General features: G+C 27.1%; 58 protein-coding genes and 1 pseudogene (1 of these 59 running past the window's edge). 5 read left to right on the top strand and 54 right to left on the bottom strand.

Annotated features, from left to right (window positions below):
- Positions 1-440: helix-turn-helix domain-containing protein (locus KQI36_RS00005; RefSeq protein WP_216449100.1), on the bottom strand; the 440-nt coding region annotated here is incomplete at its 3' end.
- A 359-nt stretch (positions 441-799) separates the two neighbouring features.
- On the opposite strand from KQI36_RS00005, the gene rocF reads away from it, so the two are divergent.
- Complete coding sequence (rocF, locus tag KQI36_RS00010; protein WP_216449101.1) at positions 800-1,696, top strand: arginase; 897 nt, start codon at positions 800-802, stop codon at positions 1,694-1,696.
- Between the two features lie 59 nt (positions 1,697-1,755).
- Here rocF and KQI36_RS00015 read toward each other — a convergent pair whose 3' ends face one another.
- From KQI36_RS00015 to KQI36_RS00160, 29 genes and pseudogenes are all read right to left on the bottom strand, one after another.
- Positions 1,756-1,899 carry a hypothetical protein gene (locus tag KQI36_RS00015; protein WP_216449102.1) on the bottom strand — a complete coding sequence of 48 codons (144 nt, stop codon included), beginning with the start codon at positions 1,897-1,899 and terminating at the stop codon, positions 1,756-1,758.
- Positions 1,886-3,184, bottom strand: coding sequence for a tetratricopeptide repeat protein (locus tag KQI36_RS00020; RefSeq protein ID WP_216449103.1), 1,299 nt, complete (start codon positions 3,182-3,184; stop codon positions 1,886-1,888). Before KQI36_RS00020 ends, KQI36_RS00015 begins: the two co-directional genes overlap by 14 nt.
- 493 nt (positions 3,185-3,677) lie before the next feature.
- Entirely contained in the window at positions 3,678-4,856 is a 1,179-nt protein-coding gene (locus KQI36_RS00025; RefSeq protein ID WP_216449104.1) for an FprA family A-type flavoprotein, read from the bottom strand.
- Between the two features lie 544 nt (positions 4,857-5,400).
- The gene (gene helD / locus KQI36_RS00030; RefSeq protein ID WP_216449105.1) at positions 5,401-7,683 is read right to left on the bottom strand and encodes an RNA polymerase recycling motor HelD; all 2,283 of its coding nucleotides are present in this window, start codon (positions 7,681-7,683) and stop codon (positions 5,401-5,403) included.
- Positions 7,684-7,960: 277 nt separating this feature from the next.
- A complete protein-coding gene (def, locus tag KQI36_RS00035; protein WP_216449106.1) occupies positions 7,961-8,428 on the bottom strand; it encodes a peptide deformylase in 468 nt (155 codons plus the stop codon).
- 211 nt (positions 8,429-8,639) lie between these two features.
- Entirely contained in the window at positions 8,640-9,299 is a 660-nt protein-coding gene (locus KQI36_RS00040) for a V-type ATP synthase subunit D (RefSeq protein WP_010291725.1), read from the bottom strand.
- A 2-nt stretch (positions 9,300-9,301) separates the two neighbouring features.
- Positions 9,302-10,684: a V-type ATP synthase subunit B gene (locus KQI36_RS00045; protein ID WP_010291727.1), complete on the bottom strand. Its 1,383-nt coding sequence runs from the start codon at positions 10,682-10,684 to the stop codon at positions 9,302-9,304.
- A complete protein-coding gene (locus tag KQI36_RS00050) occupies positions 10,677-12,452 on the bottom strand; it encodes a V-type ATP synthase subunit A (protein WP_216449107.1) in 1,776 nt (591 codons plus the stop codon). The genes KQI36_RS00045 and KQI36_RS00050 overlap by 8 nt, the downstream gene beginning before the upstream one ends.
- Positions 12,453-12,469: 17 nt before the next feature.
- Positions 12,470-12,778 carry a V-type ATP synthase subunit F gene (locus KQI36_RS00055; RefSeq protein WP_010291733.1) on the bottom strand — a complete coding sequence of 103 codons (309 nt, stop codon included), beginning with the start codon at positions 12,776-12,778 and terminating at the stop codon, positions 12,470-12,472.
- On the bottom strand, positions 12,771-13,772 hold the full coding sequence (locus KQI36_RS00060) for a V-type ATP synthase subunit C (protein ID WP_216449108.1): 1,002 nt from the start codon (positions 13,770-13,772) through the stop codon (positions 12,771-12,773). Before KQI36_RS00060 ends, KQI36_RS00055 begins: the two co-directional genes overlap by 8 nt.
- A 19-nt stretch (positions 13,773-13,791) precedes the next feature.
- Positions 13,792-14,379, bottom strand: coding sequence for a V-type ATP synthase subunit E (locus tag KQI36_RS00065; protein WP_216449109.1), 588 nt, complete (start codon positions 14,377-14,379; stop codon positions 13,792-13,794).
- Between the two features lie 39 nt (positions 14,380-14,418).
- Positions 14,419-14,901 carry a V-type ATP synthase subunit K gene (locus KQI36_RS00070; RefSeq protein ID WP_010291738.1) on the bottom strand — a complete coding sequence of 161 codons (483 nt, stop codon included), beginning with the start codon at positions 14,899-14,901 and terminating at the stop codon, positions 14,419-14,421.
- 13 nt (positions 14,902-14,914) lie between these two features.
- The gene (locus KQI36_RS00075; protein WP_216449110.1) at positions 14,915-16,867 is read right to left on the bottom strand and encodes a V-type ATP synthase subunit I; all 1,953 of its coding nucleotides are present in this window, start codon (positions 16,865-16,867) and stop codon (positions 14,915-14,917) included.
- Positions 16,854-17,180 (bottom strand): ATPase, encoded by a 327-nt coding sequence (locus KQI36_RS00080; protein ID WP_216449111.1) that lies wholly within the window; start codon positions 17,178-17,180, stop codon positions 16,854-16,856. The genes KQI36_RS00075 and KQI36_RS00080 overlap by 14 nt, the downstream gene beginning before the upstream one ends.
- Before the next feature lie 487 nt (positions 17,181-17,667).
- On the bottom strand, positions 17,668-19,368 hold the full coding sequence (locus tag KQI36_RS00085) for a B12-binding domain-containing radical SAM protein (protein WP_216449112.1): 1,701 nt from the start codon (positions 19,366-19,368) through the stop codon (positions 17,668-17,670).
- Positions 19,368-19,874 carry a class I SAM-dependent methyltransferase gene (locus KQI36_RS00090; RefSeq protein ID WP_216449113.1) on the bottom strand — a complete coding sequence of 169 codons (507 nt, stop codon included), beginning with the start codon at positions 19,872-19,874 and terminating at the stop codon, positions 19,368-19,370. Before KQI36_RS00090 ends, KQI36_RS00085 begins: the two co-directional genes overlap by 1 nt.
- Positions 19,875-20,072: 198 nt before the next feature.
- Positions 20,073-21,368, bottom strand: a complete 1,296-nt coding sequence (locus tag KQI36_RS00095) for a hypothetical protein (protein WP_216449114.1) — start codon at positions 21,366-21,368, stop codon at positions 20,073-20,075.
- A gap of 206 nt (positions 21,369-21,574) precedes the next feature.
- Entirely contained in the window at positions 21,575-22,108 is a 534-nt protein-coding gene (locus KQI36_RS00100) for a GNAT family N-acetyltransferase (protein WP_216449115.1), read from the bottom strand.
- 21 nt (positions 22,109-22,129) lie between these two features.
- Positions 22,130-22,690, bottom strand: a pseudogene (locus tag KQI36_RS17655) (non-canonical purine NTP pyrophosphatase).
- A gap of 101 nt (positions 22,691-22,791) precedes the next feature.
- The gene (locus tag KQI36_RS00115; RefSeq protein ID WP_216449118.1) at positions 22,792-24,570 is read right to left on the bottom strand and encodes a M3 family oligoendopeptidase; all 1,779 of its coding nucleotides are present in this window, start codon (positions 24,568-24,570) and stop codon (positions 22,792-22,794) included.
- Between the two features lie 102 nt (positions 24,571-24,672).
- Positions 24,673-25,518: an NAD-dependent epimerase/dehydratase family protein gene (locus KQI36_RS00120; protein ID WP_216449119.1), complete on the bottom strand. Its 846-nt coding sequence runs from the start codon at positions 25,516-25,518 to the stop codon at positions 24,673-24,675.
- A gap of 85 nt (positions 25,519-25,603) precedes the next feature.
- Positions 25,604-26,167: an AAA family ATPase gene (locus KQI36_RS00125; protein WP_216449120.1), complete on the bottom strand. Its 564-nt coding sequence runs from the start codon at positions 26,165-26,167 to the stop codon at positions 25,604-25,606.
- A gap of 167 nt (positions 26,168-26,334) precedes the next feature.
- A complete protein-coding gene (locus KQI36_RS00130) occupies positions 26,335-26,700 on the bottom strand; it encodes a dATP/dGTP pyrophosphohydrolase domain-containing protein (RefSeq protein ID WP_199869903.1) in 366 nt (121 codons plus the stop codon).
- Positions 26,701-26,779: 79 nt separating this feature from the next.
- Entirely contained in the window at positions 26,780-27,079 is a 300-nt protein-coding gene (locus KQI36_RS00135) for a DUF6506 family protein (RefSeq protein ID WP_216449121.1), read from the bottom strand.
- Positions 27,080-27,158: 79 nt separating this feature from the next.
- A complete protein-coding gene (locus KQI36_RS00140; RefSeq protein WP_216449122.1) occupies positions 27,159-27,623 on the bottom strand; it encodes a GNAT family N-acetyltransferase in 465 nt (154 codons plus the stop codon).
- A gap of 90 nt (positions 27,624-27,713) precedes the next feature.
- Positions 27,714-28,493, bottom strand: a complete 780-nt coding sequence (locus KQI36_RS00145) for a GNAT family N-acetyltransferase (protein WP_216449123.1) — start codon at positions 28,491-28,493, stop codon at positions 27,714-27,716.
- 73 nt (positions 28,494-28,566) lie between these two features.
- On the bottom strand, positions 28,567-29,052 hold the full coding sequence (locus tag KQI36_RS00150; RefSeq protein WP_244991436.1) for a GNAT family N-acetyltransferase: 486 nt from the start codon (positions 29,050-29,052) through the stop codon (positions 28,567-28,569).
- Positions 29,053-29,241: 189 nt separating this feature from the next.
- Positions 29,242-29,538, bottom strand: a complete 297-nt coding sequence (locus tag KQI36_RS00155; protein WP_216449124.1) for a hypothetical protein — start codon at positions 29,536-29,538, stop codon at positions 29,242-29,244.
- Positions 29,539-29,768: 230 nt separating this feature from the next.
- Positions 29,769-30,191: an OsmC family protein gene (locus tag KQI36_RS00160; protein ID WP_216449125.1), complete on the bottom strand. Its 423-nt coding sequence runs from the start codon at positions 30,189-30,191 to the stop codon at positions 29,769-29,771.
- A 130-nt stretch (positions 30,192-30,321) separates the two neighbouring features.
- On the opposite strand from KQI36_RS00160, the gene KQI36_RS00165 reads away from it, so the two are divergent.
- Positions 30,322-31,224 carry a LysR family transcriptional regulator gene (locus KQI36_RS00165; RefSeq protein WP_216449126.1) on the top strand — a complete coding sequence of 301 codons (903 nt, stop codon included), beginning with the start codon at positions 30,322-30,324 and terminating at the stop codon, positions 31,222-31,224.
- A 93-nt stretch (positions 31,225-31,317) separates the two neighbouring features.
- Here KQI36_RS00165 and KQI36_RS00170 read toward each other — a convergent pair whose 3' ends face one another.
- The 14 genes from KQI36_RS00170 to KQI36_RS00235 all read right to left on the bottom strand — a co-directional run bounded on the left by KQI36_RS00170 (position 31,318) and on the right by KQI36_RS00235 (position 42,405).
- Positions 31,318-32,088, bottom strand: a complete 771-nt coding sequence (locus tag KQI36_RS00170) for a hypothetical protein (protein WP_216449127.1) — start codon at positions 32,086-32,088, stop codon at positions 31,318-31,320.
- Positions 32,081-32,563, bottom strand: coding sequence for an RNA polymerase sigma factor (locus KQI36_RS00175; RefSeq protein WP_216449128.1), 483 nt, complete (start codon positions 32,561-32,563; stop codon positions 32,081-32,083). Before KQI36_RS00175 ends, KQI36_RS00170 begins: the two co-directional genes overlap by 8 nt.
- 481 nt (positions 32,564-33,044) lie before the next feature.
- Positions 33,045-33,818 (bottom strand): HD domain-containing protein, encoded by a 774-nt coding sequence (locus KQI36_RS00180; RefSeq protein WP_216449129.1) that lies wholly within the window; start codon positions 33,816-33,818, stop codon positions 33,045-33,047.
- 123 nt (positions 33,819-33,941) lie between these two features.
- Positions 33,942-34,235, bottom strand: a complete 294-nt coding sequence (locus tag KQI36_RS00185; protein ID WP_216449130.1) for a hypothetical protein — start codon at positions 34,233-34,235, stop codon at positions 33,942-33,944.
- Between the two features lie 568 nt (positions 34,236-34,803).
- Complete coding sequence (locus KQI36_RS00190; RefSeq protein WP_216449131.1) at positions 34,804-35,427, bottom strand: VanZ family protein; 624 nt, start codon at positions 35,425-35,427, stop codon at positions 34,804-34,806.
- A 269-nt stretch (positions 35,428-35,696) separates the two neighbouring features.
- Entirely contained in the window at positions 35,697-36,512 is an 816-nt protein-coding gene (locus KQI36_RS00195; protein ID WP_216449132.1) for an MBL fold metallo-hydrolase, read from the bottom strand.
- A 227-nt stretch (positions 36,513-36,739) separates the two neighbouring features.
- Positions 36,740-37,408 carry a class I SAM-dependent methyltransferase gene (locus tag KQI36_RS00200; protein WP_216449133.1) on the bottom strand — a complete coding sequence of 223 codons (669 nt, stop codon included), beginning with the start codon at positions 37,406-37,408 and terminating at the stop codon, positions 36,740-36,742.
- A gap of 299 nt (positions 37,409-37,707) precedes the next feature.
- A complete protein-coding gene (locus tag KQI36_RS00205) occupies positions 37,708-38,046 on the bottom strand; it encodes a DUF3784 domain-containing protein (RefSeq protein WP_216449134.1) in 339 nt (112 codons plus the stop codon).
- Between the two features lie 201 nt (positions 38,047-38,247).
- Positions 38,248-38,613 carry a hypothetical protein gene (locus KQI36_RS00210; RefSeq protein WP_216449135.1) on the bottom strand — a complete coding sequence of 122 codons (366 nt, stop codon included), beginning with the start codon at positions 38,611-38,613 and terminating at the stop codon, positions 38,248-38,250.
- Between the two features lie 322 nt (positions 38,614-38,935).
- Positions 38,936-39,385 carry a GNAT family N-acetyltransferase gene (locus KQI36_RS00215; protein ID WP_216449136.1) on the bottom strand — a complete coding sequence of 150 codons (450 nt, stop codon included), beginning with the start codon at positions 39,383-39,385 and terminating at the stop codon, positions 38,936-38,938.
- 292 nt (positions 39,386-39,677) lie between these two features.
- Positions 39,678-39,998, bottom strand: a complete 321-nt coding sequence (locus tag KQI36_RS00220) for a TfoX/Sxy family protein (RefSeq protein WP_216449137.1) — start codon at positions 39,996-39,998, stop codon at positions 39,678-39,680.
- Between the two features lie 241 nt (positions 39,999-40,239).
- Positions 40,240-40,650 carry an NUDIX hydrolase gene (locus tag KQI36_RS00225; protein WP_342357371.1) on the bottom strand — a complete coding sequence of 137 codons (411 nt, stop codon included), beginning with the start codon at positions 40,648-40,650 and terminating at the stop codon, positions 40,240-40,242.
- Positions 40,651-41,020: 370 nt separating this feature from the next.
- Entirely contained in the window at positions 41,021-41,818 is a 798-nt protein-coding gene (locus KQI36_RS00230; protein ID WP_216449138.1) for an alpha/beta fold hydrolase, read from the bottom strand.
- Between the two features lie 56 nt (positions 41,819-41,874).
- Positions 41,875-42,405 carry a signal peptidase II gene (locus tag KQI36_RS00235; protein WP_216449139.1) on the bottom strand — a complete coding sequence of 177 codons (531 nt, stop codon included), beginning with the start codon at positions 42,403-42,405 and terminating at the stop codon, positions 41,875-41,877.
- A gap of 370 nt (positions 42,406-42,775) precedes the next feature.
- On the opposite strand from KQI36_RS00235, the gene KQI36_RS00240 reads away from it, so the two are divergent.
- On the top strand, positions 42,776-44,071 hold the full coding sequence (locus KQI36_RS00240; protein ID WP_216449140.1) for a hypothetical protein: 1,296 nt from the start codon (positions 42,776-42,778) through the stop codon (positions 44,069-44,071).
- Between the two features lie 421 nt (positions 44,072-44,492).
- Positions 44,493-45,788: a hypothetical protein gene (locus KQI36_RS00245; RefSeq protein ID WP_216449141.1), complete on the top strand. Its 1,296-nt coding sequence runs from the start codon at positions 44,493-44,495 to the stop codon at positions 45,786-45,788.
- 532 nt (positions 45,789-46,320) lie between these two features.
- On the opposite strand, the gene catA is transcribed toward KQI36_RS00245, so the two are convergent.
- The 10 genes from catA to pduB all read right to left on the bottom strand — a co-directional run bounded on the left by catA (position 46,321) and on the right by pduB (position 56,371).
- Complete coding sequence (gene catA / locus KQI36_RS00250) at positions 46,321-46,965, bottom strand: type A chloramphenicol O-acetyltransferase (protein ID WP_216449142.1); 645 nt, start codon at positions 46,963-46,965, stop codon at positions 46,321-46,323.
- Positions 46,966-47,148: 183 nt separating this feature from the next.
- Complete coding sequence (locus KQI36_RS00255) at positions 47,149-47,679, bottom strand: cysteine hydrolase family protein (protein WP_216449143.1); 531 nt, start codon at positions 47,677-47,679, stop codon at positions 47,149-47,151.
- 179 nt (positions 47,680-47,858) lie between these two features.
- Positions 47,859-48,830: an alpha/beta fold hydrolase gene (locus KQI36_RS00260; RefSeq protein ID WP_216449144.1), complete on the bottom strand. Its 972-nt coding sequence runs from the start codon at positions 48,828-48,830 to the stop codon at positions 47,859-47,861.
- 562 nt (positions 48,831-49,392) lie between these two features.
- Positions 49,393-49,740, bottom strand: coding sequence for a TIGR04076 family protein (locus KQI36_RS00265; RefSeq protein WP_216449145.1), 348 nt, complete (start codon positions 49,738-49,740; stop codon positions 49,393-49,395).
- A 264-nt stretch (positions 49,741-50,004) separates the two neighbouring features.
- Positions 50,005-51,033 carry a sensor histidine kinase gene (locus tag KQI36_RS00270; protein ID WP_216449146.1) on the bottom strand — a complete coding sequence of 343 codons (1,029 nt, stop codon included), beginning with the start codon at positions 51,031-51,033 and terminating at the stop codon, positions 50,005-50,007.
- Entirely contained in the window at positions 51,026-51,709 is a 684-nt protein-coding gene (locus KQI36_RS00275; RefSeq protein WP_216449147.1) for a response regulator transcription factor, read from the bottom strand. Before KQI36_RS00275 ends, KQI36_RS00270 begins: the two co-directional genes overlap by 8 nt.
- Positions 51,710-51,720: 11 nt before the next feature.
- Positions 51,721-53,751, bottom strand: coding sequence for an FtsX-like permease family protein (locus tag KQI36_RS00280; RefSeq protein WP_216449148.1), 2,031 nt, complete (start codon positions 53,749-53,751; stop codon positions 51,721-51,723).
- Positions 53,741-54,517, bottom strand: a complete 777-nt coding sequence (locus tag KQI36_RS00285; protein WP_216449149.1) for an ABC transporter ATP-binding protein — start codon at positions 54,515-54,517, stop codon at positions 53,741-53,743. Before KQI36_RS00285 ends, KQI36_RS00280 begins: the two co-directional genes overlap by 11 nt.
- A gap of 180 nt (positions 54,518-54,697) precedes the next feature.
- Positions 54,698-55,432: an AAA family ATPase gene (locus tag KQI36_RS00290; protein ID WP_216449150.1), complete on the bottom strand. Its 735-nt coding sequence runs from the start codon at positions 55,430-55,432 to the stop codon at positions 54,698-54,700.
- Between the two features lie 240 nt (positions 55,433-55,672).
- The gene (gene pduB, locus KQI36_RS00295; RefSeq protein ID WP_216449151.1) at positions 55,673-56,371 is read right to left on the bottom strand and encodes a propanediol utilization microcompartment protein PduB; all 699 of its coding nucleotides are present in this window, start codon (positions 56,369-56,371) and stop codon (positions 55,673-55,675) included.
- Between the two features lie 443 nt (positions 56,372-56,814).
- On the opposite strand from pduB, the gene KQI36_RS00300 reads away from it, so the two are divergent.
- Positions 56,815-57,671: the 5' portion of an erythromycin esterase family protein gene (locus KQI36_RS00300; protein WP_216449152.1), read on the top strand. The gene runs 445 nt beyond the window's last position; 857 of the gene's 1,302 nt are visible here — the first part of the coding sequence; the start codon lies at positions 56,815-56,817; its stop codon lies beyond the right edge, outside the window.

The following is a 57,671-nucleotide window of genomic DNA, read 5'->3' on the forward strand; positions in this document are numbered from 1 at the left end:
GGTATATACCCATATTCTTTTAATCTCATCCACCCAATCGTTGGTATCTTAACTCTATGTCTTTCTATAGTCCAATCAGTTTTATTATTCTTAGGAAAATAAGCTTTAACATCTTTATTTTTCTTTTTCTTGAATTTAGGAAAACCACTTTCACCCTTAAAGAACCTTTTGAAAGCTTTTTCTCCATTCATAATAGCTTGTTTTGTAGCTTTAGAAGATACTTCTTTTATCCACTTTTTATCTTGGTTCTTAGGGATATATTCATTATTAAGCCATTTTGAAAAATCCATTCCACTTACAAATCTTTTTTCTTTTTGATAAATTTCTTTATTATGAGCAAGATAGAAATTATATATAAACCTTGATATACCTATAGTTTGATGTATTTTTATTTTTTGTTCTAAAGTAGGTTTAATCTCTATCTTGTAAGCTCTTTTCACTCTCCTTATCCTCCCTAACGTTGAAGTGTTTTTACTGATACGTTTAGTAATTCAGCAAAATCTTTTGGTTTATAATTTGTAATATGTTTCATTTAATACACTCACTTTCTTTTACATGAGTATATTTCAACACACTTTTACACTAATTTCAATAAATTTAGTAACTAAAATCAACTCCTTTTATTATTATAAATCTATTATATTATATAACTAAATATCAAGGGCTTTTATTATAATCTTAACATTTTTTATAATTTTTATAATTTTTATAATATTTAAATTTAAATTCTTTTTCAAAAACCCCTTATATTTTACTCCATTTTATTATATAATTTAAAATCGCAAAGGGGGAATTTTTTATGAAAATAAATGTTATCGGAGTGCCTTTATTTTTAGGTTGTGATAGAAAAGGTGTTGATTTAGCACCAAATAAACTTAGAGAAAAAGGCTTATTACAAATTTTAGAAAAACAAAATCATGATGTATTTGACCTTGGAAACTTATATGTTCCTAAAGTTAAAGAATGTGATAAATTCTCTTGTCATAGTAATATGAAATATATTGATACAATATTAGGAGTTAATAAAAATTTAGCTCAATCAGTATATAATTCATTAAGCTCTGACTCTTTTCCATTAGTAATAGGTGGTGATCATTCACTAGGATTAGGTAGTATTTGTGGTGCTAGTAAATACTTTGATAATCTTGCTGTTATTTGGATTGATGCTCATGGTGATATAAATACACCTGAAACATCACCTTCTGGAAATGTACATGGTATGCCTCTTGGTGCTGCTATGGGATTTGGAGATTCATCTCTTACTAATTTATACTTTGATGGTAAAAAAGTTAATCCTAAAAATGTTTATCTAATCGGTGCTAGAGATTTAGATAAAGGTGAAACTCTTTTAATTGAAGAGGAAGGAATTAATCTTTATTCTACTGTTGATGTAAAAGAAAAAGGAATTAATTTTATAATTAACGAAATTTTATCAAATCTAAAAGAGAAAAATATAGACAACGTACATTTAAGCTTTGATATAGACTGTATAGACTCAGAATTTGTACCTGGTACTGGAACACCTGTTCCACATGGTATGTCTACAGATGAAGCTAAATCGTCCTTACAACTACTTTTTAATAGTGGTAAGGTAAAATCTATGGACTTTGTAGAATTAAACACAGAACTTGAAGATGGCGACAAAACTATAGACCTATGTTTAAATCTTATAGATTTTATTTCTAAAAATATATAACCTCAAAAGCTACATTGTATTTAACAATGTAGCTTTTATTTTAAATTTTAACAATATTATTATGCTCTTACTACTATTCTACTTGGGCCTGGATTTACAACGTCCTGATTTTCAGCAGTAACCATTAATGTATTACTTCCTATAACCCCAAATAATCCAATAACTAATATACCACCTACTAAAAATTTTTTAACACTTTTCATAACTTATATTCCTCCCCTTAATTTTTTTTATAATATCAAGTCCAATATCTAATTTAGATATTTCACTGGTATACTGGAATAATAATAATGTTATACGATATAATATTTTGTAATTTTCATGGTATATATCAATTTCATAAAGTATGTCTTCTACATAGTCTTCAAATTCTCTTAATCTATTCATTCCTTTAAGGCTTTGAAAAATTCCTTCATAGCATTCTACATATTTGTCAACTTGTAAAAATCTTTTAGCATTAATTGTAGCCTTTTGTAAACATCTTAAAGATTCCATATACTGTTTATTTTCCCTATACATATAACTTAATTGCAACAATGTATTAGTTGTTACTTCTGAACTGTCATCTAACTGTAGTTCCATTGATTTTTTTATATATTCGTTACTTTCCTCTTTATATCCTAATTCCCGTAATATAATTGACATATTATAATATACTAAATAACTTTTTTCATATTTTTCTATTTCTTTATATACCATTAATGACTCAAGCTTCTGTTTAGTTTTATAATATATGTTAGCTTTTAAAATATTTATTTTTATCTTATCTACATTACTTATGTTTTTTAATTCTATTGCTGAATTTAAATACATAATTGCATCATCATAATTTTCTATATCATAAACTGTAAGCGCTAAATTATATAATATTCTTCCTAGAACTTCATCATCATATAAATTATAGTCTAAATACATTTTATAAGCCTTCTTCAGATATTCAATACATAAATTATATTCAAACAACTTGTAATGACAGGTACCAATTCTATTTAATATTTCAACTTTTATAATACTTGTCTCTGTTTGTAATGAATTACTCTGCATTAATTCAAAAGCATTTTGAAAATATTTTAGTGCCAAATTACAATTATTCTCTTTATATTCATTTTCTCCAATTTCTCTATTTATCTTTATCATTAAATTTATAACTTTATTTTCAGTTACTTTGTCTAATAACTTTTTAAATTTCTCGAAATCATATTTTCCTTTTTTTAAATCTTCAAACTCTTCCGTATAATGCTCTTCTATTATTTCTTCTGATGTCCTTAGCAAATCTTTCGCTGTTATATTTAAAATTATTCCTTTTTCCTGTGATAATTCATTAAATCTATTAGCTAGTTTCACAGCCATAGCCATAGATAACTTTTTCTTACCATTTTCTAGCATATAAATATAATTAGAGCTAGATAATCCCTCTGCTAATTCTTTTTGAGTTATCCTTAGTAAATTTCTATAATATTTTATTCTATTAATTATAAATTCACCCATATTTTTCAACCTCAATATAAATTATATACTATCAATACCGTGGAAAAAAGTAATTCTTGTCGAAGTAATAAAATCTTTTAAATTTTTATTAATCTTTTTTAGCTATAAAAACTTTTTCGACAAAATGCTCCTAAAATAAAGTTAGAATTATATCCCTATAAAAATATTCATCTACTTTTTATTTTTTGCAAGCTTTAAAACTTCATTTAAAAGAAAATTCTAAATTACTTATTCATATATTAAAATTTATTAATCAAATTTGGGGTATAAATTATGGGGTATAAATTAATAGAAACAAATATAATTGTAGGTAGTTACAAGTAACTGAATAAGTTTAAAAATTAACCTCTTTATTTGAAATTATTAAGCTTATGATAATTCTTTTAAAGAAAACATTAAAATATTATCTTTATATAAAAGTCATCATAAAAAGACTGTTTTAAAATAAAATTAAAATTCCATTTTAAAACAGTCTTTAATAAATATTATTTAACTATTTAAATAACTCTAAATATTTTTCTACAAATTCTTCACATGATTTAAAATCTTCTTCCCCTGGAACAAAGTTAAATTTAAATCCAGAATCTAAAGTTTTAAATTTAAGTTCTTTTAGTCTATTATGAAGCATAGGAACACTTTCTCCACTCCATCCATAAGATCCAAAAGATTCTGCTGCTTTTCCTCTATTAACTATAGCACTAACCCCAGTTAGTAAATTCCAACTTGGTGCAACAGCATCTTGATTTATAGTTGGTGAACCTATTAAAATCCCACTAGCCTTTTCAACCTTTCCTATTAATTCACATAGATTTTCACCTGTTATTTCATGAACTTCTGCTTTAATACCTTTTTTATTTATAGTATCTCCTATAAACTCTGCAATTTTCCCTGTATTCCCATAAGCTGAAACATAGAATATTTGTATATTCTTTTCATTTAGCGGTTCTTCTTTAGCCCATTCTCTATATAATTTTTTAAACTTCTCTATATCTTCCTTAATATGAACTGGACCATGACTTGGAGCAATCATATCTAACTCTAAGCCATCTATTCTATCTAATCCCATATTTACAAATTTTTTAAATGGTCCCATTATGCAATCAAAATAATACTTCATTTCATCTACATAATCTCCACCACAATCTCCTGTTATACATCCCTTTGGAGAATAATGACATCCCATAACATCACATGTAAATAAAACTTTATCATATTCATCATATGTGAACATAGTATCTGGCCAATGTAAATTAGGTGCTGATATAAACTTAAGTGTTCTTTTTCCTATGTTTAAAGGTTCTGATGCAGCTAACCCATTAAATGGTTTGTTTAATATTCCTTCTAAGTATCTTAATGCAGCTTTTGATGCAATTACAGTAGCATTAGGATAAGCTTCTAAAACTTTTATTAATGATCCACTATGGTCTAACTCTGTATGATGGACTACTATATAGTCTATATCTTTGTCACCGATAACTTCTTTTATATTATTTAAAAATACATCTGAAAACTTGTCTTTTACAGAATCAAATAATACAACTTTTTCATCATTTATTAAATAAGAATTGTAAGTAGTACCTCGTTTTGTCTCCATTATTATATCGAAAATTTTAAGCTCTGGGTCATTTGCTCCAACCCAATATAAGTCTTTTTTTAATTCAGCTGGTTTCATCTTCTACTCCTCCATTTAAAACAATATTCTTATTTTATATTACATTGACTTATAGGGTTCCAAGTTGACTTTTAAAATTATTCATTCCAAAACTTGGATACCCAAAATAGTGAGACATGCTCTGAATCCCTTAGAATTCAACACTATATTTTGTATAAAAATATTTTGAAGTTATTGAATAAATTTAAATTTGAGCTTGTTTCCCTATAGAATTAAAAGTATAAAACTCAAATAAGTTTTTAATACAATAATTCATCATGATTAAACTATTTTATAAATTAATATGTGTAATAATTACAGAAATTATAACTCTTTTAACATGATTATCCATACAATCAAAAAATAATTGTATGGATATAAATTTACATTTAATATAATAGTTAAAATTTATAATTTATTAACTACTAATTATTGATGTGAATGTTATCCTTAAGTTTTCTGATTTGATAAATATAAATGCTATATTATTTAATATATAAATATTCTCTTTATGATAATATTTTAACATATATAACAATCATTTTCAACTAATAATTATTATTTTTTACTTTATAAGATTAGATTTTTTCCCTTTATAAAATATATATTCTTTATGCAATGCTCTAGTTAAATTTACATATAACAACTTTTTATCAATCTCATCATTATTATAATTTTCTTCATTACAATTATAAATAATAGTAGCATCAAACTCTAAGCCCTTTGTCATATAACTTGGTATAATTATTTTTTTATTTTTTAATTCACTACTATTATTTCCTATGATAGTCCACTTATATTGAGTTAACTTATTAATTTCTTTTTCAAGCATTTTACACTCATCTATAGTCTTACATATTATAGCAATGCTCTCTTTATTATTTTTTTCTAAATCATCACATACAATATTTAATTTTTGGGCAAAATCCTTATTATCTAAAAACTCAACTATTTTAGGCGCATCTCCATGTCTTAAAACCGGTTTAGCTGGTTTTACATTTAAATTTTGATGACTTAAAACCTTATTTGCAAAATCTATTATTTCTATAGTAGACCTATAACTTTGAGTTAAATTTATATAAGTAGCATCATCATCAAATACAGTTTTAATGAGTTTTTGCCAATCATTAATTCCTTTATAACTATATATACCTTGCCCTAAATCTCCTACTATTGTTAATGAATTTTGTTTACTTAATAAATTTAGTATATACATTTCAAAATAACTATAATCCTGAGCTTCATCAATTATAATATGAACATATTTCTTGCTTAAACCTTCTAATTTTAGTTTCAAATATACCATGTGTGCTAAATCTTCAATGTCTATAACTTTGTTTTCAAAATTTTGTTTTGAACTTTCTACAATAAAATTAACTATATTATCTGGAATTTGATTGTTAGTTATATGATTAAATAATTCCTTTGATAAACATAAATCTTTATATATTTCATTTATATTCTTTTGTTTCCACTTTTTAAAGAATTCCTTTAACTGTAAGGTTCCATTCTCTTTAAGTTTTGAAATTTTTAAATCCCTTTCATCATATAAGGAAATTATTTGTTTTCTCTTTTCTTCCTCTTGAATTTTTAAAGATTTAACATCTTTAATCTTGAAAAAATAATCTTCTTCTATATTTTCTTTAATAATTTGAATTTTATCCTTCAATTTTTTCTTAAAATATCTTTCTATCTCTTCTTTTCTTTTCTTAATTGGCAAATGAATCATATCTCTAGCATAAAGCCTTTTTATTTCTTTTTTAGAAAACAACACATACTTATCTATTTTTATATCTTCCACATCTATATCTTGTTTTTCTAAGTATCTTATATATTTATCTAAAAGCATCTTAAACGATAGAGATCCTTTTAGTTTACTAACAGCTTTTATATATTTTTCTTTTTCCTTATCTTTATTTTCTATTAATAATGCTAATTTTTCATCTTTAGTATAAATCTTGCCCTTATATCCTAAACTTTCTTTACATACATCTTCAAAAGTTTTTTGACACATATTAAATACACCCAAATTCGGAAGGACTTCAGATATGTAATCTAAAAATATTTTATTAGGTGCTACAACTAAAATTTCTTCATTTTTTACATCTTCATCGTATTCATAAACAAGATATGCAAGTCTATGGAGTGCTACAGTGGTTTTCCCAGACCCAGCTGACCCCTGTATTATAATAGGTTTGTTTTTATATGCTCTAATTATTTGATTCTGTTCATTTTGAATTGTTGCTACTACGTCTTTAAGCTTACTAGTTACATTTTGCTCTAAAGTAACTTTTAAAAATTCATCGGTAAGCTGTTCACCTTCCATACTATTTTTTAATATTATTTCATTTACCCCTTCATCATAAGCATCTATAAGATTTCCATCTTTTAAAAGAAATTTTCTTTTTAGTTTTAAATCTCCTTCTATAACTCCTGAAGGTGCTACATAATAAGATTCTCCATAAGTTCCACTGTAATAGAGATTGGCAATTGGTGCCCTCCAATCGATTACAACTTCTTCATTATTATTATTGTCATTTATTCCAAATTTACCAATATAAAAACTTTCTGTATCCCTTCTTTTTTCTTTAAAATCAATACGTGCAAAATATGGTGAAACACTAGATTCTTCATATTTCTTTAGATTTTCAGAAGTAAATTTAAAAAGTTTTTCATAAACAAGTAAATCATTGCTGTAAGTACCTCCACTAGCCTTTTTCAAATTGGCTACTTTTTCCTCATATTGAGTATACTCATTCTTAATCTGTCCAGTCTTTTTTGTTATCCATTCTTTTGTTTTATAAAAACGATTCTTTTCTAAAATCATTTCATCATTTTTTATTGCCATATTAATCACCTACTATCTTTCAAATTTAGATTCAAGATATATTTTGATTTGGCTTTGAAAATTAAAACATTATAAAATACTCTCTTATAATATCCATAGGATTTTATTAGAAAGCATTTTTATTTATAAACTGTATTAACATTATATCAAAAATTTATCATTTATAAAGGTATTTTTAATCTTATTTCTTCAAAATTGATATATATTTATAATTCTATATAATAAAAACTGTCTAAAATAACTTTTATTTTAAGACAGTTTTTTAATATACCATATTTTATTCTTCTACTAATTCGTACATTGCCTCTGCTTTTGACATATACATTATACCATCTAAGTGATCTATTTCATGACAAAATGCTCTTGCTAAGAATCCTTTTGCTTCGTATCTTACTCTTTGTCCCTCAATAGTCATCCCTTCAACTGTAACACTTGTAGGCCTTACAACCTCTCCTTCATGCATTACATAACTTAAGCATCCCTCATAATCCTTCTCACTTCCAGATTGCTTTATTATTTTAGGATTGAATAATAATATTTCATCTGATCCATTTCTAAGATTTATAAGAATTGCTCTTTTTAGTACTCCTATTTGTGGCGCTGCAAGCCCAACACCATCACAGTTATATAAAGTATCTCTTAAATCTTTAGCTAATTCTAAAACCTCTTTATCTATTTTTTTTATTGGTTCACACACTGATTCTAATCTTTTATCTCCAACTTGTAAAATTTCTCTTATTGCCATAGTTTCTCCTTCCAAATATATATAAATAGATATATTTTATAATTAATCTATAAATTGTCTTTTCCCGTTAAATCCTAATATATTATATAATATATTTCTATATATTTCTATGAATAATTTTAATAAGGCATATGAAAAGACATAAAAGTATAATTATGCCTAGTTCATAATATTACTTTTCATAAAAAAAAGGAACCAAAAGTTCCTTTTTTTAACTATTTGAAGCCTTAGCTTTTTGCTCTTCCATCATGCTCTTAACTTTCATAAGTCTTGTTAAGGCACCTCTTTCATTTTCATCAAGCTTCATTTTAATGTATTTGATTGTTTCTTGAAGTTGAGGTATTGTCATGTATTCAAGAGCATTAACTCTTCTTCTAGTCTTTTCAATTTCATCTGCCATAAGCTGAGTTGATTTTTCAACTTCCGCAAGTTCTAAAAGTTTTGGAAGAATTAAGTATAATTTTTCTAAAGATTCATCAAGTTCTATTGTTGTAGAAGCGAAACCATATGGATATATGCTTCCATTGTCCCCTTCTAACTTTCTTATAAATTCCATTACTGGAACATTAACACTCATTACGTTTTTAGTTGAAACATCTACTGATATACTTTCTTTTGGACATGCTAATGATGTTTCTAGCATTTCTGGCGGCATTGCTGCACTTGCCATAAAGAAATTTTTAAATACATCTTGAAGATTATCTTCAACTTCTGCTCTTAACTTATTATTATATTTAACAAGATCTATGAACCTTCTCATAAGTTCATCTTGCTTATCTTTTAAAAGCTTATGTCCTCTTGTAGCTGTAGTAAGTCTTTTTTTAAGTTTACTAAGCTCCATTCTCGTTGGATTAACATTTAGTTTTGCCATATTTAATCATCCTCTCTTAGAGGTAAATACTTCTCTAAATATTCGTCCCTGATTCTCTTAAGCTCCGTTCTAGGTAGTATAGTTAATAAGTCCCAACCTAATTTTAAAGTGTCTTCTATTGGTCTATTAGCATTAAAGCCTTGAGATACATACTGCTCTTCAAATGCTTCAGCAAATTTAGCAAAACTCTTATCTGTATCTGAAAGTGCAGCTTCTCCTAGGATAGCAGCAAGTTCTTTTGCTTGCTTTCCTTGTGCATAAGCTGAGAATAATTGGTTCATTGTATCTGCATGGTCTTCTCTAGTTTTACCTTTACCTATACCTTTATCCTTAAGTCTTGATAATGATGGAAGAACATCTATTGGAGGCATTATACCTTTTTTGTATAATTCTCTTGAAAGAATTATCTGTCCCTCTGTTATATATCCTGTAAGGTCAGGGATTGGGTGAGTCTTATCATCCTCTGGCATTGTAAGTATTGGTATTTGTGTTATTGAACCTTCCTTACCTTTAATTCTTCCAGCTCTTTCATATAATGTAGAAAGGTCAGTATATAGATATCCTGGATATCCTCTTCTTCCTGGAACCTCTTTTCTTGCTGCTGAAACTTCACGAAGAGCTTCTGCATAGTTTGTTATGTCTGTCATGATAACAAGTACGTGCATTCCTTTTTCATACGCTAAGTATTCAGCTGTTGTAAGAGCCATTCTTGGAGTAGCTATTCTCTCGATAGCTGGGTCAGATGCTAAGTTCATGAATAGAACTGATCTGTCTATAGCTCCTGTTTTTGTAAACTCTTCTACGAAGAATTCCGCTTCCTCAAAAGTTATACCTATTGCTGCGAAAACAACGGCAAATTTTGAATCAGAGTTTAAAACTTTTGCTTGTCTTGCAATTTGAGCTGCAAGTTCTGCATGTGGAAGTCCTGATCCTGAGAAAACTGGAAGCTTTTGTCCTCTAACTAGAGTGTTTAATCCATCTATTGCAGATATACCTGTTTGTATAAACTCAGATGGATAGTTTCTAGCTACTGGGTTTATAGCTTCTCCATTTATATCTAATCTTTTTTCTGGTATTATGTCTGGACCATTATCTTTTGGTCTTCCCATACCGTCGAATACTCTACCTAACATATCTTCAGATACGCCAATTTCTAGAGGTCTTCCTAAAAACTTAACCTTTGTTCCTTTTAAGTTTATTCCTGATGATCCTTCAAAAAGCTGAACCATAGCGTTGCTTCCGTTAACTTCTAGAACTTTACCTCTTCTTTTCTCTCCAGTTTGTAATTCGATTTCAACTAGTTCATCGTATTTTACACCTTCAACACCTTCAACAACCATTAAAGGTCCAACAACTTCAGTAACTGTTCTATATTCTTTAAGCATCTAGGACACCTCCTTCCACGATTAACTTATCTACTTCTTTAGCTAATTCTTTAGCTATATCGTCCATTCTGTCTATTTCTTCTTCAGGGATATATTTGCTTCTAGCAATCTTATCTCTTACTGGCATTTTTAATATTTTATCTAAATAAACTCCTGCTTCTAGAGCTTTATCAGCTTGAACGCCAAACTCTAAAACAAGTTTTAACATTTTATATTGTTTATCAAGTGAAGCATAAGTATCAACTTCGTGGAATGCATTTTGTTGTAGATAGTCTTCTCTTATAGATTTTGCAACCTCTAATTTCAATCTATCTTTTTCTGATAATGCATCCATACCGATAAGTCTTACAATTTCTTGAAGGCTAGATTCTTCTTGTAATAATGCCATAGCTTTTGTTCTAATTTCAGACCAATCGCTAGCTATTTGCTCATCCATCCATCCGCCTATCTTATCTAAGTATAGTGAATAAGAATTTAACCAGTTGATTGCTGGGAAGTGTCTTTGATATGCAAGTTGTGCATCTAGTCCCCAGAAAACTTTAACTATTCTTAAAGTACCTTGAGTAACTGGCTCTGATAAGTCTCCTCCTGGAGGTGATACCGCTCCAATTGCAGTTACTGCCCCTTCTCTTCCGTCTGATCCAAGTGCTATAACTTTACCAGCTCTTTCATAATAATCAGCAAGTCTTGATCCAAGGTATGCTGGATAACCTTCGTCTCCAGGCATCTCTTCAAGTCTTCCTGACATTTCTCTTAATGCCTCTGCCCAACGAGATGTTGAATCAGCCATTATTGATACTGAATATCCCATATCTCTAAAGTACTCAGCTATTGTTATTCCAGTATATATACAAGCTTCTCTTGCTGCAACTGGCATGTTTGATGTGTTAGCTATAAGAACTGTTCTTTTCATTAAGCTTTCACCAGTTTTTGGGTCTTTAAGTTCTGGGAACTCATTAAGAACGTCTGTCATCTCATTTCCACGCTCTCCACATCCAACATAAATAACTATTTCTGCATCTCCCCATTTAGCTACTTGGTGCTGAACAACTGTTTTTCCTGCTCCGAATGGTCCTGGAACTGCTGCAGCTCCACCTTTTGCTACTGGGAAAAATGTATCTATAACTCTTTGTCCTGTTGTCATTGGCTCTAATGGATTTAACTTTCTTGCAAATGGTCTACCTTTTCTTACAGGCCATTTTTGCATTAATGTTAATTCTTTATCTCCATTTGCAGTTTCAACTACATAAACTGTTTCTTCAACTGTAAATTCACCAGCTTTTATTTCTTTTATAGTTCCTTCTATTCCATAAGGTACCATTATTTTATGAAGTACAACTGGAGTTTCTTGAACTGTACCTACAATGTCTCCTGCAACTACTTTATCTCCAACTTTTGCAGTTGGTTTAAAATCCCATTTTCTAGTTCTGTTTAATGATTTAACAGATACTCCTTTTGTTAGGAATGCAGATTTTGCAGCCTCCATAAATGCATCTAGAGGTCTTTGTATTCCATCAAACATAGACTCCATAAGTCCTGGTCCAAGTTCAACACTTAGTGTTTCTCCAGTAGTTACAACTGGGTCTCCTGGTCCGATTCCTGAAGTTTCCTCATAAACCTGAATTGAAGCATTATCGCCTCTCATTTCTATGATTTCACCTATAAGACCACTTTCTCCAACTTTTACAACGTCATATATATTAGCTTCATCCATATCCTTAGCAACTACTAAGGGTCCTGAAACTTTAACTATTCTTCCGATCTTCAAGCTACATACCTACCTTTCTATAAGATATTTACACCTACAGCCTTCTCAACATTATCACTAATTCTTTTCTTACCAATGTTTAAACTACCTTGGTTACTTGGAATTAATATAATAGATGGAAGTAATTCTCTAGTATATCTTTCAATAGTCTCTTCTAAATGCTGCGCTAATTGCTCAGTAATAAATATAACTGCATATTCATTACGTGCTAATCTATCTATTGCTTTTCTAGCTTCTTCTACTTCAACAACTGGAAATACATCAACTCCTATAGCCTTAAAAGCTAATACAGAATCCTTATCTCCTATAACACCTATCTTATGCATATATATCACGCAACCTTTCTCTTATAATATTGCTTTCCACTTTATTAAGCTTACCTGCAAGTATTATTCTTACAACTTTTAGTTCCGTTTCTTTAGCCATTATATATGCAATTATAGGCTCTGGTCCAAAGTTTACTCCTTTTGCACCTTTTATATAATTCATTAGATAATTATCAGAATGAACTTCTATTGAAGTATACTTCTTAGTTGAAGCATAATCTTCAACTACTAATTTTAAAACTTTATCATATCCATATTTTGATACTATTTCTATAAAGTTTTCAAAACTAATACTTAATCCTTCTATAAGTGTAGATTGTGGTATGTATCCACCTTCTATTAAAACTCCTTCTAAAAACTTCATGTCTTTATCTTGAGCTTTTACTCTAAGCATTATTTTTATATTAGTTAAATCTATAGTTCTTCTTATATAACCTTCTATAAACTCAAATTTGCTTTCTTTAGCTCTTTTAAGCATATCTTCATAAAGGTATCTATCTAAAATTATATCTATTCTTTGAGAATCTTTATTTTCTTCATAATCATTCTCAGCTTTTTTTATGGCCTCTCTCATTATAGGCTCTAGTCCTTTTAAATCGCCAGTTACAATAGATGTCTTTAATTTTTCGACATCTATTGATCCAACTGGAATTAGTAAGGAAGATAAATCTTTATCTAAGATTTTTTCCTTCTCTAAAACTTTAATGTTATGATAATCATATTTTAAATTCATGATATCAACAATTAATTTATCAGGAGAAACCTCATACATAAGAGAGTATAATTTTTTTAACTCCTCGTTTAATGCAACTTCATAATCCTCAACTCTTTTTAATAATGAAATGCTTTCATTATACTGAGTTTCTGATAAAACCCTTATTGCTTCTTCTAATGAAGCACTTTCTATCATTCTTTCAAGCTTCATCTTATCAAGGAGTTTAGTTTCAATAACTCTTAGCCTAGCCACAGCATGAGTAAATTCCATTCTATCCATATGGCTATCCTCCTTAAAATTAATTAAATAACATATTTGCTACTTCATTCTCTAAATCATATCTTAAAGAATCTATAACATCTGCAAAAGAACAGTTGATTTCTATACCATCCTTAGATAGTATAAATCCGCCATTTATTTCTCTTGTTTCTTCACTTAAGATAATTTTTACATTCTTTAATTCTTTGTTTAACTCATTTAAGAATTCAGAAGTTATTTTTTCTTTATCTTTAGAAGCAACTATTATGTTTTGTTCCCCACTTATAGGCAGTGATTTTATTTGATCCTTAACATATGATAAGAATTGTTCTTTATTCATAGCATTAAGTTCTTTTACTGCTTCGCTAAAAACTTTATTTATAACTGTTTGCTTTGCAACAAGTTTTTCATTTCTAACTTTTAACTCAGTTTTAGAAATAGCTCTATCAAAAAGGTTTTTTCCTTCTAACTTTGCCTTTTCTATAACATTTTGTGCTGATTTTTCTGCTTCTTTTTTCTTTTTCTCAATTATTTGAGATTCTTTTTCTTTAGCCTCTGCAATTATATTATCTGCCTTTTTTTTAGCATCTTCTATAATCTTAGAAGTTAAATTATCTAAATTTGACATTTAAAAATCACGTCCTTAATACTAAATTCTTTTTTATACTTAGAACTGAGCATTTAAGATTAGAAGTAGTGACATAACGAATCCTAAAAGTGCATATGTCTCAACCATAACTGTTAATATGATACCTTTTGTGTTATGCTCTGGTTTTTTAGCTAATATTTGAACTGCTGCTGCTGCTGTTCTAGCCTGAGATATAGCTGATTTCCAACCTGCAAATGCTATTGGTAAACATGCTGCAAATAAATATAATCCGTTTGCAAGAGACATATCTGTACTAACTTGGAATGAAACCATAAGTGCTATAACGAAACCATATAAACCTTGTGTACCTGGTAGTAACTCTAATATAAGAACTTTACCGAATTTTTCTGGCTCCTCTGTTATTAATCCTGTTGCTGCTTCTCCAACCATACCAACACCTTTAGCTGATCCTATTCCTGGAAGTATAGCTGCTAAAGCAATACCCATTGCTGCAAAAAATATTCCTGAGTTTTGTAATAAAAATTCTGTTATTGTTGTCATGAAAAATTCCTCCTTATTTCTTCGTGATATTCACATATTTTGAACTATATTTTAATGGTTTGAAAGCAGTTCCACCGCCTTCATAGAATTTGCCAAAATACTCTAAATATTGCAATCTACAAGTATGAACATATGCTCCTAATGCATTTATAAATAAGTTAAATATATGTCCTACTACGAATATTAATCCACCTGCTAAAATTTTAGCTATAGGGTTTCCAAACATTCCTATCATCATATTAAATGCCATACTTATAAATCCTGTTGCAAGTCCTAATGCTGCAAGTCTTGTGTAAGATACTAAATCTCCAACATAACCTGTAATACCATATAAAGCATAGAAACCTTGACCTAACTTACCTGCTATTCCTTTTTCTTCTCTTCCGTTTGTCAATATGATTAATATTGCAGAAACTAAAGCTAAGTATTTACAAACTGTAGTTAAAGTTGGATTATTAATTACTCCAAAAGCACTTAAGCCCCAAAGTATTAATCCTCCAAGTATTCCATACCAAAGTCCTACATCCCATAATGCATCTAAAATCTTTCCATCTCTTATATACATATATGCTTTTATCGCAAGACCTACAGTAATTTGCACTAATCCTAATGCTACTGATACTATCATAAGCATCATTACATCACTATCTGGTTTCATCCAAAGTGCTGGAAGTGAAATAGCATCTCCAAAGTAACTTCCATACATTATTCCCCAGAAAGTTGTAGATAATCCTAAATAGCAAAACATTTTAAATGATTTTCTCATATCATCTTCTAGGTTAAATAATTTTAATCCAATTAATGTACCTAAGAAAAGTATTATTCCATAGGCCGCATCTGATAACATCATACCAAAGAATAATATATAAAATGGCATAAGGAATACCGTTGGATCTATTTCTGTATACCTTGGCAAACTATACATTTCTGTAATTGGTTCAAAAGCTTCTGTTAGCTTACCATTTTTAAGTAATACCGGTGTTTCATCACCTTCCGCATCTTCAATTTCTAAATAATAATTATCGCTTAGTGTATCTTTAAGCATTTTTTCAAAGTCATTTGAATCTTCACAAGGTACATATCCTTCAACAACGAATATATTGCTACTTGCTAAAAACTTCTCATAACTTTTCAATCTTGCAAGTTCACTTTCACAATGTTCAAAAACTAATTTAAATTCTTGCAAATGCATAAGGTGTTGTCTTATTTCTTCATTTATGTCTTTTAATTCATTTTTAATTTCTTGTATTTTGCCTTTAAATTCTTTTATAACTTCACCTGGTACTGATTGATATTCATACTGTACTCTTGTAAAGCTATATCTTTTTAAAATGATATCTATATCTTTCAAATTTTCTTTATGGAAAATCATTAAGATATTTGCTTCTCTACTATCCTCGCCTATAGTCTCAATATAAGAAGTATCAAAGCTATTGCCTATTTCTTCTCTTAAATTTTCTAAGAAATTTTTAGGAATGGTTCCTAAATAAGCAATAGTATTTTTAAAACCTTTTACATCACTCATAGGCATATCTAAATTAATCCATTTACTTAACTCTTCAATGTCGCCTTTAAGTTTACTTATATGCTGATTTTTTTCAGTTATATTATTTTCTAACTGTTTTAATGCAACATATTCGTTTTTCCAACTTATATTCTTAACTCTTTTTTCAAGTTCTTCATAAGTTAAAGAATCTTTTCCTTGCTTAAGCTCATTAAGCATTCCCTTTTTTTCTTCATACTTGCTTAAAAAATCAATAGCAAATTTTACTTGGGCCTGCTTATCTTCAACTTCAGATATTTCAACATAAGCGGAATCTTGCTTTAAATACTCTTTATACTGTTCATCTTCAACATTAAATTCTGTAAACTGAACAGCTTGTAACCTTTGCAGATTTTGTAAAAGTTCTTTTTTCTGTGACTGAAAGGCTAAAAGAGTAAATTTCTTCATTTTAACTATTGCCATTGAAATTCACTATCCTCTCAATTACTGATTTAACTGCTTTTGGGAAGTTGTCACTTTCTGAATTTAAAATTTCTTGTACTTCTTTTTTCCCTCTTTCTAAAATCGGCTTGCATTTTTCATTGCTATCTTCTAAGAATTTAGCTTTTATAACTTCGCCTTCTTTAGTTGCTTTTGAAAGAATTTCATCATATTGATTTTTAGCTTTTTTTTCTGCACTCATTATTAATGTTTTGCCTTCAACTTTTGCTTCATCAATAACTTTTATAGCTTCTTCCTCTGCTAGTTTAACTTTGTTAATTGCTTCTAATGCCAAAATATCACCACCTTTATATATTAATTATAAGAATATATGCTTTTTAAATTTAATTATTTAAATAAATGTCATATATCTTATAAAACATATCAAATTACTTTTAAAGAGTTTTTATTTACCACATATTATAAGTAATTTTTACAAATTAAACAAGCCTTATATTAAAAATATTATAAATTTTAACATATTTTTAACAAAGTTTTTTAATGTGTTAAAATTATTTGAGTGAATATTTTTTTAATTTAATTTAATTTAAAATTAAAAAATTATTAATCTTATTAATTATATTATACATATTTCTGCATAAAAAATGCTCTTTTTACTTATTTTTTTCTTTTATTATTGATATAAAACTAATTTTATCATAAAAATCTACTTTTTTATATACAATATTAAAAATAATAAGATCAAAGAGCACACTGAAAACGTTGTAAATTCACATATTATTTAGTATATTTTTTAACAAAGTTTTTACAATTATTTTCTCTTAATAGTAATTTTCCACTGTCATATATCCATCTTTTTCATTATAGAAAGCTAAATAAAAATCTTCCCTTTTAATATTCCCTAAATTTAAATATTCTTGCATGTTATATTTAAATTTAATTATATGTATTTCGTTTCCATTTTTAATTTTTTCATCTTTCACTAATAAATCTTTAATTTTACGTTCCATAACTTTATCATTTTCTGCTGATAAGAAGTTAGGTAACCCTCTTTTCTTATTAAAATACAAGTAATCAAATTTTATTAGTTCTTTTAAAAACTCACTATTTTCCTTTAGATATTCCTCGTTAAATTCAAGGAATACTTTATAATAATCTTGAGAAGAAATTTTTCTTTTAAAATACCCTTTGTTATCATAAAATCTAGATAGCTCATAATAAAAATCAAAAGGACTTTCAAATTTATTTATGTTATCAAAATATTTAACTATGTTATTAAATTTCCCACTATTTAAATATTTATCAACCATATGTTCAATTTTTTTCAAAATCCTTAGTTCTTCATAGCTAATATCCTTTGTTGATAAAACTTCATAAGGTGGATACTGACTATATTTCATGCCCCACTTTTCTGCCTCTAATGTCATAGGTGAGCCCTTAAGCAATTTTAAAAAACCTAATTGCAATTCATCTGGACCTATTTTATAAACATCATTAAAAGATTTTTTAAAAGACTGAAAATCTTCACCTGGAAGTCCTGCTATTAAATCTAAATGCTGCATTATATTTTTTAAACCTTTTAATTCTTCAACCTTCTCTTTTATTTCAGAAAAGTTTACATGCCTGTTTATGTTAGCCAAAACATTATCATTAGTTGTTTGAACACCTACTTCAAATTGAAATAAACCAACTTTAGCCCTTGATAATGTTCTTATAGATTTTTCTCTTAATAAATCTGCTGATATTTCAAAATGAAATCTTGTATCACAAGGATTTTCTATAAGAAAGTTCCAAATTTGATTAGCAAATTCTTCATTGCAATTAAATGTTCTATCAACAAATTTTACAAGACGAACTTTTTTATCAATAAAATACTTTAATTCTTTTTTTACCCTTTCTATGTTTAGAAATCTAACACCGTGAAATGTTGAAGAAAGGCAATACTTACAATTAAAAGGACATCCTCTTGATGCTTCATAATAAACAATCTTATTTTCTAAATCTTCATTTTCCTTATAAGGAAACACTATTTGTTCCATATTCATAAGGTTTCTTCTTCCACTATATTTAACTTTATTTTCTTCTTTAAAATATAATCCACTAATATTAGACCAATCTATAGTCTCTCCATTATATTCTCTTAGTTTATTAATTATGAATTCCTTATAGGTTTCTTCACCTTCACCCTCAATTAAAAACTCACCTACATTATTTTCTAAAAATCCTTTACCATCATAACTTACTTCTGGACCACCGTAAAAAATAGTGATGTTTTCATCTATTTTTTTAACAGTATTTGCAATCCTTTCCACATATTCCAAATTCCATATATAGCACGAAAAACCTAGAACACTAGGTTTTTTCTCTATAATATCTGCTACAACTCTTTCTATATTATCATTGATAGAAAACTCTATAGTTTCGCAGTCATAATTTAATTCTTCTGTATATGCTTTTAAATATCTTATAGCTAAATTACTATGAATATATTTTGCATTTACACCTACTAATAAAACCTTCATTAATTTTTTCTCCTTTTTTTGCACATTATATAGTATATTTGAGCGCCACTTTTAAAGTCTAAAATTTGAAATTCTTTCTCTAAAAGAGCTAATGTTTTTTCTCCTGAACTTTGTTTTAAAGGATTATTATCTTTTATATCAAACTCTTTTAAACTTTTATCTGGCATATAAACTTTTATATGATTTTCATAAGGTTTTAACCCTTCTTTATCTATATCCCATATATATAATAATCCATCATTTTTTAAACAACAGTGTATTTCGTCTATTATTTTTTGTTTTTCTATATTGTTTATTATAGAGCTTAATGAAAAAAACAAAACACAATTATCATATTTCTTTTCTTTTATATTACTTTCCTTACCCTTTTCTATATATTCCACATCGCCATTTTTATCATAACTCTTGAATAGATTATATATTATACCATAATTGTCACGACCTATGTCTAAAATATCTCCTGCTAAAATGGTTTCTTCTAAATTTATAAAAACAGACTGTTCCATTAAATATCACCTCATAAAAATAAATTTCATACATAAGTAATATTTCTATAACAGCATTGCATTTCCTTCCATTTTATGTAATTTACTTCTTGTAATATATTTTAACATTTGAAATTAAAATATTTATATAAAAATTTAAGACTTAGTATTGTTAACTAAGCCTTAAATAATAATTTACTATCTATTTTACAATATAAATTACTTTATTACAAAAAAAGTTGTTACAATTACAGCTGTAAGTAAAATAGCTATAACATAGGTAAATAATTCTGCTGAATTAAACATACTTTTTTCAGTATCATTAATATTTGCCTCATATAAGCATCCTTGAGATGTTTCTAAAATTCCAATACCACTATTTGTTGTTTTTATAGATTTAACATTAGATTTTTTCCCTAAAGAAATAAATTCTTTTGCTGTTTTTTCACTACTGCATACAAATATACATTTTTCTATATCGTCATAGAAATATATATCATCAGTTTCTCCTAAAACTCCTTTTGAGTCTACAGCTAATGATTTTATTGCAGATACTTTATCATGCTCATATTCTGGTCCCTGAGGAGTAGGATTGGGATGTTTACTAAGTAAAAAACTTTCCGTTTTTTCATCTTCATCCATAAATTTAGGTGAAGTTACAGGGTCTCCGCCTGAAAAATCTGGGAAACCATACCATTCATCCTTTTTTATTTCATATATATAATCTTTATCATTACAAATAGGTCTTACCCCTCTGTACTCCATTCCTCCAACTGATGCATAAATCTTCCCTTTGCTACTAAAATCTAATCCTGTTATATTCCTTATTCCCCAAGCAAAGGTTTCATATTGCTCATTTTCTAAATTATACATAATCAAAGTGGAATTTCCTATTTTCTCTCCTGGTATTACTTGTCCATCAAAACTTTCTTTTCCTTTTTCTTTAAAAGCACCTGTATTATCTTTTCCAAGATTAACTTCTTTCAAAATTAGTTCTTTTGCACTATGGTCTTTCTCCAACGGAAATTCCTTTGTCCAATGATTATCTTCTCCAACAACTCCAGAATTAGTAGCAGCACCAACAGAAGCTATTAGATAATTGCCACTTACCTTTATAAAGACATCTTTATAATCACCAAAATTAGGAATATTATCAATACATTCTTTTAATTTTTCACTTTGCAAATTATAAGAATAAATCTTATTACCAGAAGAAAAGTATAATATACTATCCTTATAATCCATACTTTTAATATCAAAATCTTTATTTGAAACTACCGTATAGCTCTTACCATCTTTTTCAACTACTATAATTCTTTTTTTAAAGGCTATGTAATAATTATCTAAATTATCTTTAACAAAATCTTTTGCACCTTTTAAACCTTTAAGTTTTAATTCTAACTTTGCATTTGAAACATTTGAGCCTACTCCATAATCTTGTTTTTTTGCATTTACAAAAATAAATGTTGATACTATTATTAATAAAATAAATGCTAGCCCCGCCTTTTTTTTCATAAACTCACTCCACAACTCTTATATTTAGTTTTATTATATATATATTTAAGTTGTGTCTTTTAAATTACTAATCTATCATATTTGTATATGATTATTTTTTTAAATCAGTAGATATAATTTTTTTTTATTATATTTAAATAAATAGATAAATTATTAATTATTTTTTAATACTAATGTTATAGGTAAGCATTTAAATAATTTCTACATTATAAATATAAATTAGATACTATATCACTTTTCTCTATTCTCCACCAAAAGCACTCATCATCTTCCTTGTAAAAATTCATTCCAACTTTTTTTAATACTTTTTGTGATGCTATATTAGTTTTTACTGTATCTGCAACAACAAATTTCACATCATCATTTTTTAAAATCCACTTTATAAGGCAATTTAATACTTCTGTCATATACCCTTTGCATCTATAAGCTTTTTCTATAGCATAACCAACTATAACTTCACCATTGTCATTAGGATATCCTTTTATCATTATAGTTCCAATAATCCTATTTTCTTCTTTTAAACTTATTACCCAAATAGTATGCCATATATAGTTATTAGGGTTACTTACAACATCATTTAATCTAATTTGATATACTCTTTTTTCCCTTTCATCAATAGCTCTTTTAGTAATATTAAATCCTAAATTCATCTCCATATCATTAAAATTGTTTATAGCTAATTTAAGGTTGTTTTCATCTAGTGGTAAAATACATAGCCTTTTTGTATTTATCTTTACCATAATTACATAATCCTCATCATATTAATTTAAATATGTCTCAATCCACTTTTTAAAATTTTTATCATTGCTATTTCTACTCCAAAATTCTATTGATTCCTCTTCTGTTAATTCTGATAATGTACAATTTAATCCTTCTGGTATGACAATTTTGTCAATACTAGATCCCTTTTCACATATAATTTTCCTTATAATTTCTCCTTTAATTTCATGTTCAAAAACTTTAACTTCACCATCTTTTGAACAATATACTAAACATTCTCTTATACAAATACTTCTATCTTCTTTATTCTCTAACATTTTTAAAATATCTTCTGCACTTAACTAACTATTAATATATTTTATATAAGGTCCTGGAAAACCTCTTAATGAATTGACGTAAAATCCTGCATCAGTTACTATAACTGAACTGTTTAGTTTTTCACTTGCCCATTTAGCTGAATACGTAGCAACATCACAAACATTAAAGCTTTGTATCTCAGGTGTATCTAATTTTTTCTGAATTAAGTTTATATTACTACCTTCAAAAACTTTTTTTGCAATTTCAAATTTAAGATTATTGCCAGTTACATAAATTATATCCACACTAATTCCACCTATCTAATTTATAATCAATACAAATTTAATTATATTATTTAACTTTTATATGCATAATTTTTTACATCCAATAATTATAATGAAATACTTTATAATTTATTAACTCCGCTAATAAACTCATCAATATCTTTTTTAATAACATTAAATGCTCCTTCCCAGAAATCTTGGGAATAAATATCTATATCCATAACTTTTGCCATATCAAAAATTTTATTTTTGTTGGTAGCTCTCAAGAATTTATTATACCTAACAACAAAATCTTTTTTATTATTTAAATATTTAGCATACAACCCTTTAGAAAAGAGAACACCAAAAATGTAAGGAAAATTAAGGAATTCATTTCCTGCCATATAAAAACCAATATTAGTCACCCATGAATATGAATTAATCGTATTTTCATCAATAATACTGCCATAAGCTAATTTCATATGCTTTTTCATCATTTCATTTAATTCATCAACTGATAATCTACCAATTTTTCTTTTATCGAACAATTCACATTCAAATAAAAATCTTCCATACATTTCTACAATGTAATAAGCTGTATCGGAAATACTTCTTTCTAACATTATTATTTTGTCCTCTAATTTTACTTTTTTAATTAATTCTTTATTTATTATAGTTTCACAAAATATTGATGCTGTTTCAGCTATTGGTGTTGGGTAATCTGTGTTTAACAGTTCTTCCTCTCTAAGACAATAACTATGATATGCATGTCCTATCTCATGTGCTAAAACAGTAACATCAACATAATTTCCTGAAAAATTAGTCATTATCCTGCTTTCTTTTATTGGAAATATATCAATTGATATTGCATAATTTCCTTTTGTAGCTGTTGGTTCTGCATCTACCCAGTTTTCTTCAAAAACTCTTTTCGCAAAATTGCTAAGTTCATCACTGAAAGTTTTAAAACTAGATATAATTAAATTTTTACTGTCTTCATATGATATTTTTCCATTTTCATTACCTATTGGTGCATAAATATCATAAAAAGGAACAGTATGCTTATGCCCTAATAACTTTCCTTTTTCCGCATAATATTTATGAAACATTGGTAATTTATCTTTTATTACTTCTGTCATAACATTTAAAATTTTATTGTCCATCTTAGATTCAATCAATACTTTGTTAATAACTGATTCGTACCCTTTAATATCACATATATTAATAGCTTCACCGCTAATTTCATTTATACAAAAACTTATAGTCTGTGCTATCTCTTTGCATGCCTTTTTTTCTTCCTCACTCGCAAACTTTCTTAAGGCTAAATCTTTTTCATACGCCATATTTTTCAATTCAGCAAAAGAGATTTCTTTAATTTCACCGTTAATTTCAATATTCATCTTTGTAGATGACATTTTTGCCATATAGAGCTTTTGCCATGCTCTCGAACCTGTACTTTGCATTTTCACAATTAAATTTTCTTCATTTTCACTTAACATATTCTTTGATTTAGAATAAATTTCATACAAGTAGGACTTATGTTCTGATATATATGGAGATGAGCAAATAATATCATCTAAATTATTTATATTGTTTAACCATTTTATAAAGATTATTGAACTTTTAGTAAGTTCATCATTTTTTTCTGCAATTTCATCTAACATATCCATAGCTTCCTTATTTTCTGCATCTACACTAATAAGTAAATATGCATAACAGTACAATCGCAAATATAAACTTTTATATTCATTAGTAAGCTTTAAAAACTTTTCAAGCTTACTTGTAGCGTCATTAATACTAATAAAATTTTTACTAGCCCACTCATTTATAATAGTTACGTATTCATTAAGGCTATTAATATCTGATTTAAATTTCTCTGAGTCGAAAGAAGTATATATTCTATCTAAATCCCATTTCATATCCATTAAAATTTCCCCCTTAACACTATAATTTTAGAATTTTTAGATTTAGCTTTTTGCTTATTCTTGTATCCATATTTAATTTTATTTATAAAAGATGTTTTTCATTTAAATATTACTAAAGATATCTCCTAATAACTCTCTTGCCATAGATGTATCGATGGAAAGATCTAAAGTCCCATCATCTTTAATAATCTCTTCATGTGTAAGCATATTACTTTTAATTAAATTAACGTTTAAATTCAATTTCTTAGCTATTTTAATGTAAAAATTATAGTAACTTTCTTTTAAAATTGGCCCTAGATGTATAATTCCTTTGTAATCTATTTCTATTAGTTTTTTTATTGCCTTTGCCAATTCATCAACATTTACAAAAGTATTATATAAATTTTTTGTCCTTACAATTTCTTTGCCACTTTCTAATTGCTCAATTAATAATGAAATTCTTTTATCCCATCTCCCCTCTGTGTACTTTCCATAAATTGCACCTGGTCGTACAATAATATGATTACTATGCCTTTTTACAAGTTTTTCTCCATCAATTTTTGCATTAACATACTCGGCTAATGACTTATTACTATTTCTATATTTAGGCATATCTGTTTCCTTATAATAACCATTGCCACCTCTAAAAATGGCGTTAGTTGATATAAATATTAATTTTTGTTCCGGTGATAAATTTTTCAAAACATTATTTAAACCAATTTCAATTAAATACTTTTCACTTTTATTATTTTTCATATCGCTAATCAAGCTCCACAAAATAACATCAGGATTAAATTTATTAATAAGAGTTTTAACCTCATGCTCATTTGTTATATCAAGTTTTATTAAATCATAATTATCAGTAGAATTATTACAAGTTCCTAATACATTAAAATCTTTGTTATATTTCATTAATTCAAAAACATTACTACCTAGAAAACCACTTGCCCCTAATATTAAAATTTTCATAACATAATTCCTCACATATAACTTTTATATCACTATGAATTATTCTTTCTTATAATTGTTATAATATATTAATGATTTTTAAAATCTACTTTATATTAATATCAACTACTTGAAAAATTTTTTGAAAATCAACCTGTGCAAAATTAGTTGTATCTATATCTAAGTTAATGCTATTTTCAATATCTAACTTGAAATTTCTATTAATTATTTTATTTTTAAAATCATCTATTCCATTTATATCTCTTATATGTCCTGGATGTCTATTTCCTGATAAATTGCGATTTATAAATCTTTCATATAAAATTTCACAATTAGCATAACAATATAATTGCACTACTTTATACATATATTTTGATTTTATAGAATTGAAAATGTTGCTAGCATATTTATTATCAAAATTTCCTTCAACAATAAACACTTTACCTGTTTGAGCTAACTTTTCAGTAAAAAAATATGTTAATTCAAAACTAGCAATACCTAATTCTGTCGTCCATTTTGAATCTTTTACTTCTAAGCTTTTAAATAATAACTCTTTAATTTCATCTTTATTTATTTTAGGCAATCCATATTTTTTAGCTAATTCATTACTTAAAGTTGTTTTTCCTGTTGCAGGTGCACCTGTAATTATAATCATTACATTCCCTGTCATAAATATCCCTCAATCTTTCATTTAATATCTTTTTAAGTTAATACCATATTTTAACTTGTAGGATTTTGAATAAGCACATTAATCTATGAGTGTTAAAGTTTGTACTAAATTACATCTATAATTGATATATTTTCTATATAAATCTTATAACAGCCTCACTCGCAATTCTATTTGATTTCTTGTAAATAGTTCGCATGTTCTTCATCCCAGTTACGTCCCATATTCTTATGATATTTTTTAATATATGCAGATGACAATTCTTCTGCTGATATACCATAACATAATAATGCATCATTAATAAACATCATAACGTCAACAAATTCCTCGATAAATGCATTTCTGACAGTTGCATTATTCATAATATCATTCTCTCCACACTTTTTTATAACAGAAACAATTTCACCGAATTCTTCCATCATCCACAATAAACAACTTCTCCCATACTCTGGTGTAAGAGCATGCCATTTTTCTTTATGTTTATCTTGCAACTCTTTTTGAATATTCTGAATATCTTTTAATGATAAAATATCCACGTAAATGCCCCCTATTTAACTACAATATTTTAACTTGCTCTATAAAATTCAAATTCAACAATTATATAATTCTTATCTTTTATTCTCCAAAAAACTTCTCAAATAAATTATCTTGCTCAGCCTTATGCGTAATATAACCAATAGCTATTTTATTATTTGTAAGTTCTATCAACTTTTCAACTTTTTCCTCTCCAAAGGCACCGCATAATTCAATTGCTCCAACTCCTTCTTTTTCTAAAAGAATAAGCTTGTCGCATGCCTCTTTAAAATTTCTAACAGTAAAAATATAAGTGATTTGTTTTTCAGTCTCAAAACAAGCTTTATGTTCTGTTGGATTATAGTGACCTCCCATAAGTAAAAATGCAAATTTTTTCTTCATATTAAATTACCCCCATTTTTATAATTATTTTTTTATTATATTAAACTAATTAATTTACATTTTGTAACTAAACACATCCTTATAATATAAATTCCATTGGTGTAAATACAATCCCTTGAAAATTTTGTTGCTTGCTTAAATCTTTGAACCCTATTTCATGATAAAAAGGTACTGCATAAGGCGAAGCATTCAATGTTATTTTTTCAACTTTCTTTTTTCTTAGTTCTGTAATCATATAATTGAACAAATTTGTTGCAATACCCTTTCTATGAAACTCTTTGTCTACAAAAACACATGATACATGGTTATTTTCACTTACTGATATAATCCCAGTAATTTCTTGTTCTAAATATGCTCCATACATAAATTGTTTACCATTTTTAAAACGGTCTTTAAATTCTTCACTTTCAATAAAATTATTTTTAAAATTGTCTACTGCCTCTTTACTATAATCTGGTGCAACAAATTCTGAAAATACATTCCAAATTAAAGAAAATGCTTTATCCAATTCTTTACTTTCTACTCTTCTAATTAAATAGTTCATTTTTTCACTGTCAACTCCCTATAAAACTAATAAAAATATAATATTAATCAGTTTTTTTTAATCTATTCACTTCTTACTATAGCTCAATTCTTAATACAACTTAAGAAACAAATCTATCCTTTCGCCTATTTTGCTAAAACCAATTTTTTTGTACATTTCTTTTGCAGTATCCTCCTCATCAGTAATAAGATATATAGTATGACATTTTTCTTTTATAGCTGTATTAATTAAACTCTTTAAAATTGTTGTTCCATATCCCTTACGTTGATATCTAGGAATAACATCAAAATCTTCAATTTTTGCAATTCCTTTATATATGAATAAATCGCAATTACCTACTACTTGTCCATTATGATAACAAAGATAAGAATTAACTCCTTTATCAGAAATGTATACTTTTCCACGTCTATAACTTCTCCTTGTACAAAAGTCTTTTCCAAGTGTTTTCTCATCATGTTGTAAATCACAATACAAAATGTCATTTACCATTTTTTCATTACTAACTTTTTTTACTATACAATCTGGTATAGCTTTCAATCTTGAAAAATATTCAATATCAAAAGTATAATACCCATTTATAGATATTTCTGAATCATATTTCAAACTAGAAATCAGTGAACTATTAATATTATAATTTGAAAGAATATTACAATAGTTCTCCTCTTCACATAATCTTAATGAAATTTCATTTTTTATGATATTTCTTAGTTCATTTTCACTCATTGAATTTTTTATATAAGTGTAATTATGATAATACATATCCTTCAACTCATTATCACGAAATCTAATTATATTTTTATCTTCATAAGAGTCTGAGAAACATTGTATATATTTAGTTTCACACTCTACAATTTTTTCATCTATCAACATAACATTCCCCCATATACTTTAGTAAACTTAATTTATTTCAATTCCCATACAAATTGAATTGTAAAATTTATTTTTAATTAAATTCCTCAAAACCAAACTTTTTATACAAATTATAAGCAGGCTTATTATTGCTATGAACATCTAAAGTAATACAATTTATATTATTTGCATACATATCATTTATACATGTAGCTAGTAAAATAGAACCTACTCCCATATTACGATAATTTGGTGTTATATGTAGCGAATAAACATATAATTCTTTTTCTCCTTGTGGTAAACCTATCAATAACCCAACTACTTTATTATTATCATACGCTAACTTAATATATCTTTTAGAAAAGTCTCCTAATCTTCCATTAAAAAGTTTTTCAATAAATTTATCTGGTTTCTTTCCCCTAACATCAGGGTCTAATATTCCTACTGTGAATTCTACTAAATATTTATTTAAACTTTCTTTTAATTCATCTCCATATAAATCTAAATTTTCAACTTCAAATTTAGAAGAATTCGATATATGTCCATTTAGGATTTTTTTAAGCTTAATTTTCATATTCATTACTCCTCCACGACTTTTCTGATTAGATTAAATTTTAAGAAAATTATATCATATTTTTGTAAATCAACCTAATATTGTATAATTTATATGTCTAAAATTATTGAAAATAATATAAAAATACCGTAATATTCATCTCTAAATAATACGGTATATACAATCATTTAAATTTTTAAGTTATATTTACCTAGATTAAAATAATCCAGAAATTATTATTAATATAGTAAAAATTATTAAGCAAATCATAGATATATTTGCTGCAACTTTTGCATAACGATGTGTTTTATATTTATATCCAATAATAACTGCTAATCCAAATAAAGCTAATCCTATTAAAGCATCTGGAAACCTTATCCCAAAGAAATTCATTAAATATCGTCCTATAGATTTATCCCCTATACAGCTAAATTGAAATATTATTGCTAATATAACAATAGGTGCTGCTAAACTACCTGGGCCTAACTCTTTAACACTAATATCTTTTCTCATGTATTTTCCCCATTTTATTATGTTAATAACATATAAATCCCTCCATAATTATAACATAATTTCAATAATATTCCTTTAAACATTTATTTATTGTCTTAATTACATATATAATAAATTTAATTATATATATAAATACCGTAGTATTTATCCCTAAATAATACGGTACTCTTATGAATTGTTCGCTTTTTAATTGCCACGTTAAGTAAAAATCTTTTTAATTAAAAGTAACATTACTCTTCAATAAAATTAAAATCCCAAGTTATATTAGATTTATAAGTATTAGCAACTCCACTTTCCACATTAAACGCAATTTCAAGTATATCTTTTATCATTTTTGGTGTCATACCCTTTCCTTTTATGTTATATAGAAGGTTAATTTCTTCTATAGGTTTTGGAGCCTCTGCTCCTCTTTCTCCATTAACAATTACTTCATACTCTGAAATCTGTGCACCTTTAGCTTGTAACATCGCAACTGTATCTACACTTGTACATGCTGCAACTGCATGAAGAAGTATTTCAATTGGTTTTGGTCCTAGAACTTTTCCATTATTCATTTCCTTTGGACCTGCCATTACAAACTTTGCTCCTTCTGGAGTTGTACCTTCAAATACCACTCCTTCTCCAAGCCATTTTACTACTGCATTTAGTTTCATATTTAACTCCCCCTACATTTTATAATATGTTATGCCTTTGATAAGATAATAACTCATAGCAATCAAAAATAAAAATTGATATAATAAATGATAGTCATATAAAAAATTTATGGATAGAAAGGATATTACTATGGAACTTCGCCAACTTAATACATTCATTACTGTAGCGGATTTAAATAATTTCACTCGAGCAGCAGATGTACTTGGATATACCCAACCTACTGTTACCTCTCAAATACAATTACTTGAAAGTGAACTAGGTGTTCGTTTATTTGAACGTATTAAAAAAAATATTTCTCTCACTTATGAAGGAAAAAAATTTCTTGTTTACGCAAAAGAAATAGTTGCTATGTGTGAAGAAGCTAAAAACACAGTAAAAAAGAAACCAATTCCAAAAGGTGTAGTAACAATAGGTGCATTAGAATCATTATGCACAACCCGTTTACATATCCTTCTTAAAGATTTTCATGAAAAGTTTCCTGATATTGAAATTATATTAAAAACTATTAAATCTACAGAATATGAGGAGCTTTTACTGGATAATCAAATTGATGTAGCCTTTTGTCTAGATCGCATAATAAAAACTTCAGATTTTATTGTTGACCTTGCCATACCTGAGTCTTTAGTGTTACTTACAAGCCCAAATCATCCTCTTACAAAACTCTTTAAAGTGTATCCTGAAGATATTGCCGACCACCTTTTTATCTTAGCCGAAGAAGAGTGTAGTTATAGAAGAACTATATTAGCAATACTTAATAATCTTAATTTAAAACCTAAATCAATTATGGAAATTGGTAGCATTCAAGCAATGAAACAACTTGCGATCAGTGGCTTGGGCATAATACTTTTACCTAAAATTACAGTTAAAGAAGAACTATTTAAAGGTGAACTTGTTGAATTAAACTGGCATGGTCCTGATTTTGAATTTTTTACACAGGTAATCTACCATGAAGACAAATGGATATCCCCTGCTCTGCAAACTCTATTAAACATCACTAAGTCAGCTCTTCCATTGCAGTACTGTAATGATTAATATAAAGAAGCTATAATGATATTAAAATTCATTATAGCTTCTACTTTTTTATACATAAAATTTAGCTACTTTTTGAAATTTATAAATGGTTTCCTATTTTGCATCTATAATCTCGTGAGCCATTTCAACCAATTCATCTTGTGATATATCACAGTCCATTGCTAAGAAAGAATAATAAATACCATCTTGTTTCCACTCTAAATATTGAACCTCAGAAATCTTTTCCTTATCAGAGCCATAACTAAATACATATTTACCAGATTTCTCATCTTGTTTATCTTGTTCTGTCATTTTATAATCTTCTGGAACAAACTTATTAGTATATGAATTATAATATATATCTATATTATTATAATTATCAACAGCAGTTTTATCATCTAAAGCTTTTCCTAATATTACATTTTGCATAGAAAGACGTACTTTATTATTATCTTTTTCATAATCAAAATCAAGCGATTTACTCTTTGCCACAGAATTACCTTTTATGTCTAAGCCTTCATCAGTTTTAGTATACGCATTTTTAAATGTATATCCATTACTAAATTCATTAACTAACTTAGGATTAAAACCAAGATCATTTTGTATTTTTTCTTCTGTCGGCATAGTAGTATAAGTTGGTATATTACTTCCATGTGAAGTTATAGAAAATATTTTTCCTCCTGCAAATACAGTTGTTCCGATTATCATAGCAGCTGCTAATGCAACTACCGTCCTTCTTTTAAATGATGGCTTTTTATATAATGTTTTAACTTTCATTTCATCAATCTCCTCTTCATTACATAAACTATTTAATGTTGTATTTATCTTATTTTTAAAACTTTTTGGTGTACTTGGAAAGGCATCCTTCCAATTATAATTATTCATAGATTTCCTCCATATACTCTAATTTTATTTTTAATAATTTACGCCCTTTTGCTAATCTACTTTTTACAGTTCCTTCAGGTATCTTCAAAATTTTCTTAATCTCTTTTACAGAATATCCTTCTACATAATAAAGAACAATTGTAATACGAATACGCTCTGGCAAGTTTTGAATGGCTAAGTATAAGTCGCTATAGTCCTTCTTATCATCAATCTTATCAAATTCAAAATACTCTTCATAAGATACTGTTGAACATTGCTTACGTTTTAAACTATAACATTCATTTATAAGTATCCTAACTAACCATGTTTTAAAATATTGTTCTTCCTTTAATTTATTTAACTTATTATAAGCTTTTAAAATTGCTCCTTGCACTGCATCCTCACAATCTTGGTCATGAATCAAAATTGATTTAGATACATGATATAAAGTAGATTCAGCCTCAAGAACCCTATCTATAAATTCCTGTTTATTCAATTGACTTCCTACCTTTCCTCGCAAATTGTAGCGCTACTTTTTTGCTTTACACTAATTAGACGTATCTATATGCTAAAAGGTTCACTTTATTTTTGTAAATATGTAAAATATTTAATTTTATACACTTCTATTTTAACTTTTTCCTTTATATTTTTATCTCATAATTAAGACATAACAAAAAACACCGTTATTAAAAATTAAATTCTACGGTGTTTTTAAAAATTATTATATATATTTAATTGATATTCCTAAGACTAACAGGCATAGTACATGGATAGGTCTTATTATTTCACATAAAAAAGATACTGTTACACTCTCAATAACTAATAAAATAATATAATAACATTGATAATTGTAAGTGTATAGTTAACAAACATGCACTCATTACTAAACCTAAATAATGTAATGTATAAAATTCAAATGTATTTCTCATATTTATCTATACATAATTTTATTAACTATTAATAAGTATAATATTCATTTACATAGAATTTAATTTACATTTTATATGATTATTACAGTGTGAAAATATTCTCTCAATCTCAATATCCTCTGGCAAATCTTTAAATATCCTTGAAAGATATCTTTCTGATTCAAATATTTCATATGATTGATTGTAACACAAATCAAATATCAAACCTAAAATGGCTAACTTTCTATCATATTTATATTTAATATTTTTGAAATCCACCTGTCTACTTTCCATAATATCTCTAATAATTTCTTCTGAATACTCTTTTTCACAAGATAATTCTTCTAAATCATATCTTCTATCTTCATTTTTATCTGTCTCTAAATAAAAAGCATCTAATTTATCAGCATCTCTAATTAATCTACTAAAGAATTTTATATCCTCCGATTCACTTTTAGGTATATAGAGGCAATTATGATAATCAATTGATTTTAGAACTATATCTTTCTCATCTTCTTTTAAATTCTTTAATACATCACACTCTATTAAAACATTTATACTTATTTTTCCATGGCTACCTGTTATAGCGTCAGAAAATGTACCATAATCATAATATTGTTTAAACCTACCAACATCATGAAATAATCCAATTATTTCACATAATTTAAGATTATTTTTATCTAAATTTAGTTTTTCACCAATTTTTAAGATATTATCTCTAACTCTATAAGTATGCTCTCTTTTTAATTCATAGTTAATTACTACCTTTGAATCTTTACAACTTAAATATTGACTTAAATAATTTTCAAACCATATATAATAAAATTCCATTTCACTATTCATTAATAGACCTCCAATTTAAATAGATACATTTTCCTTATCATATTTATATTTCATTATTTAATTAAAAAAATATTTTCGTCATATTTCAAAAAAATTATAACTTAATATTAAATTATATTATACTTAAAATTTCATAACGCAAATAATTGTTATTATCCATGAAAATATCAACACTGCAGTAATAATTGCTTGTATTTTTTCTGCTCTAGTCAAATCTTTAATATATGTAGATCTTTCCTTTGGTGGTAAAGCTGTGAATAAATTAGTTATAATGATACTCACCAAAACAAAACTTATTATCATAAATGAAATTTTATAATAATTTATAGGAATTATATTAACTAAACAAAAAATATTTAATATTGTTCCTATCGATAACACTATTGCAAAAATATAACGTTGCATTTTAATAGTCATATTTCCCACCTCCATATATTATATATTTTTTCTATAGTGTTCCAAGCATGTACATAAAGCTAAGCCACTTTATTCCAATAAAATATTTTTCTTTTAAGCTTTTAATACATTATGTAATAATAAAGAATTTAAATACGCTATTCATTGAAAATTGATTTAGAAAATCTTATAGATTTTTATTTGATTTTTTTGACCTAATCCAAGGACGGATTAGCCGGTGCACCAGACAAGGACGTCGCTTCTCCGGGTAGTCATAAAAATCAGATAAAAATATATTTAGAGTTTTTTTGAAATTTTCACAGACTAGCATTTTAAATTTTTTCATTATTACTTTTTAACACTACGCATTTGGAATTTTTAGGCTTAGCTTTATGCCTATAGTGTTCAAAGTTAACCTTTTAAATTATCTATTCCAAAACTTGGATACATAAAATAGTGAGACATACTCCGAATCATTTAGAATGAACACTATATTTTTATAAAAATATTTTAAAGTTATTGAATAAATTTAAACTGGAGCTTGATTCCCTATAATTAAGCGAATTTTAATTAAATTTTATCTAATAATTTAAAATCCATAAAGTAACTTTGCAAACCCAAATTCATTAAATAAAAGAAAACGTCCCATAAAAATTACAGCTATATATATGATAGGCTCCCATTTAAAGTAATTAAATGATTCATTTTTACTTTTTATTATACGAACAGATATTTTATATATACCATATCCAATTAGTCCACCTATAGTATTCAATATTAAATCATCAACATCAGTACTTCTATTATTTAATAATTGAGTAATTTCTATAAACATTGAAAATGAAAATGCTGATATAAAAATATAAACTACTTTATCATATTTTTTCCATAAAAAAGGAATCAAAATTCCAAACGGTATAAAAAGTAATATGTTTTGCAAATATCCAACTATATCAATTTCATTAGAAAATGGTATAAAGTTTATGTTTGGCCTTCTTTCAAAGTGATGATAAACTATATCATATAAAGTTCCTGTTCCTGTAAAATAAAATACTGAAATTATATAAATTGCAAAAGCAATAGTAATTCCATAATAAATTTTTGATGTTACTATACCCTTACGTTTATTCATATTATTCAATATGAATAATATCACAATAAATGGAACAAACCCTGTTAAAAATTCATATCCAATAAAAATCAAATTATCCATAATATTTACCTCCAAATTATGAATTATATATCTATCATATATAATTTTCACCTAACATTATCTTATTGTTACAAATAATTTATAACATATTTTGTAAATATAGGTTTTAAAAATTTAAAAATATATTTTATTTTTACTTCATTTTATATTTAAATTACCATGTAAAAACACCGTAGAATCCATTTGAATAATACGGTATTTTAATATATTGTTTATATTTACTTTTTAAGTTCATTAACAAATTGAGATTTGTGGATTTCGTGTTAGGATTATATTTTTTCAAGCATATCATAACTCAATGTACGAAATACCTGACAATAATTTTTAAATCCATCCTGCCCAATAATATAAATATTTGGCATATAGTCCATTCTTGCTTTCGAATACATAATACGTTCCACCCCATTGTCTACAGCTGTATGATTGCTTAAAGCCACATCAACTTTTTTAATCATTGCTTCACTGATAAAGTAATCCAATGACTTGAGATATTGTTTTACTTCATTTTTTATCCATGGTGGCGTCGTACCTCCCCATAAAGCTGCCATATATGTCTCTCCATTTTCCTTTACAGGGAATATGTAGCTTAATCCTCCAGGAGTATGACCAGGAGTATTGTAAACATATATTGTTTTATCACCTAATGTTATGATATCACCATCCTGAACATAAACATCAATTTTGTAATCTTTCCACGTTTCCGGCCTATCAGGCTTTGTTGGATGTTCTCTCCAAAAAATATCATCTGCTTTAGAAAGATATGTATCAGCATGATATTTTTCAACAAGCCATCTCCCACATCCTGTATGATCAACATGACCATGTGTCAAAACCAGTTTTTTTATTGTATCAGGATTCCACCCTACATCTTTAATCGCATCTATTATTGCTTTAAAAGCTTTTTCTGATGGCCAAATAGCATCTATTATTATCAACCCATCACTTGTATTTAATACAAAACAATTTGTTTGTTTTTGTGCGAGAATTAGTAAATCATCAAAAATCTTAGCATGGATAAAAAATGACATATCCTCCATTGCTTTAATTGTTTCTTTTGTAATAACTGGTTTATTTAATCTATTCATTTAGTATACACTCCTCTGTACAATATTAATTTTATAGTTGCACAGAGGATAAGCGATTCTTTGGATGCATACATAAAAATATCTCCATAAATTCACCTTCTTTACTTTATTTTATTATCATGAATCAATTATAACATATTTTGTAAATACCGCATTATTCAATTTTCAAGGAACAAATTTTAATACTCATTTCGTCTTTTAATCATAAAATAGATTAACTTAACACTTTATTCTGCTCCTTTTCTACAAACGCAATGAAGTATAGAACCATCCTCTTCTTTATAAACTATACCTCTTTTACACTCTATAATTGAAAATCCTGCCTTTTGAGCCAAATCTATAATTTCATTAGTGGTAAAGGCTTCCCAATAGCAATCTGTATTTGCATAGGGGAAAAACTTATTTTCATTAAGATATTGTGGACATTTTGCTTTTAAGAATTTTTTATCATGTCCAGAAAAACTAATTATTCCATTACTTTTCAAAACCCTACTGCATTCTTTTAAAATATGTATTTTATTGTCCTCATCATAAAGAAGACCGAAAGTCTGTGACCATATTATTACAACATCAAAAGTATTACTTTCAAATGGTAAGTCTAATCCATTGGTTAACAAAAATTCAATATCTCGTTTACTTTCTAAAGCAATTTTTTTTGCAGGTTCTATAACCTTTTCAGAAATATCGATAGCCGTAATTCTAAATCCCCTATCATACAAACAAAATGCTTCTCTACCCATTCCACAACCTATATCAAGAATTTGTGATTTAATGGGGAAATGAGAAACTACTTCGGTTTCCCAAATTTTCAATTTCTTATTAGTATAATCTTCCATATCCCTTATTGCAGGTTCCTCAGAGTATAATTTTTTTACAATTTCTATACTACTCCTCATATACATCCCCCAATGATATTCATAAATTTTGCTTCATAGTTAATTACAATTTTGTCTTAACTCCCAAGAAAAGTTTATCATATTTACCATCTTATTGCATTGATTTCCTATACCTTTGAGGAAGTTTTATTTTTCATTCCATATTATTTAATTTTTAAAGAACATTTTACTTAGCACTTTATAAAATTCTTGCATTAAAAAATACCGTATATTCATTTCTAAATAATACGGTATTTTAATATATTCTTTTTTATTTATTTTTAAGCTCCTTAACAAATTGAATTTTTGCTACTATAGTCTTACTTTTTTTCTACCAGTAAGCAATTCTTTGCTCCAATATAACCAATAGTAAAAACAAGCATAACCATAATTACTCCAAACGTTACAATTGAGATTACAGGTTTAATAAACCAAGACAGCAAAAATCCACATATACCCACTGCTGACATTATAGCAAGCATTTTTTTTAAACGGTATATGGCTATTCGAGGATCATATTTTTTCTGTTCCTCCACATCCATTTGTGAATACCACTTTATCCACTTAGAGGATTTTTCAACATTCACTATTGAAAAAACTATATATATTGCCAAAAAAGCAAAAGTAATTACAACAATGCCTCTTTGAAATTTATCCATCTTTCCCACCCCTCAGTTTTAGATTTAGTGTATTTTACATATATTTATACATCTCACAACTGCAATTATTTTCCCTTAATTATATTGCAACTTTATATACTCCTTTATTTTTATAACTTACTCTGAACTTTCTAATATTAATGATTTTGTTCTATACTATCCAACTTATAGTCACTCATAATTTTACTACAAATTTAAAAATTAATCTCTTTCTTTAATTTCATTTGTTATAAATGCTTTTGAAATATACATAGCATTTATTATATTATTAAAACGCTTATAGTTAGAAGTACCTTCATCAAATTTCATCTGTGCTTTTTCACATTTACTGATAACTGAAGAAACTGGACGTAATGCTTCTATTAATTCTTCTTTTGTATATTTTTCTATAACATTTTCATCTGATATTAATGATTTTGAAATATACATGGCTTTTATCCTATTCTTAAGAAGTGTATGTTGAGATGTTCCCTTCTCAAATTTTGGTTGTATTTTTTCACACCTATTAATAGTTGATGATACAACTCTTAGTGCTTCCTTTAATTCTTCTTTTGTATATTCATTCATAACATTTCACCTCAAATTTATAATTTATATAAACTGCATTATAATAAAATTTCTTGTAATAGAAAATAGTTATATTGTAGATTTTTATTAATAACTTTTTTTGCTTCCTCTATCAATTCTAAATCATTCCTATCAATGATACTTTAATAATCCTCTTTCATTGATTTATCACATTTATACTTTATTTAAATTGAGACATAAAAAACACCGTAAAACTCAGATTTGAATAATACGATATTTTAGTAAATTATTCATTTTTAAGTTGTAATATTAAGTATCAATAAAATTAATCTTAACAAATTGAAACTTATCAAATCTATATTTATAGTCTATATTCCATTTTTCTATATAAATCTTTAAAACCTAATGATTTATACAAAGAATACCCTTCATCTGTATAATCTAAAACAATTTTTGAAATCCCTTTTAATTTTGCTTCACCTATCAATAATTTTATCAGATTCGCTGAATGTCCCTGTCTTCTATACGCTTGCTTAGTATATACATTAAGTAACTCTCCCGTTTTTCCATTATAATTAGAAGGAAGTGGTATCGTTTCAAAGATACATAACATACATGATGAAACTATTTTTTTATTATCTACAGCAACATATATTATCAAATTATCACTATTTATATGCTTTTTAATATATTGAATAGTCTTTTCCCTAAATAAATCTACGTTTTCAATATTTCTTATTGAAGTAACAAATTCAATTCTATTTTCAACAAAGGCGTCAATATCACTTAATTCAAGTTTTCTATATTCCATGATTCCCTCCAAACTTTATATTGAAATAATTTAATCCTTTATCATTTATAGCAATTAACTGTTGTACATGCATATCTTATAAAGTAATTTTTACTTAAGATTAACTTATTATCATAAATTATAGCATATTTTGTAAATATGTCAGTGTTCAAATTTCAAAATATATTTTATTTTTAGTTCACCTTATATTTGAAAGACAACAAAAATACCGCAAATTCATTTCTGAATAATACGGTATTATAAAAGATTATTTATATTTACTTTTTAATTTCTTTAACAAATTGGAAGTTGCTTATTTCTTCTTTTTAGGTTTTGGTGGTGGCAATTCATCATACATAACTTCAAATAAGCCTGATAAGTATTCTTTATTATCAACTTCATCAACCAATAACATTTCTTTCGCACCCTCATATGGCAATTCATAAGATGTGGTATGTATATATGTAATTGCTGACTTAACAGGCTTTACCAATAATTTATCATCATATATTCCACCTACAATTTTCCCTCGATAGTAGATAATAAATTCTCCCATCATTGCTTTGTATGTTATATCTTCAAGTGTAGATAATTGACCTAAAATAAACTCCAAATATTCTTTACTTGATGCCATATCACTCATCCTTTCAAATTCCTATTTATCTATATCTCTAATACAAATAAATTTTACTTAAGATTATCTTATTACGAATTAATTATAACATATTTTGTAAATACCACATTATTCAATTTTCAAAGAACAAAGCTAATTTATCTTATAATCAAATTACAACGTAAAACACCCCAAAATTCAATTTGTGAATAATGCGGTGTTTGTAACAAATATTTTAAGTTTATTCTTGTAACATGTGGTGTTATTCCTTTGAAACAATATGTTCAATACCACTCATATTTCCTGATAATTTTATTTTAAAAAACTCAGGAAACAGGTGATATTGCTCTAAATTTTCAATCGGAAGCCAATACAAATGTTCTTTTTCACCTTGTCCTCCATAGCTTTTACAAACAAAATCCATATTGGTGTTTTCTTTCATCAAATAGAAAAAGGCAATTTCATGATAACATTCCTTAGTCATTTCTTCATGAAAAAAGTGTTCATGAACAAAGACCAACCTATCAATTTCAAATTTAATACCAGTTTCCTCAAGTGTCTCACGAACAACAGCTTCCTCAGATGTTTCATTTAATTTTACTCTTCCACCAACTGAATAATAATAAGGTGCATTATCATTTTTAACCATAAGTATTTTTTTGTCTCTTATTATAAGGTTCCAAGTTGACTCTTAAAATTATCCATTCCAAAACTTGGATATCCAAAATAGTGAGACATGCTCTGAATCGATTAGAATTCAACACTACATTTTGTATGAAAATATTTTAAAGTTATTGAATAAATTTAAATTGGAGCTTGTTTCCCTATATAATTGCCCCAACCCTGTAATTGAATATTCCTTCACTAGTTTTAAATGTTAAATCTTGCTCTTCCATACTAATCCCCCTATTCATTATATGGATTGTTTTCTTTTCACGAATTGCTCATATCACGAAACAACAATATAAAAAATCCATTTCAAAATAATGTTACATTGGCACAAATTTTTATATGTTAAGTTTAAAAAATAATATAAATTATTCTCATAACCTACAAATGAAATCACTTATCTCTTTGTTGACATCATCATAATTGTCTGCATTAGAAAAATGTGCTGCTCCTTTGATTATATGCAATGGGTACCCATCCTTTTTTGACCATGCTTCGCAATACTGCTTCACTTTTCCCGTTTTATCATATTCACCCAATAAAATGAGAACTGGAAAATTAAAATGTACCGACTCTTTTCTATCAAAAACTCTTCCATATGCTATCCCCATTTGCTCAACAATATCAGTTTTACTCAGCGGGTTTAACATTTTTAACATCATCTCATAGGCATATGTTGTTTTTGAAACCGCTTTTGCCATACTATTACGTAATATTTTATCAGGAATACATTTTGCCATTAATTTAACCTGTTTTAACCACCATCTGTCTAATACGGAATAGTAAGATAATCCCAATGGTGTTGTATCCAATGCAATAAATGCACTTACTCTATCGGAATATTGTATTGCAAATTCCTGACTTGGATATCCACCCATTGACATCCCAACTAATATAACCTTCTTAATATTTTCTTCATCAAGTATATATTTTAACTCTATTGCAGTGTTTTCATAAGAAAAGTTGATATAAGGACGAGATTCTCCATGTAATGGAACATCCCATGTAATAATAGTATATTCCTTTGAAAAATATTCAACTTGTTTTTCAAACATTGTATGATTTGCAGTTAATCCATGTGTAAAAACAATACACCTTGCATTTTCATTAAAATTTCTATTTATCCAATAATGTGTTATACCACGTTCTGATTTTATAATTTTATGCTCCATATATAATTCACCCAATTTTCTCTTACTACATTAAATAAAAATTATGAAACTTCTACTTATAATTTTCGTAAAACATATTTAGTAAAATCTTTTACTATATCATCATCAATTTGGCTTAAAACCTTATTTTTTAAAATTAATGATAAAATTACTAATCCTATAAAAACATTAATATATACATCTTTTAAATCGAAGGTGAAAAAAACATTTAATGATATGTAATCTAAACTACCATTCCAAAAAACCTTGTCAATTAATGAACATATAGCACCAGAAAATATAAACGCATACATAATATTAATAATTTTCTTATTTCCAAATTGTTTATTTAAATATTGATAAAGTTGATATATTAATATACTCATAATTATTACTATTAAAATGTGTATATATTTACCAACTCCTAATTGTAACATAGAGTTAAACCACGAATAGTCCCTATTGAACATAGGATCAAAATATAGTAATGGCGGTAATATAGGAAATTTTTTATCAAAAAATTTGTTGTTGATTATTATTTTAATAATCTGATCTATTGCTACTAAAATAAACACTGATATATAAGTTTTTTTATTTTGAGTTTTCATTTTTATTCTGCACCACCTCATATAAATAAATTTTACATAATATATAAATAGAATTTAATGGAATATTTATTATCCATATTGTAGCATATTTTCAAATATAACACTATCATTTAGGGATGCAATCTATAACTTAAACTTATACATCAAATTTTTGTTATTAGTTGAGAAAAATAAGTGCAAATGTAGTTAGTTAAGAACATTAAATATTTTAAGGTTATTGAATAAATTTAAATTGGAGCTTGTTTCCTTATATTTACTCTACATTTTCTAAAATCTTAATTATGTAACACTCTATATTCTATATCAATATAATATAAAATAATGAGATAATAATATTAAATTATATAGTATAAATACGGAGTTGATATATATGGCAAATTCACTGGTTTTTTCCGATGTTCCACAAGCATTAAAAACACAAATTTATGGAAATAACTTAAATCAACCGATAGCTGTTCAAACTGACTCAAATGGTAATTTACTTACTCAATTATCAAATACTGATGGAACTAACAACCCTTATAGTGTACCTTTGACAGCATTTAATGACTTAAGAACAATAATTTTGACACCTATGGCTGGTTGGACCTTTAATTACAACATTAATTCTGATTATATAATAACTACTACTGCTAATGGCGGAACTGCAACTCAAGGAGACTCTATGGCAATATTAAGTACAAGTACTGCCAATAATGGTTCTGCCAGAATAGCAACTAGAAAAGTATTACGATATTCTCCCGGATTAGGGGCTTTAGCACGGTTTACTGCAGCATTTACAGCTGGTGTTAATAATAGCCAACAAATTATAGGTTTAGGCGATGATACAGACGGTTTTTATTTTGGATATAATGGTACTGACTTTTCAATTCTTCGTATACAAAATGGTACTTCAAATTGGATTTCTAAAAGTAATTGGAATGTAGATACAATGGATGGTACTGGTCCTTCTGGAATGACACTTGATCCTACAAAGGGTAATGTATATACAATTCAATTTCAGTGGCTTGGATTTGGCGTAATAAACTATTATGTTACTTCCACAACAACTGGTCAACCTATATTAGTCCATAGAATTGAATATCCTAATACTGCTATAGTACCATCTGTTTATAATCCTAGTTTTCCTTTAACGGCTAAAGTTGTTAATAGTGGTAATACGTCTAATGTAGTATTAAAAACTCCATCTGCAATGGCATTTTGCGAAGGTGATGGTTATTCTCAAGCAATAATCACTAGAAATTCTATTTCTAATTCAACTGGTTCACTGCTACCAACACAACTAAATGTGCTAACTTTATTAAATACTTCTACTTTTGTCGGTAAAACTAATAGAACTCGTATACGTTTAGATTTTGTTTCTACTAGTATTGATGGCTCTGGTACTGTAAGATTTGATTTAATTAGAAATGGTACTTTTGGACTTCCATTGACATATACTTCAATTAATGCTAATACTAGTGTTATTCAATATTCTACAACTCAAACATCTGTTACTGGTGGGCTTCAAATATTCAGCTTTGAAGCTCCGATAAATTCAGGTGCCCAATTAAATTTAACTTCATTAAATATCCTCCTTGCTCCCGGTGAAACCTTAAGTCTTAGAGCTACATCTGGTTTGCTTACTCAAATCGATTGCTCTTTTAGTTGGGAAGAGTTATGGTAAATGAGATTTTTATTATTTTAATTTAATAATTTTTAATAACAAGGAATTTTTTATAGTTATTTTAAAAGTTCCTTGTTAATTTTATAAAGTTATTATTTTACTTTTTTCATTAAAATTATTGAATAAATTCAAATTTGAACTTGTTTTCCTATATTAATTCAAATCTTAAAGAACATTTTAATTCTCACTTCAACAAAATTAATTCATAATAATATTACATTTATGAACAAAATAATGTTATCATGAATTAATTCACATATATTGTAAATATAATATTGTTTAGTCTTTAAATAGCATTTATATCTTAAATTAATTGTTCTTAAATTTGAATTATGTAACACTACACATTCTATATAAATATACTATAAAATAATGAGATAATAATATTAAATTATATAGTATAAATATGGAGTTGATATATATGGTAAACTCATTAGTCTCTTCCAATGTTCCACAAGAATTAAAGACACAAATATATGGAATTAACTCAAACCAACCTGTAGCTATTCAAACTGACTCAAATGGTAATTTGATTACTCAATTATCAAATACTGATGGAACTAATAATCCTTACAGCATACCTTTGACAGCATTTAATGACTTAAGAACAATAGCATTAACACCTATGGCTGGTTGGACTTTTAATTACAACATTAATTCTGATTATATAATAACTACCACTGCTAATGGCGGAACTGCAACTCAAGGAGACTCTATGGCAATATTAAGTACAACTACTGCCAATAATGGTTCTTCCAAAATAGCTACTAGAAAAGTGTTACGATATTCTCCTGGACTAGGGGGATTAGCACGTTTTACTGCAGTATTTACAACTGGTGTTAGTAATAGTCAACAAATTATAGGTTTAGGTGATGATACAGACGGTTTTTATTTTGGATATAATGGTACTGACTTTTCAATTCTACGTATACAAAATGGTACTCTAAATTGGATTTCACAAACTAATTGGAATGTAGATAAAATGAATGGTACTGGACCTTCTGGTATGACACTAGATCCTACAAAGGGTAATGTATATACAATTCAATTTCAATGGCTTGGATTTGGCGTAATAAACTATTATGTTACTTCCACAACAACTGGTCAACCTATATTAGTCCATAGAATTGAATATCCTAATACTGCTATAGTACCATCTGTTTATAACCCTAGTTTCCCTTTAACAGCTAAAGTTGTTAATAGTGGTAATACGTCTAATGTAGTATTAAAAACAACATCTGCAATGGCATTTTGTGAAGGTGATGGCTTTTCTCAAGCAATAATTACTAGAAATTCTGTTTCTAATTCAGTTGCATTAACTACACCAACAAACCAAAATGTTTTAACTTTATTAAATACTTCAACTTTTGTAAGTAAAGTCAATAGAACTCGAATACGTTTAGATTTTGTTTCTACTAGTGTTGATGGAGCTAAAGCTGTTAATTTTAAATTGATTAGAAATGCTACTTTTGGAACTACACTTTCCTATACTCCAATCAATGCAAATACTAGTGTTATCCAATATTCTACAACGCAAACTTCCGCTACCGGTGGAATACAAATATTTACTTTTGAAGTTCCAATAAACTTAGGTGCCCAATTAAATTTAACTTCATTAAATATCTTTCTTGCTCCTGGTGAAACTTTGACTCTTCAGGCAACTTCTAGTAATAATAATCAAGTTGATTGCGCTTTAAGCTGGGAAGAACTATGGTAAAGGAAAATTTTTATTATTTAAATTTTAATTTAATAATTTTTTAATAACAGGGAACCTTTCAATAATTATTTTAAAGGTTCCTTGTTAATTTTATAGAATTCCAAATTAAATTTAAAAATTATTCATTTATCAAATGAGAAAACTCAAATTAATATTTTATCAATAACTAACAGATTATTTTAGTTAAAAATTAATAGTGAACAGCTACTAGTTGTGGTGATTATTACTCACTATGTTCCTAATAATACTAAACATATTTTTTTAGGAACAGCTTTGATTGTTTTAGGTTTTATTTATATTTTTTCTTAACTGATAACAAAAATTTGAATTTATTCAATAACTTTAGAATATTTTCTTTTAATCTTTTACTACATTATGTACTAATAAAAAATTATTCTTCCTTATCTATCTTGTCTGTTATTTTTATTACAATGTGAAAATACCGTAAAATTCAGTTTTGAATATTACAGTATTTTAATTGATTTAATATCTAATATTATTTTCTTAATATCTTAAAATTGTTAATATAAATTTAGCTTAAACTATTTAATAAATTAACATTTATTAATTCTTGCAATTCATTTACAAAGCGACACACATGAAATCCGTCACATACTGCATGATGAACTTGTATAGCTAATGGTAAAATATATTTATTTTTTTCTTCGTAATATTTCCCCATTGTAAAAATAGGAAGTAAATAATTATATCCCTTTTTCAAATTCAAATTAAATCCCTCAAATGTTGTCCAAGGTATCATTGATACTGTAAAGCTATTAATAGGCATGTTTGGCTTTGCCATCAGTACTTTTACAGAGGCAAACTTCTTAACATCCTTTTCATAAAATTCACAAAACAAACCATAATCCTCAGAGTATTCTGTCCATATACTAGAGAATGTTTCTGTATCTTTGTGAAACACTGTATAGCTTGGATTTAACTTGTCAAAAAAGCCCAATTTCCCATCCTGATCTAATGTCATTCTAAATTCTTTATGATTATTTACAACTTTTGATATAAAGTATAACATAGCTGGATAAATTTTTTGTTTAGATTTTATTATTTTTGTTATATCAAGTTTTACGGTCATACTATAAGTACATGGAACATTTGAAAAATAATGATTAAAGTATTCCTCACGCTCCCAATTGCTTCTATTAATTATTCTAAAACACATTATTATTCTCACCTTTCAAAATAAATTGTAAATTTATTTTACCATATCTTCTAACACCGTATCATTCAATTTTCAAAGAACATTATTTGCGTGTGAATTTTCAAAAATTATATCCCTTAATAATCAAGATATGACACAAAAACACCACAAATTCATTCTGAATTTACGGTTTTTTTGTAAATTTTAATTTAACTTTTTCATTCTTTTAAGTGTTTCATCCACTGAAATACACTCTGCATATCTACCATTCCACATATATTCATTGTAATATTTATAACTTTGCTCCGACGACATAAATTTATTATCTACTGTTGTATTTGCATATGCTGGAACTACAATATTAAATCCATGTTCAAATCCACATTTTATAGTATCATCAATACAATAATCTGTTTGTAATCCTACAATGATTATATTTTCTTCACCTTTGTTTATTAAATATTCTAATAAACCTGTACCCTTAAATGCACTATTAACAACTTTATCAAATATTTTTTCTTCATTTATTGGTTTAAATTTTTCATATATCTCAAACCCATCATTTCCTTTTGTTAGCTCATTTCCTATCCCATCATCATGACGTACATATATTACTTCAATATTATTTAATCTAGCCTGATTTATTATTTTTTTAACATTAGATACAAATATATCAAATTTATATAATTTTTCGTTTGTTATTAGCTTTTGTGTATCGATAATTAATAAAACCATTTTTTCTCCTTTTCAAACTCCCATTTATGCTTTTAATAAAGGTAGCATATTTTGTAAATATCAAATTCTTCAAACTTTAAAGATTATTTAACTTGATTTTTTTGATTATAGCATAAAAACACCCCAAAACTTAATTTATTAATAATGCGGTGTTTAAGTAAATCATTATTATATTACTACTATAAACCTACTTTAGTCTTTTCTTTTTTATTAATGTCTGTTAAAGCATCAAAAAATAAATCAGGTTGATCTATCATTGTCATATGTCCAGCACTAGGTATTAAATATAACTTTTTATACGGTGCATTCATTCTCTCAAAGTATTTTTCAGCAATAACATGAGGAGTTTGCCAATCATTTTCACCTAGAATATAATACATTGGCACTTTATATTCTTTAGATTCAGAATTTAAATCGAAGTGAAATAAAAATGCCAACAAATCTTTATTTGCTTTGCTCCCTTTAATTGCTGCAGAAATATCAGAAAACTTTAAAATAGGACTTTTAAATACAGCTACAAGCATAGAAAAACTTAGATTTACAGCTAAATTGTATTTCCCCTGAATTTTACGTATTTTCATGCACTTCTTCATAAAATTATCGTCAAATTTGTCCCCTGGATATTGTCCTAAATCCTTAAGCTTCTTTAAATCTTTTTTATCATTACACTGTATAATTAACTCCTTAGCTTTTTCATAACCAACTCGCTCATTTTCAATCATATTGATAACTTGCCCAACTCCAATATAATAAGCTACTTCTTCTGGGTATTGTTTTATAAATATACTACCTAAAGCACTTCCCCAAGAATGACCAAGTATTATTATTTTTTCCCTATTATATTTCTTCTTTAAATATTGAACAACTTCAAATAAGTCTTTTATCATCACTTCAATTGTAGGATACTTATCTTTATTCTTTGTAAGAGTCTTTCCAGTTCCACGTTGATCCCAATGAACTACTGTAAAAACGTCTTCCCATTTTTCTTGAAACATATATGCAAATAATGATTCTGAACTTCCTGGGCCACCATGTAAAAATAACATTACTGGATTATTATAATTTGTACCAGAATGAAATAAATATTGCTCAATTCCATTAATGCATACATATTCCTCAGAATAAATTAGTCTATTGGGCTTATTTTTCATAATTCTAACTCTCCTTTTAACACTGCCATAGCTTAACTAATAGTAATTATATCACATGCTCATGCTAATCAATGGTTATTTTACTAATAAATATAAATTTTTTCACTTCTTAACATCACATTATTTAGTTTTTAAAGATTATTATTCATACTCAAATTTTTAAAAATCGTTACATATTTTGTGACGATTTTTTAAACAACATTTTACTTTGTATTTTATTTGAATTGTAACGCAAAAATACCGCATATTCACTTTAGAATAGTACGGTATTTTAAGAAACTATTTATTTTTTTAGTTATAAAGTTAAATAAAATTTATTCCTATAACTTGAATGTTAGATACCATCTATCTTCATTTTTTTAAAATGGCACCACATTTTTCACACATTCTTTTGTATCGTGGATTACATTTTTGAATACTTCCTGTAAGGTTCACATATTGGCAAGAGCATTACAATACCTTAAATCTAGTTTAAGAATTTCCAACAAAGTATCACCCACTACATAAAATAAATAATTTTCATTTCACATTTTATTCAAACTAAGCACAATAAAAATCAAAATTAATCAAAAAACTTCCCTTTATAAAAATTCTCATTGTCAAGTTTTTTTGCCGTCAACCTGAACATTACGCAGCCATCTGGACATACAATGTCTTTGCTATATTTGCCATCGCCTCCAATGTTCTCTAAATCTCCGCCACTTCTGACTGACTCCATGATTGGGAACATAATCATCATGACCTTAGAACAGATACCCTGTCCATCCGCATTTATGGGACAGCCATAGGTGCAAGTATACTTATCCCCGACTTCCTCGCCGTTTCGGCAGTATCGCTCTGTCTGGTCACTGCGAAGAAATCCAGTTACCTCAATTTCAAATTCGTACTCCTCATCATACCACTTTTTCATGATTAACCTCCAAGTTTCTGTTTATTTGTATATCTCATAAAAATAATTTTTATTTAAAACCTTCATATTATCATGATTCAATCATAACATATTTTGTAAATACCAAACTATCTAATTTTCAAATAACACTTTTTATTAATTACTTCGTCATTTAATCGAATTATGATATAAAAAATACCGCATATTCACTTTAGAATAGTACGGTATTTTATAAAATCCACTTTTAAAACTATAACTTTCATTAATTAAGTGTTTTTTCTATACTTATAAATCAATAATCTTAAGAAATATCAATGCAATTTGAAAACCTTCAGTATATTTCTCATTTAACTCTAGCTTTATTTTTAATCCTTCTGATACTTGTTTTACTAGATATAAGCCCATTCCTGTAGAATTTTTTCTTTGTTCCCCAATCATACCAGTAAAACCTTTTTCAAATATAAATGGTAAATCATAAGGTTTAACTCCAATTCCATTGTCTCTTATATTTAGCTTTATGTATTTCTCATTTTCAACTGAAGTAATAACTATTTTTGCCTCAGTTTCTTCGACATCTGTGTACTTAATTGCATTGCTAATTATTTGTCTTATTATAAATTGCATACCTCGTTTATCAGATACAACCTTGCAGTCACCAACATTTAAACTTACTTCTATACCTTTTTCCTGTAATATCACTTTATATTCTTCAATTACTTCTGCACAACTATCATTTAATGAAAGTTCTTTTAAAAAATAATCTTTACAAGTAGATTTTAGTCTTGCATAATATAGCATTCTTTCTATATCTTCTTGCATTTTAGTTCTTACATATTGCAATCTCTTATATGCTACTTGTGATATTTCATCTTTTCTATTATCTAACACAAAGGTCATTAATCCTAATGGTGTTTTTATTTCATGTGCCCAAGCTTCTACGTATTCCTCGTATTCATCTATTCCTTGCTTATAAGTGTTTATAGTACTTTGATTTTCTCTTAAAATTCCACCTATTTTTCTAATTACATTAGCTTCTTCATGATTAAATAACTTTATAATTTGATTTTCATTATTTATAGTAGGTTCATTTAAATAGTTATAAATTGCATCTTCTCTTTTTAAATCATTTTTATACAGAATAAATGCTATAGCACAATACAAAATCATTGACCCAATTATCATTGTAGGAAAAATATAACGAAAAGCCTTATCATTGCTAAGCCACAACAGTCCACCAAATATAAAATTTAATATAAGTATAACAATAATCCAAAGTTTATTTTTTATTAATATTCCTCTTATCTTTTTAATCATTGTTGTCTCCTATAAGCTCTAAGGAATACCCCTTTCCTCTAATTGTGTTTATCTTATAATTAGTATCTAATTTATGTAAGGATTTCTTTAGCCTTGTCATATTTACATGAAGGGCATTTTCATCAATATATTTTGTTGTACCCCAAAGCTTATTTAATAACATTTCCTTAGTAACAAGCTCCTCATAATTCTCAAGTAGTAATTCCATTATCTTCCCTTGATTTTCAGGTAAGATAGCAGCTTTCCCTTTAATGTTTATTGTATACGTTTGTAAATCTAAGCTAGCATCCTTTATTTCTACAAAATGCCTTCTATCCTCTAAACGACGAAGCAAATTAGTTATTCTTGCTAACAAACGCTCTTTATGACAAGGCTTGTTTATATATTCATCTGCGCCAATATCAAGGGCATGTAACTCATCCTTCATTTGATCACGCCCTGTTAAAACAAGTATTGGAACATTACTTTTATTTCTAATTCCTTTACATATTTCAAAGCCAGATATTTCTGGTAAGTTTAAGTCTAATAATACAAGGTCTGGTGAAGCAGATATAATCTTATCTACCACATTAGAAAATTTAATTATAGAAAAGGTATCATATCCTTCCTTCTCTAAAATATACTGAAGCTCTTCTCTCATAAAAAGCTCATCTTCTACAATTACAATCTTCTTCACTATTATCACCTCTAATTATCTTCTCTCTTAACATCCATAAGCTTTAGAATGCTCTTATCACTAATTTTCTTTACAAAGTGCATATAAAATAATTCTACCATACATATTAGCACAATAATAGGAATTGCAATTATCATTAGTTTACTAACCTGCTCTTTCATTGTTGTTGGCATAAGACCTGTAAATAATGCTCTTACTGAAAATATGCTATTTATAGCTGCAACTATTATTGGTAGTGAAAAATACCAAGTAATTTGATTTCTTGCAGATTTGCATAACATCTCATAGCTTGCACCAAGATAAGTTAATGATAAATACCTTTTTTTTGTTTTTTCTTGATGCATTAAGAACTGTACTCCCATAACTGTATTGGCTATTATAAGAAAAATAACTGCTAAGTAAATAGTTGTATAGCTTACTGATACTGTGAAAAATAATTCTCTTCCTATATTTTGAAGATAACTTTCATAACTTATTTCAGTAGTATCAAGTTTTTCATTAACATAACTAATAGCTTGCATTAATCCCTTTTCTCTAACAAATCCCTTATTTAAAGTTACATTCCAATAAGTATTTACATTATTTGGTCTTGTGTATTTGTTAAAAACTTCTTCAGATACTATTAACCCTCTACTTATAGTAATTAACCTATCTGTTACAATACTATCAGAATAGTATTTTTCTCCTATGATATATTCTTCACCATCTAAGTATAAAGAAGGTTTTTCCTTTAAAACACTTTCCATTATATCACCAATTTTAAACTTGGGGTTTTCATAAAGCGCTACTTCATTATTCTTTAATTCTATAGGAGCTTTACCTTGTAATTCTAAAATTTCATTATATGAATCTACTGAAATTAAATATGGTGAATCAAATACTTGAAGGTTATTTAATAAAATATCCTTTTCTTTACCATATTTTTGATTTTCTACAGCTTTTATTAAGCCTTCTGGTGAAAAAGTGTCACTATATAACATTCCAATTCTCATATCATAAAAACCATCAATATATTTATTTAAATCTAGTTTGTTTATTAAAGACTTTACTTCTTCCTCATCTGCTTGAAAGGTATAATCAATAATATGTGGTTCCTTTGAATTAAATAAGAATCCAACTGATATACCATATGCAAAGCAAGTAATTGTCATTAAAACTAATATTGATGAAATAGCCATAGTATTTGGTTTTAGAAATACTGATTCTTGCAATTGCCTAAAGGTAAACATTTTCAATTCATTTCTGTTAGTTTTCTTTTTAAGTATTATTTCAAATAAAACTCCTATTCCTTGAAGTAATAGGAACATTCCACTAAGACCTAGTATTACTGTTATTCCAAAGAACTTTAAACTCGACCATGATATTTCCGTTATTGCAATGGTAAATGCTACTGCAAGTAAAATACTTCCTAATAACAACTTAATTGTAACAACTACCTTGTTAATTTTTCTTTTCTTTTCTGATTGGGAATCTGAAAGTAATTCTATAACCTCTTTTCTTGAAAATTTACCACTTAAAATAATAATTGCTACAAATCTAATAATAAAATAGCCAACAATAGTCCCAATAACAGCTGAAATTGAAAAGGTAAAGCTATGTCCTATTATGCCTAGCCCTACTATTTTAGCTGTCACTAAACTAATAACTTCTGATATAAAAACTGCTACTGGAATACCAATTGCTAATGACAATATACTGTTCCATAACTCTTCTACAAAAAGCATTAATACTAATTTGCTACGTTTCATACCAAGCATTAAGTACATTCCAAGTTCCCTGTTTCTTCTTTCTAGCTGATATTTACCTGCAAAATATACAAGAAAGAATAAGATAAATAAAGATAATCCATATAAAACTGGAATCAATAAAAACAACTTTTCCAAAGCCTGACTTTCCATAGTCTTTAAAAATATAATAACATCTTGCTTTTCAAGAGATAAAATAATATAAAATGCAACTATAGACACTATTAACGATACAAAGAACAACCCATTTTCTTTTCGATTTCTTTTACTATTTCTTTTAACTAAATCATAAAACATTTGCACTTCCACCTCCTAGTTGTGCCATAACTAGAAGTATTCTTTCATAAAACGCTTGTCTAGATTCCTCTAATTTTTTATACCTTAACTCATGAAAAAGCTTTCCGTCTTGTATAAATAAAATCCTTGAACAAAAACTAGCTACATTTGCATCATGTGTAACCATTAAGATGGTTGATTTTTGTTCTTCATTTAAATCAGCTAGTTTTTGCATTAAGGCTTTTGCATTTTTAGAATCTAATGCTCCTGTTGGCTCATCAGCTAAAATAATTTGCGGGTTTAAAATTAAAGCTCTCGCAGCAGCTACACGCTGTTTTTGTCCTCCTGAAATTTCATTTGGAAATTTGTCTAATATATCTTTTATCTCCATATATTCTGCTAATTTTTCTACTTCTACCTTATTATTATCCTGTAATTTATTATGAATGGCCATTGGTAGTAATATATTTTCCCTTGCTGTTAGATTTTCTAATAATTCGAAATTTTGAAATAGATATCCTATTTTATTTCCTCTATACTTAGCTAATTTATTACCTTTAAATTTTTCTACATTCTCACCATTTAATAAAATATTTCCTTCTGTAGGATAAGTTGTAGTTGCAATGCAATTAAGTAACGTTGTTTTTCCTGAACCGCTACTGCCCATGATGCCAATGAATTCACCATTTATTACTTGAAAGCTTATTCCATCTAAAGCCTTAGTTACAGAATCTTTTTTACCATAATATTTTTTTAAGTTTTTAACCTCTAATATTCTTTCATCCATTATAATCACCTTTCATATAATATCCTTATAGCAAATAAATAGAACTCCTGATTTTTATTTGCTTTTCATATCCTATAATTAGTATAAATGGATTTATCAAAATAAAACACTTACAGTTAGTGAAAGATTAGGAGGTTAATATTGTTTCACTATTGTAAATTACCTTTTTGCCCATATTTTTTATTCCTGTGATAAAAGTACTTCTAACATTTTTTCAGGTCTATCAAGAAAATTTTTAGTAATTTTGTAATGCTCAGTATCTTTATACACAACTTCTTTTATACCATTGTTTAATTCATAAATAATTGAATCTGGATAAGACATTATTATAGGTGAATGAGTAGCTATTATAAACTGAGAATTTTTCTGTACTAATTCATTCATTATAACAAGCATAGACATTTGTCTTGATGGTGATAATGCTGCTTCTGGTTCATCTAAAATATATAAACCATTCCCACTAAATCTATTCTTAATAACTGACAAAAAAGACTCTCCATGGGATTGTGCATGTAGTGATATTCCTCCATATGCTCTACTCACATCTACATCATCTATATTTGTAGCCACATTATAAAAACTTTCTGCTCTTAGAAAAAAGCCATCATTAGGCCTTTTAACACCTCTAATTAATTTAATATTCTTGTATAAATCTGAATGAGTATTGTTTGTTGAAAAATTAATATTTCTAGTTCCACCTTCTGGATTAAATCCACATGCTATAGCAATAGCTTCAAGTATCGTTGATTTACCAGTACCATTTTCACCTACAATATATGTAACTTTAGGATGGAAATCTATTCTAGATAAATCTTTTATCGCGGATAAACTATATGGATACTTAGAAAATGACTCTATTCTTTCTCTACATAATTCAATATATCTTAAATATTGATTGCATTTATTTAAATTCATTTTTTCCCTCCACAAGTAATTAAATAACAATTTAATCTTCACACAATATACAATTATAGCTAAATAATATACTGCTATTATAAGTAAATCATAACATATTTTATATATAACATTATTTAACTTCCACAATTTTTTATTTCTATTACTATATAAAAACACCGTAAAATTCAGCTTTGAATAATACGGTGCTCAAATAAAGTATTTGTTTTTATAATTTAATCTTTAATTAAATATTATCTTCTAAATATATGATTTAGTCAAAGATTGAGTCTCTTGCCCCATTGTTTTTAATAATGATAATCCAATCTCCCTTGCAGCTATTACTGATTGTCTAACAGCATCTGAATCTCCAGTAACTGTTATAATTACTTCATTTGTATGTGCTGTTCCTGAATCAGGGCTCGCATATGTTACCATCTGAACATTTGCAGCTTTCATTGCTGTATCTGCCATTACTAAACCAATTGCAGCTGGAGCACCAGCAATTATTCCAAAAGCTTTTCCAATAGGAGCGCCAAATGCTTTTGCTGATGCCAAGCTTGCACTTGCAGTATATGAAAGTTCTAAGTGGCCTGAATCACATGCATAAACATCTCCAAAAGTTCTATCTAATTCTTTAAGAGCAACTTCTACTGCTCTTCTTACATCTGTTACATCTTCTGCTGCTAGAATAATTAAGCAACCATGCCCTGCTCCACCTTTTGTATCTCTTGGCATTTCAATCTTTGCTACTTCTGTATTAGTAGCTTTTACCGCCTCATCTGCTGCCATAATATGTGGTCCTGCACCTGTTCTTCCACTAATTATTCCTATAGACCTATATTTTTTATCTAATCCCATTTTTTCATGAAGAAAACAATCAACATTAGCTATGACTAATCCAATAGTATCTCCAATTGCTGTTCCTACAAATTCTGTTATTGATGCTGACGTATTCATCTTTAGTACCTCTCTTTTCTATCACATTATTATCTTTACTTACTTAAGCAACTTTCTTATTAAGTGTTTTTTCTACTACTGCTTATATAATTTTATTATAAATCGATTATAACATATCTTGTAAATGCTGCATTATTCAATTTTTAAAGAATATTTCACTTCGTATTTTTTGTATTACGACATAAAAAATATCGCAAATTCATTTCTGAATGATGAGATGCTTTAATAACCTATTTTTTAGTTATAATGTTAAATTAAAAGGATGTGGATAAATTAAATTGAAATTTATTTTCATAGAATAGGATTATTCTCAATAAGTAATTAAAAACTGTAATAAATATAATTATTTCCCAAAAATATTGTTATTTCTATGTATATATTTTACAATTAATGTGAGTAACTAGTATTTATTAAATTATTATAGAGAGGGCCGGAATATTATTATGAAGAAAGTGAGTCTAAGATTACTATCAATTTTTTTTATATTATGTATATTATTAACTGGATGTAAAAAAGACGGAGGTTCAATTCAATTTTCCAATAAGCGTTTAGAACAATCACCTGAGAAAAGAGAAATTATGCAAGAGTATTTGAAAAAAAATTATAGTTCTGTAGATTTAGAAGATGAAAGCGAATTTAAAGATTTAGCTATTATGGATTCAGATATAGAAGGAAAGGAAATTTTTTTTACTGCTGAACTTCATGGAACTAAGGCTAATGAACAATTAAATATGAAATTCTTAAAATATTTCAAAGAAAAAACAGATTTTAAGTATTATCTATGTGAGCTCTCTTATAGTGATGCTTATTTTATAAATAAGTATTTAGAGACTGGGGATATAAAAATATTAGAAGATATATATAAGCCACTAAAAGGAACATTTGCATGGAATAAAGATAGTTATAACCATTTTAAAAAGTTATATGAATATAATAATACTCTACCTAAAGAAAGCAGAATTCAAGTTGTAGGCGTTGATATAGAACATCAACCAATTAATGCCTATAAGTTTTTAGTAGATGTTTTACCAGATAAAGAAGCGCCTAAAGAAATAAAATCAGTAATAGATAAGATTAAAAATAAATTTAATGATTCAGGTGAATTTGATAAAACATTTGCTCAATGTTCAAATGAATTGCAAAAGAACATAGAAAAGAATGAAAATACATATAAGGAGTATCTTGGAGAAAACTTTACTGGTTTTAACCTTGTAAATTTGAACGTATTAAATAGCGTAGAGGCATATAAGCATGAGGATTACGTAGATTGGAATAATACTAGAGATAACCTGATATATAA

The sequence above is a fragment of the Clostridium senegalense genome (assembly GCF_018916625.1).
GTDB lineage: Bacteria > Bacillota > Clostridia > Clostridiales > Clostridiaceae > Clostridium_J > Clostridium_J senegalense.

Excerpts from the sequence above, each read along its gene's own strand:
- KQI36_RS00135 (WP_216449121.1), bottom strand. The coding sequence starts at position 27,079 with ATGAAGAAAAAATTTGCATTTTTACTTATGGGAGGTCACTATAATCCA.
- KQI36_RS00255 (WP_216449143.1), bottom strand. The coding sequence starts at position 47,679 with ATGGTTTTATTAATTATCGATACACAAAAGCTAATAACAAACGAAAAA.
- KQI36_RS00270 (WP_216449146.1), bottom strand. The coding sequence starts at position 51,033 with ATGATTAAAAAGATAAGAGGAATATTAATAAAAAATAAACTTTGGATT.
- catA (WP_216449142.1), bottom strand. The coding sequence starts at position 46,965 with ATGTGTTTTAGAATAATTAATAGAAGCAATTGGGAGCGTGAGGAATAC.
- KQI36_RS00115 (WP_216449118.1), bottom strand. The coding sequence starts at position 24,570 with ATGGATATGAAATGGGATTTAGATAGAATATATACTTCTTTCGACTCA.
- KQI36_RS00070 (WP_010291738.1), bottom strand. The coding sequence starts at position 14,901 with ATGACAACAATAACAGAATTTTTATTACAAAACTCAGGAATATTTTTT.
- KQI36_RS00165 (WP_216449126.1), top strand. The coding sequence starts at position 30,322 with ATGGAACTTCGCCAACTTAATACATTCATTACTGTAGCGGATTTAAAT.
- KQI36_RS00075 (WP_216449110.1), bottom strand. The coding sequence starts at position 16,867 with ATGGCAATAGTTAAAATGAAGAAATTTACTCTTTTAGCCTTTCAGTCA.
- KQI36_RS00215 (WP_216449136.1), bottom strand. The coding sequence starts at position 39,385 with ATGGAATATAGAAAACTTGAATTAAGTGATATTGACGCCTTTGTTGAA.
- KQI36_RS00285 (WP_216449149.1), bottom strand. The coding sequence starts at position 54,517 with ATGGATGAAAGAATATTAGAGGTTAAAAACTTAAAAAAATATTATGGT.
- KQI36_RS00055 (WP_010291733.1), bottom strand. The coding sequence starts at position 12,778 with ATGCATAAGATAGGTGTTATAGGAGATAAGGATTCTGTATTAGCTTTT.
- KQI36_RS00155 (WP_216449124.1), bottom strand. The coding sequence starts at position 29,538 with ATGAGAAAAGATATTAGTGTTAAAGAGTTAGGCCCAGGTAGTTTAGCA.
- helD (WP_216449105.1), bottom strand. The coding sequence starts at position 7,683 with ATGGCAATAAAAAATGATGAAATGATTTTAGAAAAGAATCGTTTTTAT.
- KQI36_RS00170 (WP_216449127.1), bottom strand. The coding sequence starts at position 32,088 with ATGAATAATTATAATTGGAAGGATGCCTTTCCAAGTACACCAAAAAGT.
- KQI36_RS00025 (WP_216449104.1), bottom strand. The coding sequence starts at position 4,856 with ATGAAACCAGCTGAATTAAAAAAAGACTTATATTGGGTTGGAGCAAAT.
- KQI36_RS00065 (WP_216449109.1), bottom strand. The coding sequence starts at position 14,379 with ATGTCAAATTTAGATAATTTAACTTCTAAGATTATAGAAGATGCTAAA.
- KQI36_RS00245 (WP_216449141.1), top strand. The coding sequence starts at position 44,493 with ATGGTAAACTCATTAGTCTCTTCCAATGTTCCACAAGAATTAAAGACA.
- KQI36_RS00210 (WP_216449135.1), bottom strand. The coding sequence starts at position 38,613 with ATGAATGAATATACAAAAGAAGAATTAAAGGAAGCACTAAGAGTTGTA.
- def (WP_216449106.1), bottom strand. The coding sequence starts at position 8,428 with ATGGCAATAAGAGAAATTTTACAAGTTGGAGATAAAAGATTAGAATCA.
- KQI36_RS00145 (WP_216449123.1), bottom strand. The coding sequence starts at position 28,493 with ATGTTGATAGATGAAAAAATTGTAGAGTGTGAAACTAAATATATACAA.
- KQI36_RS00230 (WP_216449138.1), bottom strand. The coding sequence starts at position 41,818 with ATGGAGCATAAAATTATAAAATCAGAACGTGGTATAACACATTATTGG.
- KQI36_RS00240 (WP_216449140.1), top strand. The coding sequence starts at position 42,776 with ATGGCAAATTCACTGGTTTTTTCCGATGTTCCACAAGCATTAAAAACA.
- KQI36_RS00290 (WP_216449150.1), bottom strand. The coding sequence starts at position 55,432 with ATGAATTTAAATAAATGCAATCAATATTTAAGATATATTGAATTATGT.
- KQI36_RS00185 (WP_216449130.1), bottom strand. The coding sequence starts at position 34,235 with ATGACTATTAAAATGCAACGTTATATTTTTGCAATAGTGTTATCGATA.
- KQI36_RS00180 (WP_216449129.1), bottom strand. The coding sequence starts at position 33,818 with ATGAATAGTGAAATGGAATTTTATTATATATGGTTTGAAAATTATTTA.
- KQI36_RS00045 (WP_010291727.1), bottom strand. The coding sequence starts at position 10,684 with ATGCTTAAAGAATATAGAACAGTTACTGAAGTTGTTGGACCTTTAATG.
- KQI36_RS00195 (WP_216449132.1), bottom strand. The coding sequence starts at position 36,512 with ATGAATAGATTAAATAAACCAGTTATTACAAAAGAAACAATTAAAGCA.
- KQI36_RS00220 (WP_216449137.1), bottom strand. The coding sequence starts at position 39,998 with ATGGCATCAAGTAAAGAATATTTGGAGTTTATTTTAGGTCAATTATCT.
- rocF (WP_216449101.1), top strand. The coding sequence starts at position 800 with ATGAAAATAAATGTTATCGGAGTGCCTTTATTTTTAGGTTGTGATAGA.
- KQI36_RS00200 (WP_216449133.1), bottom strand. The coding sequence starts at position 37,408 with ATGAGGAGTAGTATAGAAATTGTAAAAAAATTATACTCTGAGGAACCT.
- KQI36_RS00090 (WP_216449113.1), bottom strand. The coding sequence starts at position 19,874 with ATGGAACAGTCTGTTTTTATAAATTTAGAAGAAACCATTTTAGCAGGA.
- KQI36_RS00060 (WP_216449108.1), bottom strand. The coding sequence starts at position 13,772 with ATGGATAGAATGGAATTTACTCATGCTGTGGCTAGGCTAAGAGTTATT.
- KQI36_RS00015 (WP_216449102.1), bottom strand. The coding sequence starts at position 1,899 with ATGAAAAGTGTTAAAAAATTTTTAGTAGGTGGTATATTAGTTATTGGA.
- KQI36_RS00280 (WP_216449148.1), bottom strand. The coding sequence starts at position 53,751 with ATGTTTTATGATTTAGTTAAAAGAAATAGTAAAAGAAATCGAAAAGAA.
- KQI36_RS00140 (WP_216449122.1), bottom strand. The coding sequence starts at position 27,623 with ATGAACTATTTAATTAGAAGAGTAGAAAGTAAAGAATTGGATAAAGCA.
- KQI36_RS00235 (WP_216449139.1), bottom strand. The coding sequence starts at position 42,405 with ATGAAAACTCAAAATAAAAAAACTTATATATCAGTGTTTATTTTAGTA.
- KQI36_RS00125 (WP_216449120.1), bottom strand. The coding sequence starts at position 26,167 with ATGACAGGGAATGTAATGATTATAATTACAGGTGCACCTGCAACAGGA.
- KQI36_RS00085 (WP_216449112.1), bottom strand. The coding sequence starts at position 19,368 with ATGAAGGTTTTATTAGTAGGTGTAAATGCAAAATATATTCATAGTAAT.
- KQI36_RS00160 (WP_216449125.1), bottom strand. The coding sequence starts at position 30,191 with ATGAAACTAAATGCAGTAGTAAAATGGCTTGGAGAAGGAGTGGTATTT.
- KQI36_RS00120 (WP_216449119.1), bottom strand. The coding sequence starts at position 25,518 with ATGAAAATTTTAATATTAGGGGCAAGTGGTTTTCTAGGTAGTAATGTT.
- KQI36_RS00260 (WP_216449144.1), bottom strand. The coding sequence starts at position 48,830 with ATGAAAAATAAGCCCAATAGACTAATTTATTCTGAGGAATATGTATGC.
- KQI36_RS00020 (WP_216449103.1), bottom strand. The coding sequence starts at position 3,184 with ATGGGTGAATTTATAATTAATAGAATAAAATATTATAGAAATTTACTA.
- pduB (WP_216449151.1), bottom strand. The coding sequence starts at position 56,371 with ATGAATACGTCAGCATCAATAACAGAATTTGTAGGAACAGCAATTGGA.
- KQI36_RS00100 (WP_216449115.1), bottom strand. The coding sequence starts at position 22,108 with ATGGTAAAGATAAATACAAAAAGGCTATGTATTTTACCACTAGATGAA.
- KQI36_RS00150 (WP_244991436.1), bottom strand. The coding sequence starts at position 29,052 with ATGAATATGAAAATTAAGCTTAAAAAAATCCTAAATGGACATATATCG.
- KQI36_RS00265 (WP_216449145.1), bottom strand. The coding sequence starts at position 49,740 with ATGAAAAAGTGGTATGATGAGGAGTACGAATTTGAAATTGAGGTAACT.
- KQI36_RS00040 (WP_010291725.1), bottom strand. The coding sequence starts at position 9,299 with ATGGCAAAACTAAATGTTAATCCAACGAGAATGGAGCTTAGTAAACTT.
- KQI36_RS00095 (WP_216449114.1), bottom strand. The coding sequence starts at position 21,368 with ATGAAAAAAAAGGCGGGGCTAGCATTTATTTTATTAATAATAGTATCA.
- KQI36_RS00190 (WP_216449131.1), bottom strand. The coding sequence starts at position 35,427 with ATGGATAATTTGATTTTTATTGGATATGAATTTTTAACAGGGTTTGTT.
- KQI36_RS00205 (WP_216449134.1), bottom strand. The coding sequence starts at position 38,046 with ATGGATAAATTTCAAAGAGGCATTGTTGTAATTACTTTTGCTTTTTTG.